Here is a 54656-nt window from a genome sequence, read left to right on the forward strand (position 1 = left end):
GGGCTCGCCCGACCGGCGGCACGCGCGGATCCTGTTCGACCGCGTCGGCGACACGTGGACCCGCAGCGGCGCCGCCGGGGAAGGGGCGACCCCGCCGGCATGACCGGCGAGGCGCCCGCGATCAGACGGCCGCGCCCGTGTCCTTCGAGGCGTGGTCGCGCGATTCCTCGACCTGCGCGAACGCCGGGTCGTCGTCGTACGACTTCATCTTCGCGACCTGGAAGATGATGAGCGCGTAGACGGCCTTCGCGACGATGTCGGCGACGGAGTAGCCGACCTGCTTGGCGACCCAGGCGTCCGGGCCGGAGATGTTCAGCAGCGGCAGGAGATACGCGATGGGATACACGCCCCAGCTGAGCAGCAGGAGGTAGCGCAGGTTGCCGAGGGTCTTCCGGACCTTCGGCGGCTGGTTCTTCAGCGACTTGCTGAGCTGCACGAACAGCACGAACAGGATGTACGCGAACGGGATCGTGGAGAGCAGCCCGAAGATCCCGCGCACGCCGTTGTCGCCGCTGATCTCGCCGGGGTAGCCGAGCGCGATCATGAGCGCCGCCGCGGGCACGAGCTGCAGGAGCAGGCGCGACTGCACCTTGCGCGCCAGGGCCAGCACGGCGATCAGCTCGACGAGCAGCAACGGCACCGTCAGCAGCCAGTCGACGTAGCGGTATCCCTCGTTGAAGCCCTCGCCCGCGGCCTGCGAGTAGGTGCCGGTTCCGCCGATGGACTCGGTGACGAAGGCGCCCTTGAACGAGTCGAAGATGCGGAAGTAGTGGTACGCGGCGATGCCGCACACGACGATGGCGACGGTGATCGCCTGTCGATACCGGGGCAGGATCCGCGGCAGCGAGACGAGCAGGAACACCGCCGTGAAGAGCTGCGAGGCGATGACGAGCGAGAGGAAGTTGTAGACGGTGTCGAATTGGCCTTGCGATAGCGAGTCAGGAATCACGATGTCCTCCATGGACGGCCAGTCGACACGGGATGCGCCGACTCGGGTCGCTGTGCCGCCGACGCTATTCCTCCGCAAAGCGCGAGGTTGTGAACGCTCGCTGTGCGCGGGGGCGTGCGCGTTGGACGGGAGGACGAGGCGTCGGCGTGAGCGGGCCCGGTCGCGGGCGCGGATCCGGATCCGGATGCGGCAGGGCTACGCCAGCGACGCCACCCCGAACACCGCCGACGCGATCGCGAACCCCATCACGCCGATCGCGGTCTCCATCACCGTCCACGTCTTGAGGGTCGTCTTCACGTCCATCTCGAAGAAGCGGCCGACGAGCCAGAAGCCGGAGTCGTTCACGTGGCTCGCGACCACGGATCCGCCGGCCACCGCCACGACGAGCGCCGCCACCTGGAACGCGTTGAAGTCGCCCGCGAGGATCGCCGGGGAGATGAGGCCGGCTGCCGTGGTGAGCGCGACGGTCGCCGACCCCTGCGCGATGCGGAGGATCGCCGCGATGAGGAAGCCCGCCAGGATGATCGGGATGCCGAGGTCGCCGAGCACGTCGGCGAGGGCGTCGCCGATGCCGCTGGTGCGCAGCACCCCGCCGAACATGCCGCCGGCGCCGGTGATGAGGATCACGGAGCAGACCGGTCCGAGCGCCGACTCGAGCGTCTTCTCGAGGGCGGACGTGGAGATCCCGCGGCGCCGGCCGAGCAGGAACGCCGCGAACAGCAGCGAGATGAGGAGCGCGACGGGCGTCTCGCCGATGGTGCGGAGCACCTGGTACCAGCCCTGGTCGCTCGTGTCCTCGGGGAGGATCCCGCCGGTGGAGGCCGCGTTGAGCCCGGTGTTCAGGAAGATCAGGAGGAGCGGGAGAAGCAGCACGGCGAGGACGGTGCCGAACCTCGGCGGGTTCGACTCGGCGTTCGCGTCGGCCTGGCCGAGCAGCGACGGGATCGGCAGCACGAACTTCTTGCCCACCCACAGGCCGAAGAGGTACGCGGTGACGTACCAGGTGGGGATCGCGGCGAGGAGGCCGACGATGATCACGATGCCGACGTTCGCGCCGAAGAACTCGCTGGCCGCGACGGGGCCCGGGTGCGGCGGCACGAAGATGTGCATGACCGAGAAGGCGCCGGCCGCGGGGAGGCCGTAGCGGAGCACGCCGCCGCCAAGGCGACGCGCCACCGAGAACACGATGGGCAGCATCACGACGAGCCCGGCGTCGAAGAAGATCGGGAAGCCGAAGATCAGCGACGCGACCCCGAGCGCGAACGGCGCGCGCTTCTCCCCGAAGATGCGGATGAGGGTGTCGGCCAGCGTCTTCGCGCCGCCGCTGGTCTCGACCAGGCGGCCGAGCATCGCGCCGAGGCCCACGAGCAGCGCGACCGTGCCGAGCGTGGAGCCGAAGCTGCCGACGAGCACCGTGACGATCTGCGAGGTCGGGATCCCGGTGGCGAACGCCGTGAGGAGGCTCACGAGGATCAGCGCGACGAACGCGTGGACCCGCAGCGTGATGATCATGAACAGCAGGACGGCGATGGCGCCCGCGGCGATCAGGAGGAGCGGCCCCGCGGTGAGGGTCTGCGTCCAGTTGTCGATGGTCATGGGTCTCCGTTCGGCTGGGCGGATCCGTGAACTCGCCCGGTGTGCGCGGCGCCCGGCCGTGGAGGTGGCCACCGTCGCCTGCGGGGGGCGGGCGGCGGTGGGGCCGCTCGCGGTGCTTCTACACAACACCCGGGGTGGGAATTGTGGCGGGGCCGGTCTTCCTGCGCGTCCTAGAGGCGATGGCGCTGCTCGTGCCGAAGCGCCGCGTCGGTCTCGTGGTGCAGGGCCCTGACCGCTGGAACGTCTTTGACCCGCGCATCATCCGCTGGCGCCTCACCGGCCCCGGCCGCTCGCACCAGTTCCGCTCACTCACCCAGCTGCGCCGCGCGGTCGAGCCGGTCGCGGCGTAACTCGCCGCACGCAATGCCACTGCCGCCCACCGCACCCGCATCGCCGAGCTCGCGGTGGATCTCCGTCGCCTCGGCGAGGCCGGCGCCCTCGTCGACTTCCTCGCTGGAGACATCCAGTTCCACCACCTGATCCTCGAGGCCAGCGGCAGCGACATGTTCTGCGCCTGCCGCGAGGTGATCATGGAGGTCCTCAGCGGCCGCACGCACCAGGGCCTGATGCCGCGGACGCCGCGGCCGCGTCCGCTGGACACGCACGAGCAGGTGGCGCATGCGATACGGGATGGCGATGCGGCGACGGCGGAGGCGGGGATGGCGTCGTTGCTGGCGGAGGTCAGCAGCGCGATCCGTTGACAAGTGGGTTAGCTTCTATTAGGTCGGGATCGCGTTCCGCGCCTGAATTGAATTTACTGGGGCCACTGGTGCTACTCACGCGCTGGTACGGACGCACGTTCTCCTTGTAGGTCCGCCCTTGCGCCCCGGCCCAGCAAAAACATTGACAACGCTGTGTTGTTTTCGTCGGTAGAGCCTAAGGTGTCATTTATGCCTCGAATCGCCTCTAGTGCCGACTCCCCCTTCGGCGTCTCATTGACGTCGCTCGCTCCTCGGTACGTACGACAGAACCACGAGCTGCCCGCCCAGCTCCTGATTGCCGCGACAGATATGGCAAAGGAACGCGATGAGAGGCCAAGGAACATAGCGCTGTCGGGCCCATACGGAAGCGGCAAGAGCAGCGTTCTCGCATTAGCAGGCGAATCGTGGGATCAGCGCTATATTAACATATCACTCTCCGCGCTTTCCAATGTGGTGGCGCACTCTACCGATGTGGACAAGAACTCGGCTCCCGACACCACGCGTTTCTTACAAAAAGAAATTGTAAAACAGCTCTTATATAGGGAGGCCCCTAGGGCGGTCCCTGACTCTCGTTTCAAACGTATTGAACCGACCAGCGTCGGAAAAACCATGTTCGTCGGAGCTTTGGTTACATTCCTTGCCTTTGCAGTGTCTGTGCTCTTTGATCTCGCCACAACTTTCGCTAATCGGCTATTCGACGGTAATGTCTCATCAGGAGCTTGTTTCCTCTTCATGGTGCTACTCGGTACTGGCGTCGCGGGCGGCTCTATATACACCGCCATCACCCGACGATTCGATATCAAGAGCCTGTCGGCAGCTGGCGCCGGAATAACACTCGGGGATCGGAGCGCGTCTTACTTCGATAAGTACCTGGATGAAATCATGTACTTTTTCGAGAAGACACGAGTCAACATTGTTGTACTCGAAGATCTGGATCGCTTCAACGACATACACATCTTCGAGTCACTTCGAGCCTTAAATGGACTGCTTAATAACTCCCGCCAATTGAAGGAACCTGTACAGTTTATTTACGCCATACGCGACGGAATCTTCGCAAAGGCTCGTGATGCTAGTGGGGCAGACGTATATAGCGACGCCCTCGGTGCGCGGACAAAGTTCTTTGACCTTATTGTTCCTCTTGTGCCATTCATTACGACAGATACCAGCGCAGATTTGCTTAAGGAAGTTCTGAGGGGCGTCACGCACCCTCCTAGCTCACGCCTACTACAAATAGTAGGGCCTTATGTTCCAGACATGCGCCTTGTGCACAATATTCGAAACGAGTACGAGGTCTTTGCTGCAGAGCTTCTTGATGCCGCACCAGATCTTGGTGGCCTGCAAGCAGACACCCTGTTTGCGATGGTTGCCTATAAAAACCTAGCACCCCAGCAATTTGAGCAGATTAGGCGGCATAACAGCGAGCTCAATTTCTTCTTCGACTCAATTTCTGATGGCATAAAGCATGAAACCCGCTTAATCAGGGCGCAAATTCGCGACCTGCAATCGGCAATAGCGTCAAATGAATTTACCGATCAGGAGGCAGATAGTCTCGGGGTGCGCCTCGAGCAAGTTCTTCCAGTGCTCCACAAGGTGCAGTATCACATGAGTGCAGAACTACAGTTTGTAACGCTCATGCCTTCGGGGGCGGTAAGGGAGGCTGGTAGCCTTCACGACCCGGCTACATGGACGAGCATAACGACGGCGGAGTCAATGCATGTGCAGTACGCCAACTCAAGATCTACGACGATCAGCATAGGAGACTTGGAAGAGCTTTTAGGTGGGGAAAAGTCATTCACTTCGATCGGTGCCAGGTCATCTAGAACGATGAAATCTGAGATCGAGGCCCTTGAAACGCGTCTAGAAATTCTGAATAAAAATAGATTGCCGATGATGATGCGTGACTCAAATTTCAAGCTTCCATACAAATCCGACCGTTTGGCGATCGCCGACATTCTTACGGATACTGTAGTAGCTCAGACCGGGCTGGTTGCAGATCTGCTTGCAGATGGAGTACTTGATGCAAACTTTGCACTCTATAGTGCAAAATATTACGGAGTTACACTCGCCGCAAATGCCATGACCTTTGTCATCAATAATCTGCAACCTCGCGTTCCTGACCCTTCGTACAAGTTTACTACCGATGATGAAGTCGACGCACTAATTCTTGAATACGGCGAATCGCTTTTTACGACCACTGTCGGGCTCAACTATGATTTGGTATCCCGGTTATGCTCCACGGGTAGTAAGCATCTCGGTAGCGTCGTTGAGTTTCTAGCACATAGTGCGTCAGATTCAGAACGGGCGTTCATTCGCGAGTTTGTGGAATTGTCGGAGCAGCGATACGTATTTTACCAGCGACTTGCTGGTACTTGGATTGGTGCATTGGAGTACTTACTGTCTATAAAGGGTCTGGACAGCGCATTTCATCTAAGTTTGATGGATGCGACCCTTCGTGCCCTACCGGAAGCGCAAGATATTCAAGTTGACGGCTCAGAAGTTCTTGAGACATTCCTAGATGAGTTTGTTAATTTGCCGCTGTACAAACTAGATTTAGGTGCTGAGCAGACGGTCGTCGTGGCAAAGCAAGTTGCAATACTTGGAGCGCTCCATCCTCGTATTGGGCTGCTTGTGCCGCGAATGAAAGCAGCCAACGTTGACTTAGGGAGCTGGGTTATAAATGTCGACAACTTGAAGAGTCTGGGTAGTTCTCCAGCCTTTGCGACGCTTCCGTGGTTGCATTCTCAAATTGGTGGTGTGTTCGCATACGTGCTCGAGAATTTGCACTCGTACCTAGAGGCGAGTGTCGCTGAGGATGCGTATGTCGTCGTCCAGGGTGAGGATCTGGCCCCGGTTATAAATGTAGTCACGGCGAATAAGCCGGACTTCCTTAACGCTGTAATAGATCGGATTAGTCCAGATACTATGTATGGCCAGCTGGAGCCTATTGTCAAGCTAGCCTGGCCCCGACTGATGGCAAAGGCTGTTATTGAACCTTCGAGCTCAAACCTTCTGGCCTATATGAATGACTATGGCTTTGTAATCGATGATTCGCTGGCGATGTCGTTATCCGTCTCTGATATCGTAAGTGTCAATGAGCTCGATATTCGAGTGGTAATTGCTGTCATCAACTCCTCTCTCCTTACGGATATAAGGAAGGTTGAGCTTCTTGAACCGGCTGTTCTCGCGGACATAGAAATCAAAGACGTTGAGCCCAACGGCAAAGCATTAATAGCGGCTCATCTTGGTCAGTGGTTTAACGATGATGCGACTACTCTCATGCATGCGTTCAGTTTGGACCGTGCTATAGGTGTTAAAGTCGCGGCTGCATCAGAGCGCTTCAAATCGTACGTTGCTGACGTTGCGTTAACCGATTCGCATGTTGCTGCGATCCTCGCAACCAAAGACGTATCAACTGCTAAGGGATCAGCGCTCATAGCGGTACTCATGCGGGCTAAGGCAACACATGTCACGGCGGCTGCAGCAGTTGGATGGTATGACCGGTTTGGGCGAACACCCAGTATCGCGGCTTTGAAGTGGCTTTCTCCGGTGAAAAAGGTGCGTCCAAGTCTCGTTCGCATGTTGGTCGTAGGTTTGACACATTACGGCGAAGAAGAGGTACTGGAGGTGCTGGGGATGCTTGGCGACGTGTACGCCGAATTACTCTCGAAAGGGCCGGCTGTCCATGTGCCAAAGGACGATATTCACCGACGCCTTATTAGCTACTTGGAGTCCATTAACGGGCCTGTTTCCAACACTAGGGACGCGAAAAAATGGATCACAGTGTGGAGGGCGGGTAAGGTGCGGTGACTCATTGGGCTAGTGGCCTTGACTATATTGCAGGTGACCTATCACCCGGAATTCCCGGGTGGGATAATGGCCGAAGTGGTCACACTGATCAGGAGCGAGTGACGGGAATCGAACCCGCGCTATCAGCTTGGGAAGCTGAAGTTCTACCATTGAACTACACTCGCGCGACCGGCCAGGAGCCGGGTCGAGACCACAGCCTAGCAAGAGTCCGGCCGGGCGCCACCCCGCGCCGGTAGGCTCCTGCCGTGCTCCTCTCCGACCGTGACATCACCGCCGAGCTCGACGCCGGACGAGTGGCCCTCGATCCGTACGACCCCGGGATGCTGCAGCCCGCGAGCATCGACGTGCGCATCGATCGCTTCTTCCGGCTGTTCGACAACCACAAGTACCCCTACATCGACCCCGCGGAAGACCAGCCCGAGCTGACGCGCCTCATCGAGTCGAAGCCGGGGGAGCCGTTCATCCTGCACCCGGGCGAGTTCGTCCTCGGATCCACGTTCGAGCTCGTCACGCTGCCCGACGACGTCGCCGCGCGCCTCGAGGGCAAGAGCTCGCTCGGCCGCCTCGGCCTCCTCACGCACTCCACCGCCGGGTTCATCGACCCCGGGTTCTCCGGCCACGTCACGCTCGAGCTGTCGAACGTCGCGACGCTGCCCATCAAGCTCTGGCCCGGGATGAAGATCGGCCAGCTCTGCTTCTTCCGACTGTCGTCGCCCGCCGAGAAGCCCTACGGATCCGGCGAGTACGCCTCCCGCTACCAGGGCCAGCGCGGCCCGACGGCCTCCCGCTCGTACCTCAACTTCGTGCACTCCGACGTGACTGTCACGGACGCAGGGCAGCCGGGGGAGTAGCGCGCCCGGCCGCCGCGCGGCATGCCGACGCCGGTCAGAGCCGCGCGCGGAAGAACGCGACGAGGTGCGCCACCGCCTCGTCGACGTAGCGCGGCTCGTCGTACATCTCGTAGTGCCCGGCACCTTCTATGACCACCAGGTCCTCCGCGGCGGGCGCGCGACGCTGCAGCTCGATGCCCGCCTCCAGCTGTCCGGTGCTGCCGGGGCGGCCGGCGACGATCACGAGCAGCGGCTGGGCCAGCAGCTCCTCCACCAGGTGGAAGGCCTCGTAGCCGATGAGCAGGCTGTCGCTGCGGCGCAGCCGTCGGTTGGTCGAGCGGGGGTGGCCGCCGCGGGGCGTGCGGTAGAACCGCACCGCCTGGAGCGTGTCGAGGTCGGTTATCCCGGCGGCCTCCGCGGCCTCGACCGTATCGGGGATCCAGGCCACGCGCTCCGAGGTCCCTGCCGCGATCTCCGCGGTGCGCTCGGCCGCGAGGGCGTCGAGCGCCGCCGCCGGTCCGTCGGGCGCGAAGGCCGCGCTCCGCCAGGCGGCGCCGATGTCGCTCGCGACGACGGTGCCGAGGGCGCGGATCCGGTGATCCGTCCGCGCCGTGTGCACCGCGTACCCGCCGCCCGCGCAGATGCCGAGCGCGCCGATCCGCTCGGGGTCGACGCCCGGCATGGCTTGGAGGGCGTCGATGGCGGAGGAGATGTCCTCGCCGCGGCGGTACGGATCCTCGAGGTCGCGCGGCTCCCCGCCGCTCGCGCCCTGGTGGCCGGGATCGAAGGCGAGCGCCACAAAGCCGGCGGCGGCCAAGCGCGAGGCGTACTCGGCGCCGATCTGCTCCTTGACGCTGCTGCCGGGCGTGCTGAGCACGACGGCGGGATGCGCGACGGACGGGTCGAAGCCGTCGGGCAGGTGCAGCGCCCCGGCCAGGTCGATGGGGCCGCGGGCGAGGGTGACGGGCTGGGGCATGGTGCCTTCCGGATACGATCGGATGATGTCGAACGGGTTGTTCGACTCGTGTAGTTCCATATGGAACTAGTACAAGACCGTACCACTTGCCCGAGGAGGGTCATGCCGTCGACCGAGAGCGCGGAGCTGTGGAAGCTCAACCAGCGGCTGCTCACGCGGATCCTCAACGCCGCGGCGCCCCAGCTGGAGGAGCTCGGGCTCGAGACGAAGGAGTTCTTCGTGCTCGACGAGGTCGACGCCTGCCGCTACCCGGCGGAGCTCGCGCAGAAGCTGATGCTCCCGAAGGCGAGCGTCACCATCTACCTCCGCAACCTGGTGGCCGCCGGGCTCGTGCGCCGCGAGATCGACGAGACGGACCTCCGCCGGCACCGCCTCGAGACGACGGAGGAGGGGCGCGCCGTCCTCGCGAAGGCTCTCGCCGCGCTCGCCTCCGAGTTCCGCGCGATGATGACCCGCATCGACGCCCGCGACCAGGCCGAGCTGCGCCGGATCCTCCGCCAGCTGCTGGACGACGGGCAGCCGGCGGGCTAGCGCGCACCGATTCGCGCGTCAGGCGCCCGGATCCCCCACCGCCGGCCCCGAGTAGTGGTGGTCGAACACCACGCTCGTGCGGGTCGAGGCGACGGCCGGGTGCGCCGAGAGGTGCTGGAGGACGAAGTCACGGAGGTGGTCGCTGTCGCGGACGGCGATGTGGACGATGAAGTCCTCGGATCCGCCGAGGAAGAAGAGCTGCACCACGTCGGCCAGCTCGCGCATCTCGGACGCGAACGCGGCCATCTCGTGGCGGGCGCCCGCGCGGATCGCGATGCTGATGAGCGCCTGCAGTCCCACGCCCACCGCATCCGCGTCGATGGTGGCGGTGAAGCCGGTGATCACGCCGCGATCCACGAGGCCGCGCACCCGGGTCACGCACGTCGACGGCGCGATGCCCGCCTGCTCGGCGAGGCGGCTGTTCGGGGTGCGTGCGTCGGCCCGCAGCAGGGCGACGAGCTTGCGGTCGACCGCGTCGAGGGGCTCGGGTGTCCGCAGTTCCTTCGTCGGCATCGGGTGCTCCTCGGCTCGCGGGCGCACGATCGAGCAGATCGAGCGCATGTCGCCGACGATCCTACGGAGTTCACGCGCTCGAAACGCACGATGGCCACCATGAGTCTCGCCCTCCCGCATCGCTGCCGCCGGCCGCACCTCGCGGGGAGACGAGACGGAGCACGCGCATGAAGGTCGGGATCCCCACCGAGATCAAGAACAACGAGAACCGGGTCGCCGCCACGCCCGCGGGCGTGCACGAGCTCGTGCGGCGCGGCCACGAGGTGCTCGTGCAGGAGGGCGCGGGGCTCGGATCCAGCATCACCGACGCCGACTACGTCGAGGCGGGAGCGACCATCGTCGCCACGGCCGACGAGGTGTGGGGTGCCGCGGATCTGCTGCTCAAGGTCAAGGAGCCGATCCTCGAGGAGCACCCGCGCATGCGCGCCGGCCAGACCCTCTTCACGTACCTGCACCTGGCGGCGTCCCGGCCCTGCACGGACGCGCTCGTCGCCTCCGGCACCACGGCCATCGCCTACGAGACGGTGCAGCTCCCCAACCGCCAGCTCCCGCTCCTCCAGCCGATGAGCGAGGTCGCCGGCCGGCTCTCCACCCAGGTCGGCGCGTACCACCTGATGCGCGCGGCGGGCGGGCGCGGGATCCTCCTCGGCGGCGTCCCCGGCACCCCGAAGGCGCGCGTCGTCGTGATCGGCGGCGGCGTCGCGGGCGAGCACGCGGCGGCGAACGCGCTCGGCATGGGCGCCGACGTCACGATCATCGACCTCTCCATCCCGCGCCTCCGCGAGCTCGAGATCCGCTTCGGCGGGCAGGTGCAGACGCGCGTCTCCTCCGCGTACGAGATCGCGGCGCAGCTGAAGGACGCGGACCTCGTGATCGGCTCGGTCCTCATCCCCGGCGCGCAGGCCCCGAAGCTCGTGACCGACCAGATGGTCGCGACGATGAAGAAGGGATCCGTGCTCGTCGACATCGCCATCGACCAGGGCGGCTGCTTCGAGGGATCCCACCCGACCACGCACGACGACCCCACCTTCGACGTGCACGACAGCGTCTACTACTGCGTCGCCAACATGCCGGGCGCGGTGCCGGAGACCTCCACGCGCGCGCTCACGAACGCGACGCTGCCGTACGTGATCGCGCTCGCCGAGAAGGGGTGGAAGCGGGCCCTCGCGGAGGATCCGGCGCTCGCCCTCGGCCTCAACGTGCACGACGGGCACGTCACGAACTCGCACGTCGCGGCGGCGCTGGATCTGCCGCTGACGCCGGTCGCGGACGTGCTCGCTCGGTAAGCGAGTTCCCGCGTGCTGTGACCTGAACGGGAGGCGGCAGCGCCCCGAACTGGTGCCACGATCTGGTCGTCGAGCTGTGCATCGGCTGGCAACCTCGGACCATGACCCAGTACGCCCCACCTCCTGCATCCGCACCCGAAGCGCCTCGCAAGAACGGCAACGGCCTCGGCCTCGCCGCGCTCATCATCGGCATCGTCGCCCTCGTCGGTTCCGTCATCCCGATCGTCAACTACGTCTCCGGCTTCATCGCCTTCGTCGGGCTGGTACTCGGAGCGATCGGCCTCTTCCTCAAGAACCGGCCGAAGGGCATGGCCATCGCCGGGACGATCATCAGCATCGTCGCGCTGATCCTGTCCGTCGTCCTTGCCATCACCTACACCGCAGGCTTCGCATCCGGTGTCTCCGACGCCATCGAGACCTCGCAAGCGGAGGCGTCGGCTGCCGCGGAGCGGGAAGTCACCGTGACCTACGAGCTCACGGGCTCGGCGACCTCCGTCACGGCCACCTACTCCACCTACACGGATGGCAACTCGGGATCCGAGCAGGCGACCGAGCAGGCGCTGCCCTTCTCGAAGGACATCGTCGCCAAGGTCGGCGGGACGTTCGACTTCTCGAGCTTCACCCTGAGCGGCACGTCCGGGACCGAGGGCGGGGACGTGACGTGCCGCATCCTCGTCGACGGCGCGCCCGTGGCAGAGCAGACCGCGACCGGCGCCTACGCGTCCGCCTTCTGCACCGCCAGCTCGGAGGACCTCCGCGGCGAGTGAAGCGCCCGTCGTCGAAGAGGCCCTGCCGCAGTGCGGCAGGGCCTCTTCCGCGTCCATGCACGTCGCCTCGTCCGCCCGGCCCAGGCGTCGCGGGATCGTGATCCCCCGGCCGCCGGATCCGTCGCCGACACTGGCAGGGTCGATGCATGACCTTCCGCTACGCCCCCGAGCCCGAGCCGCCCGCGCCCCGTGAGCGGAGGACGTCGAACGGGGTCGGGGTCGCCGCGCTGATCGTGGGCGTGGTGTCGCTCGTCGGCGCCGTCATCCCGCTCCTCAACTACGTGTCGGGGTTCCTCGCCTTCGTCGGCATCGTGCTCGGGATCATCGGCCTGGTGCTCCGCGACCGCCCCAAGGGCAGCGCGCTCGCCGGCCTCATCGTGAGCGTCGTGGCGCTGATCCTCTCGATCGTGCTCGCGATCGCCTACACGGTGGGCATCGCGTCGGTCATCGGCGACGCCCTCGAGGAGTCGCGCTCGTCGGCGAGCCCGGTGCCGCTGCCCGAGCCGCAGGGCACCGGATCGCCGGACGGCGAGTCCGCCGGCGACGACGTGACCGTCTCCTTCGAGCTCACCGGCACGGTCCCGACCGTGAGCGCCGCGTGGACCAGCCCGGTCGGCGAGGTGTTCAGCGCCGACCAGGCCGAGGCGCAGCCTCTGCCGTTCACGCGCGAGGTCGTGCTCCCGGCTGGCAGTGCGTTCGACGACGAGCGGCTGCTCGTCGTCGGCACGGGCGGCCCCGAGGCGGGCGACGTGACCTGCCGGATCCTCGTGGGCGGCACCGTGCTCACCGAGCAGACGTCCTCAGGATCGGCGGCGCGGGCCGCCTGCGTCGTCACGGCCGCCGAGGTCCGCACGGCCGCCGGGGACTAGCGGCGTGGCGGGGGAGGGGGAGCCGGGCGGGATCCCGGGCGGCGACGAGGCGCCCGCGACGGACGACGCGCCTCGGCCGTCGCCGTACGGGCCCGCGACCGGCTCGCCGTACGGGCCGGCGACGGGCACGCCGTACGGGCCGGCGACCGGCACGCCGCCCGCGCCGACGCCGGCCCCCGCTCCGGCCACCGCGGCCGCGGCCGCGGCCGCGGCTGAGGCCCCAGCCCCGGCCCCGCATGCGGAACCGGCCCCGGACGAGGCCGGCCGGGTCGCGGTCGTCGCCGGGGCCGTCGTCGCGGTCGCGTCCCTCCTCCCGGTCCTGAACTGGGTCGCCTGGATCGCGGTGCCGGTGCCCCTGGTGCTCGGGATCGTCGGGCTCCGGCGTCGACCCCGGCGTCGCTCGGCCGTGGGGATCGGCCTTTCCCTCCTCGCGGCGCTCCTCACCGCCGTGCTCGCGCCCTTCTACGCGGGGCAGACGCTCGTCGGGTCGTGGTCCGGTGCCGCCGGCAGCGGCGCCGATCCGACGCCCACCTACGTCGACGAGGAGGCGGCCCGCGTCACGCCCTTCACGCTCACCTACGAGGTGACGGGGACGGCGGCCGGCGTGCAGATCATCTCGTCCGACGGCGTGCAGCTGCACTCCGGGATCGAGGTCCTCGAGGAGCAGCCGCTTCCGTGGACGCGCGACATCGACGTGCGCGTCACCCGCGACGCGAGGGCGGTGCCGGTCAGCCTGCTCCTCAGCGCCCTGGTACCGGAGGAGGGCGGCGACGTCGCGTGCCGGATCCTCGTGGGCGACGAGGTCATCTCCACCGGCTCGGCGTCGGGCCCGGGCGAGTACGCCGAGTGCGCGACGGACGCGTACGCCCTGCGGGGCTTCGTGCCCTGATCCACGGCGACGGATGGCCGCGCGCCGCTCCGGCTCGTCCGGTTGGATCCGGGTGGCGGATCTCGCGCGCCTTCGAGCATCGCGCGTGGGGGCGAGGTCCCCGAACCCTCCCTCGTCGTCCGACCGGCACGTGGTGGTGCGCTGTACCCGTGCACCGTTCCCGGTGCGAGGTGCGGGGCTGACGTGTGCTCGGCTCTCGCCGGGTGCGCTGCCCTCCGCGCCACAGGGGATCAGGTTGCCCGCTGATCCGCCGGGGTGTGCCCGCTCCGGACGACTACCGACTCGCCCCTACGCCTCTGTCGTGCCCACCTCGTCGACCAGCTCCACCTCCCAGTTGGCGCGCTGGATCCGGGCGTCGAGCTCCCGCAGCTCCCTCGCCGTGTCGTCAGCCCGGTCGCGCACCTCGCGGATGGGCAGCGCCGCGATCTGCCGCAGCTCGCTCCGCATCTGCCGCGGCGCGTAGCCGGCGCTGCTCCCGCCTGCCCGTCCGGAGGCGGCGTCGGCCGCGGCCGTGAGGATCCCGTGCTGCGTCCGGAGCGCGTCCCGCCGGGCGAGCGCGGCCGTGAGGGGCGTGCCGTCGTCGAGGCGGGCGGCCGTGTTGGTGAGGTTGATCCGCGTCACGAGCGCCGCGAGCCGGTCCACCGTCTCGCCCGCCTCGGCGAGCAGCGCGGCGGCATCCTCCGCGGGATCCTCGCCCTCCTGGTACCGGGCGCTCGCCTGGATCCGGCTCCGCAACGATTCGATGCGCCGCTGCAGGTCGGACCGTTCCATCAGCGCCTCGGCGAGTCTCATGCGTCCACCGTCTCACGGCTCCGGGCCCATCCGCGAGGGGGATGCGATCAGCAGACTCGCGCCCGCCTGTACGCGACGGTCCCGTGCGAGGACAGCCCGGCGAGGCGAGTCGCGATGGTCGCATATAAGAAATGGCGCCCTGAGTGCATAAACTGATACCGGAGGCGGGCATGGATGTGAGCACGGCGTTGGGCGAGCTGGAAGCAGCGGGGCTGTCCCTCATGCCCGAGAGCGCGATCGCATTCCGCTCGGCAGACGGGCGTCGAGTCCTCCGGGGGACGACTCGACGCGTCCCGACCCCGTCCGACATTCGCGACGACCTCGAGCAGCTGCATCCAGACGAGCGCGTCCTGTACGTCGTCGACCGCCTCACGCCGTCGCTCCGGGCGGCCGCGATGCGGGATCCGCGACTCATCTTCGTGGACCTCTCGACCGGCGATGCCTGGATGGACGCGCGCGCGCCGCACATGGATCGACCCGAGCGGAGTCCGGTGCCGAAGCGCGGACGCCGCCCGTTCGGGCAGCTCGCCGTGACCCGCGCGCTCCTCCTCGGGGGCCGTTTCCGACGTCAGCAGGACCTGGCGGAGCTGCTCGGTCTGACGCAGTCCGCCGTGTCCCAGGCGCTCGTGCGCCTGGGGGACGGCGTCGTCCGGACGGCGGGGGGCTTCGAGGCGGCGGACCGAGCGCTGCTCCTCCGAATCGCTGACGAGGAGTACCCGGGAGCGGGTGGCATCACGACCCACTGGTGGCACGACGGCGATCTCGAGACCCAGGCGCGGATGGTGGGGGCGCAGGACGGCGTCGTGCTGTCCGGTGATCTCGCCGCGCGGCGCATCAGCGCCTGGAGGAAGCCCGAGCGGGTCACGACGTACGCCCCGACCGGCCTCGACGCGGCGACACTCGGCTTCGCGCGCGCGGACGCCGCTGACCACACGCTCTCCATCACCGTCCCTGCGGACAGGACGCTCTTCACGACCGCGCGCGCCTTCGGCATCGAGCCGGGGCTCGCCGATCCCCTCATCGCCGCGCACGACGTGGAGCGGACGGGCAGCACCGGCGACCAGCAGGAGGCGGCGGAGCGGATCCGCGCCCTGATCATGCGAGGGTCGTGGCATCCCCATGGCGCCGGCCGCGACGGGGGCGCATGACCGTGCCGACCGCCCACCTCGTCGCCAGCGGCCCGGAGGACGACGCGGCCTTCGTCGCGCTCCGCGACCTCTCGCGGGTGCTGGACGTGCATCCCGACGCGCGCGTGATCGGCGGCCACATGGTGGGACTCATCACCGCCGCCTTTCCGAGCCCCGGCTTCGTCGAGCGGCGGACAGGGGATGCGGACGCCGGCATCCCCGTCGAGCTCGCGGATGACGGCTCCGTGCACGCGGCCCTCGTCGCCGCGGGCTACAGGGACGTCTCCGGGAACAGGTACGTCCGTGGGGAGAAGGAGCCCAGGCCGACCATCGATCTCCTCGTCCCCGCCCTGACCGGCCGGTTCTCCGACGCGCTCCATGGCGGACGTCGGCTCGATGCCATGCCCGGCCTCCATCTCGCCATGGCGTCGCCGCTGCGTCTCGACGCATCGCTCCTGCTCCAGGACCGGACGGAGCTGTCGGCATCGGTGGTCGTCCCCGGACTGGAGGCTGCAGTGGTGCTCAAGGCGTACGCGTGGCGTGGCCGTGGCGGGCAGACGGTGAAGGACGTCATCGACCTGTCGAACCTCCTCCACGTCCGCGACCGGCATGGTGACGCCGCCGGTCCGTGGTCCCTCGAGCAGTCCGGCCTCATGGGCGCCCGAGGAGATGCGGCGCAGCACCTGCACGCACTCGCGGGTCGTCTCGCCAGCCGATCGGCTCGCCAGCTCCCGGTCGATCCCCGTGAACTGGCCGTCCTCATTCGACGGCACGTCGCCCGTCCGTGAGGATCTCCGGAGCCCGCGTCCAGCCGCCGTCCGCCTCGCGGTCACCGCGCTCATGGATGATGGTCGAGGATCCGCACGGGGCGGGCCGGGAGAGGAGCAGCCGTGAGCGCAGCGCAGGGATCGGACGAGCAGGGCACGACGCGGGGACTGGTGCTCGGCGGCGGCGGCGTCGCCGGGATCGCCTGGGAGACGGGGCTCCTGTCGGGCCTCATCGCGGCGGGCGTGGACGTCGGCGCGGCCGACACGGTCGTCGGCACCTCGGCCGGATCCGTCGTCGCGATCAACCTCCGCGCGGGCGCCATCCAGGCCGCCTACGACGAGCACTTCGTCGACGTCGCGGGCATGGCGGAGCCGATGGGCAGCCGCGACCTGGCGCGCACGATCGAGGTCATCGGCGAGGGCGTCGCGAGCACCGAGGGCGAGATCCCCACGCGCCAGCGGATCGGCGAGTTCGCGCTCGAGGAGTACGACCCCGAGGTGGACGACGCCGCGAGCGTCGAGCGCATCGGCCAGCTGCTGCCGATCCGCGACTGGCCCGAGCAGGATCTCCGCATCACCGCGGTCGACGCCGGCACCGGCCGCTTCACCGTCTTCGACAAGGCCTCCGGCGCCGACCTCGTGCGGGCGTCCGCCGCGAGCTGCGCCGTCCCCGGCGTCTTCCCGCCCGTCACCATCGACGGCCGCCCCTACATGGACGGCGGCATGCGCTCCGGCACGAACGCCGACGTCGTCGCCGACCACGAGCGGATCCTCGTCATCGCGTGCGGCCCCGAGGCCCCGCAGAGCGGCATGGGCCCGACGCTCTCCACCGTCGTGCAGCAGCTCCGCGGACGGGCCGACGTGCTCGTGATCCAGGCCGACGCCGAGAGCACCGCCGCGTTCGGCGAGAACTCGCTCCTGCTCTCGACCCGGAAGGCCTCCGCCGAGGCGGGCCGCCGCCAGGCCGAGCGCCTCGCCGACGAGATCCGCGCCTTCTGGGGCTGATCCCACCGCGCCCGTCGACGGGCGCACGACGAGGGGCCCGGCCGCGCATCGCGACCGGGCCCCTTTCCGTCCCGAGGTCCCTACCCGCCTCGCGCCAGGTAGTGCATCGACAGCGCGAGTCGCGGAGGGTTGAGAGGAGGCTCCCGACGAGGCAGAAAGCCCCATCGAATCAAGGAGAAGGACATGAAGACGAACTCTGCGCGCGGACGCATGCTCCGTCGCGCAACGGCAGCGACTGCGATCGTTCTCAGCCTGGTGATGGTGATCAGCGCTGATCCGGCGTCGGCATCCCAACAGAATGCAGCGCCGGTTCCCGATGACGTGACCAGTCTGCCCTCGAGCGTCAGCCGGCTGAGCTACGACCCGAATATCGCGGCGGTGCAGGAAGACATAGCCGAGCAGGGTGGAGGAGCGGTACTGGGCTCCACGACGGTGCCCTACTCAGCAGAGGTCGGGACGCCTGGACCGAGTGCTGACGCGACGGGTTCGGGGGCGCCGTCTGGATGCAGCTTGACGGTCACGGTCTGCATCACCTATCGCACGAGATCCCGAAGCAGTGTGTACAACGCGTCGACGAAATACTGTCCAGGGGCGAAGACCTACATGGAGCTGACCATAGTGAAGGAGGACACCATCTTCGGCACGACGAGGACCGTCGCGGACAAGTCCTTCCTGGGAGGCGGCGATTTCAGCGCGGAGGTTCCGTACTTCTGTCCCACAGGCAACATCAGCGGATTTCAGGGTCGCACTTACTCGGAAATCACAATAGGTGGCCAGGAGTACAAGGCGAGTGCATACGACGGCACCGAGGGCGGCGGCTTCTACCGGTACAACTGCGGATAGCTGTTCTTCTTCAGGCGGGGGCGGGCGAGCACCGCAGCGGGTTCACGCTCCGCCACCGCCTCTCTTCGCGATCTCCAGGACGCCGTCGAGAAGGCGTGATGGAGCTCCCTCCTCTCGCCAGTGGCAGAACTTGATGACGTCCCATCGATCACCATTTGGTATGTCCAGCGTGGGATATCCGTTGCCGTCAAGCAGCCAGCTGCATTGCGGTGCTCGCGATATGACTGTCTCGCCCAGGTAGACAGCTATGTCCTTGAGCAGTTCGCGCGCGCGGGCCGGCGGCAGCGAGGCGAGTCGCACGTCGAGGGACTCGACGCTCTCATCGCCCATGTCCAGATCAATGCTCTCTTCTCGCGCGAAGGCATCCAACGCGGACCACTCGTTCAGGTGGCCGACTCGACGATCGGGGACGGGGGCTGCTGCGGAGTACGAGGAGACGCGGAAGGGGAGCAGCTACGGGTTGATGAACATCTCTGTCATACGCGCAACCTAGTCATCGTTGTCCGCTCGCTTCACCGGGATGCACAGCATGCAGCAGACTTCAGGCGGCGGGCAGCGCGTCGGCGTCCGCCTTCGCCAGCCCCGCGTGCGCCGCGTGCTCCGGGTACAGCAGCGGCAGCTGCAGCGTGAGCCACGGGCTGAAGGCCCACGGCGTGTGGGCGACCGCGGGGATGAGCTCCTCGGGATCCACCCACTGGAACTCGCCGACCTCCTCGGGCCGCGGATCCACCGGTGTGGCCGCGATCGCCCGGAACACGGGGCAGATCTCGTTCTCGACGACGCCCGCGGCATCGGTGGCCCGGTAGCGGAAGTCGGGCAGCACGAGCTCGACGGACGCGAGCGTGAGGCCCAGCTCCTGCTCGGCGCGGCGGTGCACGGCCTCGAGCATGTCCTCGTCAGGCGCGGGGTGGCCGCAGAACGAGTTGGTCCAGACGCCCGGCCAGGTGAGCTTGCCGATCGCGCGGCGCGTGACGAGGATCCGCCCCTCCGCGTCGAACACGTGGCACGAGAACGCGAGGTGCAGCGCGGTGTCGCGGGTGTGGACCGTCGCCTTGGGCGCCGTCCCGATGGTCTCGCCGTCGTCGTCCAGGAGGACGACGAGCTCGGTGTGCTGTGACATGCGCTCCCTGCTTTCCGTTACCCCCTCGATGTTAGGTTTCATCCGTGGACGCCACCAACCTCGCTGCCGTCTCCACCACGAGGCAGGCCCATGTGAACGGCGTGCTGGATGCGTTCTTCGCCCGCTCGCTCGTCCGGGCCGAGGTCATGGGCCCCGAGTACGTGAAGCTGTGGCGCACGCTCGAGTCGAACACGGCGGGCGGCAAGCGGTTCCGGCCCCGCATGGTGATGGCCGCGTACGACGGCCTCGGCGGCCAGGACGTGCAGGCCGCGGCCCACGTCGGCGCCGCGTTCGAGATGCTGCACACCGCGCTCATCGTCCACGACGACGTCATCGACCGCGACTTCACGAGGCGCGGCGGCCCCAACGTCTCCGGCGCCTACCGCGACATCGCCACCACGCAGGGCCTGCCCCAGCCGCTCGCCGAGCACCGCGGCATGTCGGCCGCCGTCATCGCTGGGGATCTGGCGCTCGTCAACGCCTACCGCCTGATCGACGCGAGCGGCGTGCGCGACCTGACGCGGGCGCACCTCCTGGAGATCCTCGACGACGCCGTGTTCGCATCGGCCGCGGGCGAGCTCATCGACGTCGAGTTCTCGCTCACCGCGGACGTGCCGAGCGTCGACGAGATCCTCCGCATGGAGCGGCTCAAGACCGCCGTGTACTCGTTCGAGGCGCCGCTGCAGGCGGGCGCCGTGCTCGCCGGCGCGAGCCCCGCGATCGTCTCGGCGCTCGGCGACTTCGGCCGCGACATCGGCATCGCCTACCAGGTGGTCGACGACGTGCTCGGCGTCTTCGGCGACGAGCAGGAGACGGGCAAGACGAACCTCGGCGACCTCCGCGAGGGCAAGCGCACCGTGCTCATCGCGCACGCCGTGCGCTCGTCGGAGTGGGGCGAGATCAGCGCGCTCGTCGGCAAGGACGACCTCTCCCGCGGCGAGGCGGCGCTCGTCCGCTCGGTGCTGGAGAGCTCGGGCGCCCGGGCCTTCGCCGAGGGCGTCGCGCGGGACCTCGCGGTCGCCGCCGTCGCGCGCCTCGACGATCCCGTCGTGCCGGAGGCGCTCCGCCGGGAGCTCGCGCCCGTCGCGGAGTCCGTGCTCGGGCGCATCCGATGACGCGTCGCCTCCCCGGCCGCCGGCCCGCCGCCCCCGAGGAGCCCACGGGCCTCGAGAAGTACGACCGCGTGGCGCAGGAGACGGCCTCCGTCGTGATCCGCCGCTACTCCACCTCCTTCGGCCTGGCGTCCCGGCTGCTCGGCGCCGACGTCCGCCAGCACATCGAGAACGTGTACGCGCTCGTGCGCGTGGCCGACGAGATCGTCGACGGCGCCGCGGCCGGTGCCGGCGTGGATCCCGCGCACGTCGAGGAGCTGCTCGACGCGCTGGAGCAGGAGACCGAGGACGCCATGCTCCGCGGCTACAGCACCAACCTCGTCGTGCACGCGTTCGCGATCACGGCCCGCCGCGCGGGCTTCGGCGCCGAGCTCACCGCGCCGTTCTTCGCCTCCATGCGCATGGACCTGCGCCGGATGGAGCACACGCCCGCGTCCTTCACGGAGTACGTGTACGGATCCGCCGAGGTCGTCGGACTCATGTGCCTGCGCGCGTTCCTGGTCGGCCACGCGACGACGCGGCCGGAGCGGATCCGCTTCGAGGAGGGCGCCAAGCGCCTGGGCGCCGCGTTCCAGAAGGTCAACTTCCTGCGCGACCTCGCCGCCGACCACGGCGCGCTCGGCCGCAGCTACTTCCCCGGCGTCGACGTCGCGAGCTTCTCCGAGGCCGACAAGGAGCGCATCCTCGACGACATCGACCACGACCTCCGCATGTCCGGCGCCGTGATCCCCGACCTCCCCGCCTCCAGCCGCCGCGCCGTCGCGCTCGCCCAGGGCCTGTTCGCCGAGCTCGCCGTCCGCCTGCGCGACACCCCCGCGTCCGAGCTCGTGCGCACGCGCGTTCGGGTGCCGGATCCGGTCAAGGCCCGCATCGCGCTCGCCGCCGCCGCGGGCGCCGAGCCGTCCGGGGTCGACGGCCGCCTCGTCCGCCGGTCGCGCGGACCCCGCGCGCACTCCGCCCGCCCGACCCCCGCGTTCCGTGATCTCGCCGTCCGCCCCGCCCCGACCGAGCCCGCCCCGACCGAGCCCGCCCCGTCCGACCCCGAGCAGCAGGAGAGCGCCATGACCGCACCCACCGCCATCGTGATCGGCGGCGGGATCGCCGGCCTCGCCTCCGCGGCGCTCCTCGCCCGCGACGGCTACCGCGTCACCCTCGTCGAGGGCCGCGACGAGGTCGGCGGCCGCGCGGGCTCCTGGGAGAGGGACGGCTTCCGCTTCGACCTCGGCCCCAGCTGGTACCTGATGCCCGAGGTGTTCGACCACTTCTTCCATCTGTTGGGCACGAGCGCGGCCGAGCAGCTCGACCTCGTGCGCCTCCCGGGCTACCGCGTGCTCTTCGAGGGCGACCCCGACCCCATCGACATCCGCGACTCCCGCGAGGCGAACCTCGACCTGTTCGAGAGCGTCGAGCCCGGATCCCGCCCCGCCATGGCCCGCTACCTCGACTCCGCGAAGGACGTCTACGAGGTCGCGAAGAAGCGCTTCCTCTACACGACCTTCTCCGACTACCGGCCGCTGCTGAAGCGCGACGTCGTCACCCGCACGGGCACGCTCGCGAAGCTGCTGCTCACGCCGCTCGAGACGCACGTCGCGCGGTACGTGAAGGACCGGCGCCTGCGCCAGATCCTCGGCTACCCGGCCGTCTTCCTCGGCTCGTCGCCGAAGCTCGCCCCGAGCATGTACCACCTGATGAGCCACCTCGACCTCGAGGACGGCGTGCTCTACCCGCAGGGCGGCCTCATCACCGTGATCGACGCGATCGAGCGGGTCGCGCGGGCCGAGGGCGTCGAGATCCGCACGGGCGTGCCCGTCTCGCGCATCCTCACCGAGCCGACGACGGCCGGGAAGGCGCGGGCGCGCGGCGTGCAGATCACGACCGACGCCGGCACCGAGACGCTCGACGCCGACGTGGTCGTCTCCACCGCCGACCTGCACCACACCGAGACCGAGCTCGTCCCCGAGGCGTTCCGCACCTACCCGCAGTCCTACTGGGACAAGGCCACCGCCGGCCCCGGCGCGGTGCTCGTCTACCTCGGCGTCCGCGGCGAGCTGCCCGAGCTGCACCACCACACGCTGCTGTTCACGGAGGACTGGGACGAGAACTTCTCCCGCATCTTCCCGCCGAAGGGCGGCACGACCTCGGTGCCGGATCCCGCGAGCATCTACGTCTGCAAGCCCAGCGCCACCGACCCGTCGGTCGCGCCCGACGGCCACGAGAACGTCTTCATCCTCGTGCCCATCCCGGCCGACCCGACCATCGGCCGCGGCGGCATCGACGGCGCGGGCGACGCCCGTGTGGAGGAGATCGCCGACCGGGCCATCCAGCAGATCAGCGACTGGGCCGGCATCCCCGACCTCGCCGAGCGCATCGTCCTCCGCCGCACCTCGGGCCCCGGCGACTTCGCGGGCGACCTGCACTCGTGGAAGGGCACCATCCTCGGGCCCGCCCACACGCTCACGCAGTCGGCCATGTTCCGCGCCGGCAACACGAGCAAGAAGGTCGACGGGCTGCACTACGCCGGCGGATCCACCATCCCCGGCATCGGCCTGCCCATGTGCCTCATCAGCGCGGAGGTCCTCGTGAAGCGCCTCCGCGACGACACGTCGACCGGCCCGGGCGCCGTGCCGCTCGTGCGCACGGTCGGCCGCCCGGTGGTCTGATGGGCCTCGTCTACCTGGTGCTGCTGCTCGGCGCGCTCGGCTGCATGATGCTCATCGACCGGCGGTGGCGCCTGTTCTTCTGGCGCGACCGCACGGCGGCGATCCTCACGACCCTCATCGGCGTCGCCTTCTTCCTCGCGTGGGACATCGCGGGCATCTCGCAGGGCATCTTCTTCCGCGGGGAGACGTCGTTCATGACGGGCATCCTCGTGGGGCCCGAGCTGCCGCTCGAGGAGGTCTTCTTCCTCACGCTGCTCTGCTACCTCACGATGAACCTCGTCAACGGGTTCAGCCGCCTCGCCGACCACCACGTCGCCCGGGCCAGGGAGCGCGCGAACCGATGAGCTACCTCGCGCTCGACGTGCTGTTCCTGATCCCCGTCGCGGTCGTCGGGTTCCTGTTCCGCCGCCTCCTGCTGCGCGAGGCGAACGCGGTGCCCTACGGATCCAGCCGCTTCGACTACCCCGAGTACTACTGGTACCGGCGGATGCCCGTCGTGATCCTGCTCGTGATGACGCTGATCTTCGACAACATCATGATCAAGGTCGGCCTCGTCGGCTACGACGACGACAAGCTGGTGGGCCTCATCCTCGGCTACGCGCCCATCGAGGACTTCGCCTACGCGATCGCCGCGCTCGTGCTGCTGCCCGCGGTCTGGTACCTGCTGCGCCGCCGCCGCAGCGTCTCCGGGATCGAAGCGCATGAGTGACGTGCGCGCGCGGCCCGGCGCCGCGGAGATGCTGCGCACCATCGCGCTCTCGTCGCGCCCGCTCTCCTGGGTGAACACGGCGTTCCCGTTCGCGGCCGCGTACCTCACGGTGACGCGCGAGATCGACCTCACGGCGATCCTCGGCACCCTCTACTTCCTCATCCCGTACAACCTGGCGATGTACGGCATCAACGACGTCTTCGACTACGAGTCCGACATGCGGAACCCGCGGAAGGGCGGCGTGGAGGGCGCCGTGCTCGCGCGCGCCATGCACCGGCCGGTGCTGGTCGCGGTGCTCGTCACGAACGTGCCGTTCCTCGCGTACCTCGTGGCCGTGGGATCCGCGGCGAGCCTCGCGGTGCTCGCCGTGAGCGTCTTCGCCGTGATCGCGTACTCGCTCAAGGGCCTCCGCTTCAAGGAGCGGCCGGTGCTCGACTCCCTCACCTCGAGCACGCACTTCACGTCCCCCGCGGTCTACGGCATCGTGCTCGCGGGCGGCGCGTTCACGCCCGCGCTGTGGGCGATCCTCGCGGCGTTCTTCCTGTGGGGGGTCGCCTCGCACGCGTTCGGCGCGGTGCAGGACATCGTGGCCGATCGCGAGGGCGGCATCTCCTCCATCGCGACCGTGCTCGGCGGCGCCGCGACCGTGCGCATCGCGGTGCTCGCCTACGCCGCGGCCGGGGTCGCGATGCTGTTCACCGGGCTGCCGGGGATCATCGCCAGCGTGCTCGTGATCCCGTACATCCTCAGCACCGCGCCGTTCTGGTCGATCCGCGACGAGGACGCGGGAGCCGCGAACCGCGGCTGGCGCCGCTTCCTCGGCCTGAACTTCCTGTCCGGCTTCGTGGTGACGATGCTCCTCATCGCGTACTGGCTCACGAACGCCTGACGCATCCGGGGCCAGCGATCTCGGACGGTCGTCCGGGGACGCGCGGGCCCTCCCAAACTAAGTCGTCTGCTCTCGGTATGGTGTCCGCATGAGTTGGGCTCCGAGGCTGAAGATGGCGACCCTTCCGCAGGCGGCCTCAGAGTTCGAGCAGGCGCTCGCATCGATGCGGCCGTGGTGGGCCGCTCGTGTCGAGAAGGCTGGACTTCCCGCGGCGTGGGCCGACCTCGACCATGCACTCGACGCCCGCCCGCCCGCGCCCATTCCGGCGACGACATCGCTCGAGATCGCATTAGACAGCTGGGCCCTTGGCACGCAGTACGTCGGCACCCTCGATTCTCACGTGCGCTCGGAGCATGGTCGTCATTACACCCCGCGCGATCTCGCCGAGCGCCTTTGGGCGATGCTGCGTGACGCCCTCAAATTTGGTGCCGACCCTCACGCTATGCCGGGACTCATTCGCGACCCAGCCGTCGGCGCGGGTGCGCTTCTTATCCCTGTTCTTCGGGAGCACCTAAAAGCCAGCGAATCCGTCGACCCAGTGCTCGTCCTCCGCTCGCTGCCGAACTTCATCGAGGGTCTCGATAACGATCCTTGGGCTGTTTATCTGGCGAATGTCACGCTCGCCGCCGAAATGCTGCCGACTCTCGCGCGAGTATCCGAAAACTTGCGGCGTCCGCTTCCCTCGCTCGCTCGAATCGGTGACGGACTTGCGGCCGACCTTCCTCCCGCACACTCGTGGATAATGAATCCGCCGTACGGCCGTCAGCGTCTCACGACGGAACGTCGCGAGCAATTCATCGACACCCTCTACGGGCACGCGAATCTTTACGGCATGTTCATGGCCTCGGCCCTCGACAAGACTCACGCCGACGGCGCGATTGCCGCACTAGTCCCGACGAGCTTTGCATCCGGGCTTTACTTCCATCGCCTCCGACGGCAGTTGAGCGAGCGCACACCCCTTCGATCTCTCGCATTCGTTCACCAGCGGAACGGTGTCTTCGGGGGAGTGCTACAGGAGACGTGTCTCGCTGTCTTCACCGCCCGACGCGGACGGCGAGTCGAGATCACCCGCGTGAATGGCTCCGTGGCCCGGGTTGCGTCTGTCCCGACTCCTCGCACTAGTGAACCTTGGCTTCTACCCCGTGAGTCGTCTGATGCCGCATTAGCCGCCGTCGCAGCTTCACTTCCCAACACATTAAGTTCCGCTGGTTGGCATGCTTCGACAGGGCCGCTCGTATGGAATCGCCGTCGCGAGGACCTGTACCGGCGTTCCGCTATCGATCGCAGTCACATCGTGTGGGCGGCCGACATCGACGACGGGAAAGTCGGCCGGAACGCAAAGCGCAACACGATGCGTTACCTGAAGCTCCATGGCCTCGCTGATCAGAAGACAATGTCCCTCTCTGCTCCTGCCATTCTCGTTCAGCGGACGACCGCCCCCGAGCAGACGCGCAGACTAGTAGTAGCGGAGCTGACTCAGGTGGAACTGGATCGGTTGGGCGGAAGCGTGGTCATCGAGAATCACCTCAACGTCCTGAAGCCGACCCACGTTGCTCCGCTCGTGTCGCGCGCCACTCTCGCCGCTGTCTTGGCGTCGCGGGTCTTCGATCGACTCATGCGCTGTATCTCCGGCTCCGTCGCGGTGAGTTCGTATGAACTTGCGGCGCTGCCGCTGCCCGACGCAGAGACGCTCAACTCGTGGGAAGGGCTCACAGGCGAAGAACTTGAAAGAGCCATTGAGCAAGCGTATTCCGTGAGGCCGAGGCCATGAACGTGTTCCTACCCACCGTCTCCGTTGACGTCGCTGCCCAGCGACTCGGTCTCATTTTCCCAATCCTTAGCTTTGATACGACTCTCAGTAACGCGCTTGCGGCGCATGCGCTGCGCGCCTTGATCTATGTGGGAGCCGTTCACGACAGTGACGGCGACGCCGAGCAGGCATTCATGCGGCCCTCAATGGCACTGTGGCTGAGTGACGACGCTGCTTCTCACGTCACTGAGGAGGAGCGTCGCTCCTGGCACGCGGCAGCGTCCCGCTCCGCCGTAGCAGTCGCGCGACTGGAGGCAGAATGGGGGATTACGTTCCGGCCCGGGTACGCGGAGAACACGCGCGAATCACTGCGCGAGACTCTTGACGGTTGGCTAGAGTACGGCGCGCTCCTTCAGCGAAGCGGCATCGCGAATAACTATCCGGGTCCACGGTGGCAGCTGACTCGCGAGTTCGCCGCACTTTTCGATCCCTCCTTGAGCGGCAACAACCTCGCTGCCGCAATCGGATCTTGGGTACTGGATCATATGAGCGCACTCGGCCGCTACCGTTCGCAGGCCGTGCGTCAACTGGCTCAGGAGGCTCACGCAGTCGATGTGGTGCTCCCCGGCGGGCGACATCGTCAGTTGACGCCTGGCGACGCGTCGCGCATTTTGAAGGGAGTCGTTGAGGACTGGGCGCCGCGGAAACTACACACGCCGCGCGTGCTCACAATTTCGGAGCCTGGTGATCAAATTTTCGTCGCCGATGCGAAGACTCTCAGCCAGATCGGTATGGAGATCGACCAATCGTCGCTTCTCCCTGATTGCTTGATCGTCGATATTGGAGCTTCACCCGTCGAGCTTTGGCTAATAGAGGCCGTTGCGACGGATGGCGTAATCACTGAGCGGCGTAAGTCTGAATTCATATCATGGGCCGCATCGCAGGGCATCCCATCAGCATCGTGCCGCTTCATGACCGCATTCGTTTCCCGGAACTCCCCGATAGCCAAGCGTCGTCTGAAAGACCTCGCATCCGAGACCACTGCTTGGTTCTTGAATGAGCCCGAGCATGAACTAAAATGGTCCATTATCGATAGGACCGGATACGTTCCCGTGCTCGCGGTCGTAACGCCGATCGACGGCTAGATAAATTCTTCCGGGTACTGCGACGTAAGCTAGCGCCGCGCGCCGTCGCGGCGGCGGCCGGCCGCGGCACCACGCTCCGCTCAGTAGTGCGTCGGCAGCATGCCGGTGGCGAGCTCGCGGCGGCGGCGGGCGTGCTCGCCCGCGAAGGAGAGCAGCTCCATGTCGTGCTCGCGCATCCACGCGACCGCGGCCTCCAGCGTGACGGCCGTCGACACCCACACCCGTCGGCCGGAGTCGTCGACCGCGTCGGCGTACACCTCGAACACGGGATCCGCGCCGGCCGCGCGCACGGTGGGCACCACGTAGCCGAGGACGGGCTGCGACGCGACCTGCACGCGCCAGGCGCCCTGATGGAAGCGGGCGTGCGGGTGGGGGACGAGGGGCTCGGGCTCGCGGATCATCTGGCTCCAGGTGTCAGGACGGGGGCGCGAGCACCCGGCCGTGCTCGTGGACGACGATAGGCTGTGCGTCCGACACGGGGGTGGTCGGAGCACGGTCAGCGCATGATCGACGGACGCCCCTCGACACCCAGGAGCCCATGTCACCGCCGATCCGCCTCCTCCACCAGACCGTCCGTCCCTTCGTGGCGGCGGGCCTGCGGGGCGGCATCCCGACCCCGCTGACCGCGACGGTGCCCACGGACGCGCCCGTCGGCGTGGTGCCGGGGCCGGATCCCGACCGCGTGCTCGCGCTCGGCGGCATCGGCGGCTCCGGCGTGGGCCTGCGCACCCACGCGGAGGGCGTGGCCGCGCGGTCGGCGCAGGCGCTCGCCGCGATCACCGGCCGCGGCGTCGAGTGGCGCACCGTCCCGCTCGCCGACCAGCACATCACCGCGACGCAGGAGGCCGTGCGGCAGATCACCGAGCTGCACCGCTACGACGTCGTGCTCGTGATGCCCGGGGTCGCCGACGCGCTCGAGCTCGCGCGCCTCACCCCGTGGGTCCACCGCCTCGAGGACCTGCTCGACCACCTCGTGGAGCAGACCGCCGACAACTCGATCGTGCTCGTCTCGGACGTGCCGCAGGTGTCGCAGTACGTGGAGGCCGGCACGTTCGTGCGGGGCCTCTTCCGGGATCACGCGATGTACCTCTCGCAGCGCAAGGCCGAGGTGTGCGCGCGCTTCCCGCAGGTCACGTCGGTCAAGCTGCCGGACGCGGGTCCCGTCGACTTCGAGGGCGGCGAGTTCCGCTACGCCTCCATGTACCGCCGCTGGGGCGAGCACGTGGGCCGCGTGGTCGCCGACCTCCAGGCGGGGCGCTGACCGGGTCCGGCCGGCCGGGCGGATCCCTCCGCTCGCGCCCCTAGCGCCCGCGTCGCTGGCCGCGCGGCGGGGGAGTGCGCTTGCCGCCGCCCTTCGGGGCCGGCTTCTTCGCGCCCGCGGCGCCCGGCTTGCCCGCGGCCTTGCGCGCGGTCTTCTGCGCGGCGGTCGGCTTCCGGCGGTCGCGCTCGTCGTCATCGCGGGACGAGCGGGAGCTCGCGGCGGTGCGCCCGCGGACGATGCCCACGAGCTCCTCGATGTCGGGGGAGGCGTCGCCCTCGCGCCAGGCCACGGCGATCCGCGTCTCGGGCAGGTCGTGCACCGGCACCGCGACGACGTCCTTGCGCGCGTGCAGCCGGCCGAGCGCGTGCGGCACCACCACGAAGCCGACGCCCGCGGCCACCAGCTCGACGGCCGCGGCGACGTCGTCGGGCATAGGGACGGGATCGGCGCCCGCCGTGCGCCCGGGCCATCCCGGCACCTGGTCGGCGGGCTGCAGCAGCAGGTCGTCCGCCAGCTCGGCGATCCCGACCGCGTCGGCCGTCGCGCGCGGGTGCTCCTTGGGCAGGATCGCGACCTGCACCTCGCCGTAGATCGGCACGATCGTGAGGCCGCGGCCGTCGACGGGGAGGCGGAGGAACGCGACGTCCGCGGATCCGTCGACGAGGGCCGGAGCCGCGTCGGGCTCGGCGAGCGGCACGACCCGCAGCGGCACGTCGGCCACGCGCTCGTCCCAGGCGCGGGTCCACTTGGCGACGGTGACGCCCGGGACGATGGCGACGACGAGCCCCCGCGGCGGCGCGGCGGCCTCCTCGGCCCGGCGGGCATCCTCCGCGGCGATGGCGGCGCGGGCCTGCGGCAGCCGCTCCTCGCCTGCGGGGCTGAGGCGCGTGGGGCCGTCGTCGCGCACGAACAGCTCGACGCCCCACAGCGCCTCGAGGTCGAGGATCGAGCGGCTCACGGCGATGCGCGAGACGTTGAGGGCCTTCGCGGCGCGGGCGAAGTGCAGCTCGTCGGCGACGGCGGCGAAGTGCCGGAGGGCGGTCGGATCGGCGTCCACGGGGGTCCCCTCGATGGCCCGCTCGATGGTGGCGCGCGGAGCGGCGGCGGGTCCGATCCAGGCTAGTGCAGGGCAGCCGGGGCCCCGACGGTACCCTGGGCTCATGACGAGCCCCGGATCCAGCCAGACGATGAAGGCCGCGACCGCGGCGAAGAAGCTGGGCGTGCACCTGCCGGCGACCCCCGTGGAGTTCCAGGAGTCGACCCCGTCCCGGGCCGAGCTCGCCGAGATGCACGAGAACCCGCCCGAGTGGCTGGCCACCCTGCTGCGCGACGGACCCCACCCGCGCCAGGTCATCGCCGGCAAGCTCGGCATCTCCATCGCCGGCCTCGCCCGCGGCGGCGTCGACGAGGCGCTCACCACCGCCCAGATCAAGGAGCTGCTGCAGGCCCCGCCGCAGTGGCTCGTGCAGGAGCGCGCGACGCAGGCCGAGGTGCGCGAGGAGCAGATCCGCGTGAAGAACCGCGACGCCGGGCGCGCCGCGATGGCCGCCGAGCGCGAGCGCCAGGAGGGCACGGGCGGCGCGCGCCGCTGAGCCCCGACCCTCCCCGCCGCAGCGACCGGGCCGGCACCGACCGGCCCTGAGCGGATGATCCCGGGGATCGCGCCCCCTCGCACCAGGCCCCGCATGAGACCCTGAAGCCGTGACCCGCACGAACGACACGGCCCGCCGCCACGCCGCCGACGACGACGGCTCCGTCGAGCCGGATCCCACGTCCGCCCTCCGCGCGCCCCTCAGCGGATCCCGCGTCCCCGGCACGGTCGGCGTCATCGTCGTCGCCGCGCTCGTCACGGCCGTCTACGTGCTCTACTCGGCGCTCGAGTGGCGCCGCTTCACCGTGAAGTCGTGGGACCTCGGCATCTTCACGCAGCTCGCGCAGGACTACGCGCACCTCCGGGCGCCGCTCGTCTCCATCAAGGGCGACGGCTTCAACCTCATGGGCGACCACTTCCACCCGATCCTCGTGCTGCTCGGCCCGGTCTACGCCGTCTGGCCGCACGCGTTCGCGCTGCTCGTGGTGCAGGCCGTCCTCATCGGGATCTCGGTGGTCGGGATCGGCCGCCTGGCCGGCCGGGTCGCGGGCCGGTGGGGCGCGATCGTCGTCGCGGCGGCGTACGGGCTGAGCTGGGGGATCCAGGGCGCGGTCGCGTTCCAGTTCCACGAGATCGCGTTCGCCCTGCCGCTGCTCGCCTTCGCGCTCGACGCCGTGATCGCGCGGCGCGCGCTCGCCGCCGCCGCGTGGGCCGTGCCGCTCGTGTTCGTGAAGGAGGACCTCGGCCTCACGGTCGCGGTGCTCGGCGTGATCATCGCGCTCGCGATGGACCGCCGCATCGGGGTGGCGCTCGCCGGCTGGGGCGTCGCCTGGTTCGTGCTCGCGACCACCGTGATCCTGCCGGCCTTCAACCGCGAGGCCCGCTGGGACTACGCGTCCAAGCTCGACGCCGGCGGCGCGCTCGCGGATCCCTTCGGCACCATCGCGGGCCTCTTCGTCGCGCCGAAGCTGGAGACGGTCGCCTTCCTCGTCCTCGCGGGCGCGTTCATCGCGCTCCGCTCGCCGCTGATCCTCCTCGTGGTGCCGACGCTCGCGTGGCGCTTCCTCTCGCCGACCGAGGCGTACTGGGGGCCCGGCTACCACTACGACGCCGTGCTCATGCCCATCGTGTTCGCCGCCGCGATCGACGGCATCGTGCGCGCACGGGCGGGTCGGCAGCACTGGATCGCCGTGGCGTCCCGCGCGACCGTGCCCGTGCTCGCGATCGTCGCCGTCGCCCTGTTCTTCCGCTCGCCCATGGCCGAGCTCACGAAGCCGGCCATCTGGCAGGCGGCGCCCCGGGCCGCGCAGGCGCAGGCCGCGCTCGACCAGGTGCCGGCGGGCGCGAGCGTCCTCAGCGACATCGGCCTCATGTCGTACCTCGCCGACGACCACGAGGTCTACTGGCTCGGCAACCCGGGCAACCCCGCGCCGCAGTACGTCGTCATCGACACCCTCGGCGGCGGCCTCGGCCAGGGTGCCCTCAACGCCGACCAGTACGGCGAGGCGACGCAGGCGGGCACGGTCTACGAGATCGTCTACGCCGACGCCGGGTACCAGGTGGCGCGCCGGGTCTCGTAGCCGGCCCGCTCGCACGACGGCCCGCCGGATCCCGCGCCCGCCCGCACGCGCGGAGGCCGGGCGCTCCCCCGAGCCGCCCGGCCTCCGCGTGCGCGCGCTCCCGCGGAGCGCTCCCGGTCAGATCGGGATCACCGACGTGAGCACGCCCACGGCGAGCATCGTGAGCGACACGAGCACCGCGCGCCACAGCACCTTGCGGTGGTGGTCGCCGAGGTTCACGTCCGTGAGCGACACGAGCAGCAGGATCGCCGGCACGAGCGGGCTCTGCAGGTGCACGGGCTGTCCCGTGATGGACGCGCGCGCCATCTCGACGGGGTCGATGCCGTAGTTCGCGGCGCTCTCCGCGAGCACCGGGAGCATGCCGTAGTAGAAGGCGTCGTTGCTCATGAAGAAGGTCATCGGGATGCTGAGCACGCCGGTGATGACCGCGAGGCCCGGGCCGAGGGCGTCCGGGATGATCGTGACGAGCCACGCCGACATCGCCGAGACCATGCCCGTGCCGTTGAGCACGCCGATGAGGACGCCTGCCGCGAGCACCATCGAGACCACGCCGACCACGCTGGGCGCGTGCGCCGCGATGCGCTCGCCCTGGTGCTTGAGGTCGCGGAAGTTGGCGATCAGCGCGATGGCCGCGCCCACCATGAAGACGTAGGCGAGGGGCAGCTGGTCCATGATCAGCAGCGCGAGCACCACGATCGTGAGGCCCAGGTTGAACCAGATCATGCGCGGGCGCAGGGTCTCGCGGTCGGGGTCGAGCATGGTCGTGCCGAGCGTGGAGACGGCGGCCGTCTCGGCGCGGACGAGGGCCGGGGCCATGGTGATGAGGCCGCCGCGCGGGGTCGCGGGGGCGCCGCGACCGGCGCGCCACCAGCCCGAGCCGCCCGTGGATCCGCCGGAGCCGGAGCCGGAGCCGGAGCCGCTGCCGCCGGCGGCGTCGAGGCCGCCCTCGGCGCGCGCCTCGCCGAGCGCGGCCAGGCGGCTGCGCTCGCGGAGGCCCATGGTCCAGGCGAAGATCATGACGAGCGCGATGCCCACGAGGAGCGACGGGATCATCGGCACGAAGATGTCGGTCGGCGAGACCTTGAGGGCCGCCGCCGCGCGGACGGTCGGGCCGCCCCACGGGACGATGTTGAGCGTGCCGTTCGCGAGCCCGGCGGTGCAGGTGAGCACCACCGGGCTCATCCCGAGCTTGCGGTAGATGGGCAGCATGGCCGCCGTCGTGACGATGAAGGTCGTGGATCCGTCGCCGTCGAGGGAGACCGCGGCCGCGAGGATCGCCGTACCCAGCACGATCTTGGCCGGGTCGCCGCCCGCGAGGCGGAGGATGAGGCGCACGAGCGGGTCGAACAGGCCCACGTCGATCATGATGCCGAAGTAGATGATGGCGAACATCAGCAGCGCGGCCGTGGGGGCCAGGTCGCCGAGCGCCTCGATGACCATGTCGCCGATGCCGAGGCCGGCGCCCGCGAAGAGCCCGAAGATCGTGGGCACGAGGATGAGGGCGACCATGGGCGTCAGCCGCTTGGTCATGATGAGGGCCATGAAGGTGAGGACCATGGCGAAGCCCAGGAATACCAGCACGCGTGACTCCTTCGTCGGTGGGCGGGACGCCCGGCTGAACACCACACGCTAGGTCGGCGTCCGCATTCCGTCGCGCTTGTGCCGCTTGATCGCGATAGTGCACGTATACGAGGTTCTGCGCATTATGCTCACGATGGTGGATCGGGCGACGGGGCGACGACGGGCGGGGCTCGACTTCGCGCGCCGCACCCTCGTCCTCCAGCTGCTCGTCGTGCTCGTCGTGGTGGGCATCGCGACCGTCGCGTACGGCCTGCTCAGCTCCTCCGAGAACCGCGAGGAGGCGCAGGCGACGGCGCTCGCGATCGCCCGGACGGCCGCCGAGGATCCGGCGCTCCGGGCCGCCGTGACGGCCGAGACCGCGGATCCCACGGCGGCGGAGGCGGCCGACCTCGCCGACGGCCCCGTGCAGCGCACGGCCGAGTCCGTGCGGGAGCGCACCGGCGCGCTCTTCGTCGTGGTCACCGACGACCGCGGGCTGCGGCTCGCCCACCCGGATGCCTCGGAGCTCGGGCAGCGCGTGAGCACGGATCCGACGGTCGCGCTCGCGGGGCGCGAGGAGGTGACGTGGGCCACCGGCACGCTCGGGGAGTCGGCGCGGGCGAAGGTGCCGGTGCGGGCGCTGGACGCGGCGGTGTCGGAGGGCGGGTCCGCCGACGCTGACGCCCGCGTCGTCGGCGAGGTCAGCGTCGGCTTCGCCGCGGCGACCGTGCGCGACTCCATCGGCGTCGACATCGCGGCCATCGCGGTCGTGGCCCTGCTCGCGCTCGGCGTGGGGGCGGTGGCCAGCGGGATCCTCTCCCGGCGGCTCGCGCGCCTCACCCTCGGCCTCCAGCCGTCCGAGCTCGCCGGCCTCGTGCAGGACCAGGCGGCCGTGCTCTCCGGCGTCGGCGAGGGCGTGCTCGGCCTCGGCCCCGACGGGCGGGTGACCGTCTGCAATCCGCGCGCCGCCGCGCTCCTCGGCCTCGTGGATCCGGTCGGCCGCACGCTCGCGGACCTCTGCGTCGCGCCGGTGCTGCGCGACGCGGTCGTCGCGGCGCGGGCCGGCGCGGGATCCGCGTCCGGGCCCGTCGGCGCTCCCGCCGCCGGATCCGCGTCGCTGCGCGCGGTGGTCGACGACCGGCTCCTCTTCGTCGACGTCGCCCGCGTCGACCGCGACGGGCGCGACCTCGGCACCGTGATGGTCCTCCGCGACGAGACGGACGTCGAGGCGATGAGCCGCCGCCTCACCGCCGTCACCGCGATGTCGACGGCGCTCCGGGTGCAGCGGCACGAGTTCGCGAACCGCCTCCACGTCGTGCGCGGCCTCGTCGCCACCGGCCGGGTGGAGGAGGCCGACGACTACCTCGCCGGAGTGCTCGAGCAGGGTCCCGTCGCGTTCCCGACGGTGGACGCGGGGCTCGTCGACGAGCCCTACCTGCAGGCGTTCCTCGGCGCGAAGGCGATGGAGGCGGTGGAGCGGGGCGTGACCCTGCGGGTCGGGCCCGGCACGCTCGTGCGCGGGATCCTCGTGCGGCCCGAGGAGGTCACGACCGTCCTCGGCAACCTCGTCGACAACGCGCTGCACGCGGCCGTGCGCGGATCCCGCACCGACAGGTGGGTGGAGGTGGAGGCGCTCGACGACGGCGTCGACCTGCACCTCGCGGTCGCGGACTCGGGCGACGGGCTCGGCTCGGCGGACGCCGCGGGGATCTTCCGGCGCCGGCCCGACGACGTGGGCGGGGCCGCGGAGGCGCTCGCGGCGGCCGGGGGAGCGGATCCCGCGCACGGGCTCGGCTTCGGGCTGCCGCTCGTGCGCGACATCGCCCGGCGCGACGGCGGGGACGTGTGGGTCGCGGATCCCGGCGGCCCGCCGCCCCACGCGGAGTCCGGCGCGGTGTTCTGCGCGCGGCTCGCGGGCGTGGTCGAACCGCCCGACGCGGATCCGGCAGAGGACGACTCGCCCGCCTCCGACGAGGAACCCCACGATCCCGCCACCCCCGACCCCGACGGAGCGCCCGCATGACCGACGACCTCACCGTCCTGATCGTCGACGACGACTTCCGCATCGCCCGCCTGCACGAGGGCATCGTGGAGCAGGCGCCGGGCTTCCGGGCCGTCGGCACCGCGGGCAGCGTGCGGGCGGCGCTCGCCGTGCTCGACACCTCGCGCCCCGACCTCGTGCTGCTGGACGCGTACCTGCCCGACGGCAGCGGGATCGACCTGGTGCGGCGCATCGAGCCCGACGTGATCCTCGTCACGGCCGCGGACGACCCCGCGACCGTCCGCCGGGCGCTGCGCGGCGGCGCCGTCTCCTACCTCGTGAAGCCGTTCGCGCCCGAGCTGCTCACCGCGCGCCTCGCGGCCTACGCGGCCTTCCGCGCCGGGCTCGCGAGCGACCGCCCGCTCGACCAGGCCGGCATCGACCGCGCGATCCACGCCCTGCGGCCCGGCAGGGTCTCGGCGCGCGAGCGACCCGCGACGGAGCAGGCCGTGCTCGACGCCCTGTCCGCGTCCGACCAGGAGCTGAGCGCCCCGGAGATCGCCGAGCGGGTGGGCGTCTCCCGCGCCACCGCGCAGCGCTACCTCGGCGCGCTCGCCCGCGATCGCGTGGTCGACGTGCAGCTCAACTACGGATCCACGGGCCGCCCGGAGCACCGCTACCGGATCCTGCGGCCGCGGTAGCCGGCCCGCTCGCGGCGCCCGGCCTCGTCGCCGCCCGTAGGCTCGATGGATGTCTGCTGCCGATGCCCAGGTGATCCGCTTCCACCGGAAGCACCACGACGCGATCGTCAGCGGCGAGAAGGTCACCACCGTGCGCTTCGAGGAGGACCTGCGGGTCGGTCCGGCCACGTTCGTCTTCGACGAGCACCCCACCGCCGTCCCGCTCGCCGGTCGCGTCACCTCCGTGCGGCAGCACCTCCTGGCCGATCTCACGCCGGAGGACGCGCATCAGCCGCCGGACACGGACATGGCCCTCTTCGCCGAGCAGCTCCGCGAGAACTACTACCCGACCATGCCGGCATCGGCGGCCGTAGTGGTCGCGGAGATCGAGGTCGAGGGCGTCGCGCCCGTCGGCTGACTCGAGTGCGGCCCGCGTCGATGCGCGACTGCGCTCGGGCCGCCCGAGACGCCGGCGCGGATCCTGCGGCCCAGCTGACCGAGAGCGACCGCCTCAGGAGTCCCTCTCCCAATCGCGATCGCTCGAGTGGATACGGAGCACGACGACGTGGGAGGGAGAGATGTCGTAGGCGACGATGATCCCGGGCTTGGCCGCGAGCGTCCGTAGCCCAGGGCGCAGGTCGGACCGATCACGCCCGATTGCGGGGAATCCGACCAGCGCTTCGCATCGGGCGATGATGCCGGAGATGAAGGCCTCTGCTCGCTCAGGCGAGTCGCGCTCCGCGATGTAGGTCTGCATCGCCGCGAGGTCGTCGAGCGCCCGCGGTGAGAACAGCAGATCCATGCTCAGCGGGGCGGAAGGCGACGGGCCAGCTCCGATCGGATCTCTGCCGCCGTGAGGCCGCTCTCCGGGTCGCGCCGCATCTCGTCGTAGGTCGTGACGACCTCGTCACGCAGCCACTCCTCGACGGCGCGATCGCGTGCCAGCAGCGCACGGAGTCCTTCGCGGACGACCTCGCTCTCGCTGGCGAAGTCCCCTGACTCCACCCGGCTCCGGACAGCGTCGGCCATGGCCGTCGGCAACGTGATGCTCATCTGGCGTGTGGTCCTCATGCGGCCTCCTCGATCAGTAGGACTGGATCCTACTCGCCGAGGTGCCGACGCGCCGGTCGACTCCGCGCTGCAGAGGCCTCACCAACGGAGTCGTCTGCCAGCGATCATCGGAGACTTCGGCCGACACCCCGCGGAGGTGGCGGCCCGGGTCCGCGTCAGTCGCGGGCGGATCAGCTCCCGACGACCACCGGCAGCGGCACCTCGTCGGCCGCGAGCTCCTCGCTCGTGGATCCGAGGACCTCGGCGACGGACGCGCGGATGATCGCGAGCCCCTCCTCGACCTGCTCGTCGGTGATGGTGAGCGCGGGCAGCACCTTCATGACCGTGCCGCCGGCGCCGCTCGTCTCCATGAGCATCCCGCGCTCGAACGCCGCCCGGCAGACCGCGCCCGCGAGCTCGCCCGAGGGGAACTCGATGCCGCGCGCGAGGCCGCGGCCGCGCACCTTCAGCGTCATCTCGGGTGCCACGGAGGCGGCGATCTCGGTGAACACCTCGTGGATCCGCTCGCCCTTGCGCAGCGTGGACGCCTCGAGCTCGCCGTCGGCCCAGTAGAGGCGGATGGCCTCGGCGCCCGTGAGGAACGCGGGCGCGATGCCGCGGAAGGTGCCGTTGTGCTCGCCCGGCTTCCACTGGTCGAGCTCGGGCTTGAGGAGCGTGAGCGCCATGGGCAGGCCGTAGCCGCCGATGGACTTGGAGAGCGTGACGATGTCGGGGACGATGCCCGACTCCTCGAAGCTGAAGAACCCGCCCGTGCGGCCGCAGCCCATCTGCACGTCGTCGACGATGAGCACTATGCCGTGGCGCGTGGTCAGGTCGCGCAGCTTCCGCAGCCACTCGGGCGTAGCGACGTTGATGCCGCCCTCGCCCTGCACGGTCTCGACGATGACGCCGGCGGGCGTGTCGACGCCCGAACCGGAGTCGTCGAGCAGCTTCTCGAAGTACGCGAGGGTGTCGGTCCCGCCGCCGAGGTAGCCGTCGAACGGCACCGCGACCGCGTGGTGCAGCGGGTGGCCCGCGCCGCCGCGCTTGAGCGCGTTGCCCGTGACCGAGAGCGCGCCCTCGGTCATGCCGTGGAACGAGTTGGTGAAGTGGACGATCGTGGTGCGGCCGGTGACCTTGCGCGCGAGCTTCATCGCGGCCTCCACCGCGTTCGCGCCGCCCGGGCCGGGGAACATGATGCGGTAGTCGAGCCCGCGCGGCTGGAGGATCACGTCCTGGAAGGTCTGCAGGAAGTCGCGGCGGGCCTCCGTGAACATGTCGAGGGAGTGCGTGACGCCGTCGCGGAGGATGTAGTCGACCAGCTTCTGCTTGAGCGCGGGGTTGTTGTGCCCGTAGTTGAGCGCACCGGCGCCCGCGAAGAAGTCGAGGTAGCGGTCGCCGTCGGCCGTGAACATCTCGCTGCCCACCGCGCGGTCGAACACGACCGGCCAGCCGCGGCTGTAGCTCCGGACCTCGGACTCCATCTGCTCGAAGATCGTCATGCCGTGTCGCTCCTTGATGCTCATCGGCGACCTGGGTCGATCGCCGCACGTCGGGCGGGCTCGTGGCTCCGGGCGACGGGGAAGGGCGCTGCGATGCGCAGCCCCTCCATCGTCGCACCTCCTCCCGACATCGCTGAATCCCTCGCGCGGGGGATCTCGGTAGGGTCGCGGCATGGCCGCATCCGGGGACGTCGATCCGCTCCGGGCGCCGGGGACCGCCATGATCCGCATCGACGGGCGCGACATGCGGCACCGCGTGACCGGCTCCGGGGATCCGCTCCTCCTCCTGCACGGCATCGGCCGCAGCCTCGAGGACTGGGACGAGCAGCACGCGCGCCTCTCCGGGGGCCACGAGCTGCACAGCGTCGACCTGCCCGGCTTCGGCTGGTCGGATCCCGTCGCCGGGACCACGACGCTCGATTCGCTCGCCGACGCGCTGCCCGGCTACCTCGACGCGGCGGGCGTGGCCGGTCCCGTGACGGTGGTGGGCAACTCGCTCGGCGGGGCGGTCGCGATGACCCTCGCGACCCGGCACCCGGATCGCGTGCGCGCGCTCGTGCTCGCCGACAGCGCGGGCTTCGGCCGGCAGGTCACCGTGGGCCTCCGCATGCTCGCCTTCGACCCGCTCGCGACGCTCCTGATGCGGCCGACGCCCGGCAACTCCCGACGCTCGACCCGCACGATCTTCCACGACCCGGCGCTCACGACCGACGCGCGCGTGCGGCACGCGCAGGAGCTCTCGGCGCGGCCCGCCCACGCGGCCACGATGCTCGACATCGCGCGGGACCTCGGCACGGTCCGCGGCGTCAGCTCGCGCTGGCGCCGGCCGCTCGTGGAGGGCGTGCGCCTGTCGGGCCTGCCGGTGCTCGCCGTGTGGGGCGACCGCGACCGGATCCTCCCGCCCGCGCACCTCGCGGCCGTCGCGCGCGAGCTGCCCGACGCGCGCACCCGCCTCATCCCCGACTGCGGGCACATGCCGCAGATCGAGCGGCCGGACCTCTTCGCGGCGCTGGTCGAGGACTTCCTCGCGGGCACCTGACGCCGGCGGGCCGCGCTGGGGAGCGTCCGCGCGCGCCACCGCGGGCCGCCCTACCGTGGCCCCATCGCGCGGGACCGCCTCGCCCCGATCGTCCGGAGGGCGTCCCATGGGCCTCGCCCCGCACCGCATCCGCGCCCTGCTGGTCGACGGCCTGCTCCTCGTGGCGGTCCTCGCCTCGGTCGTCACCCTCGCCGCGGCGCCGCCGGGCGCCGCGTCCGTCTCGGCGTCGGGCGCCGCGGCATCCGCCGTGCACGGCGACCGTCGCGCCGTCGCGGAGCCGGTCGCGCCGGCGACCACGTGCGCCACCGTCCCGGCGCTCACCGCGATGGCCGAGCGGCAGGCGTCGGCGGCGGACGAGGCGCACGCCCCGGACACCGCCCGCATCCAGGCCGCGCTCGACGGGTGCGCGGGATCCGGCGGGGCCGTCGTCCTCGCCGCGTCGAGCACCACGGCCGCGTTCCTCAGCGCGCCGATCACCGTGCGCACCGGCGAGGTGCTCGTCTTCGATCCCGCGGTCGTGCTGCACGCCTCCCGGGCGGCCGCCGACTACCAGGTGGCGGGACGCGCCACGTGCGGCACCGTCGGCGGCGCGGGCGACGGCTGCCGGCCCTTCCTCACCCTGTCCTCGCACTCCGGGCTCGCGTCGAGCGCGGCGACCGGCCTCGACCAGGGCCGGGTCGACGGCCGGGGCGACCTCCCCATCCTCGGCGGGACCGCGAGCTGGTGGCAGGTCGCCGGGGGCGCCAAGCAGGGCGGCCACCAGAACGTGCCCCGGCTCGTCGCGGCGACGCGGGCGGACGACGTGACGCTGCACGACGTGGACCTCGTCGACTCGCCCGGCACGCACGTGTCCTTCGACCACGGCGACGGCCTGACCGTCTGGGGCGTGCGGATCCGGACGCCGGCCGGCGCCCGCAACACGGACGGCATCGACCCGGCCGGCGCCACCGACGTGACGATCGCCCGGTCGTGGATCAGCGCCGGCGACGACGGCATCGCCGTCAAGGCGGGCACCGCGGCGTCGGCGCACATCAGCGTGCTCGACGACCACCTGTTCGGCACGCACGGCATCGCGATCGGCAGCGAGACGCAGTCCGGGGTGAGCGACGTGCTCGTCGCCGGCGTGACCGTCAGCGGACGGGACGCCTTCGGGACGCTGAGCGTCGCGGCCGGGGGCATCCGCATCAAGGGATCCTCGGCGACCGGCGGCCCCGTGCACGACGTCGAGTACCGCGACGTGTGCGTCGACGAGGTGAAGGACCCCCTGGCGTTCGATCCGCGCTACTCGACGGCGGCCGGCAGCGCGATCCCGACGATGACGGGGATCGTGGTCGACGGCTTCCGGGCGACCCGGTCGCTGCACCTCGCGTCGTCCCAGCTCGACGGGTACGACGCCGCGCATCCGCTCGGCCTCGCGCTCCGCCGCACGGTGGTCGACGCGGGCAGCGTCGACATGGCGGCGGCGGACATCACGACGGCGGGCGCGACCTTCGGGGGCGCGCCGCTCGCGTCCACGGCGCCGGACGTGCGGGTGACCGCGGGACCGGATGCCGGTGATCCGCCGACCTGCGCGTTCCCGGCGTTCCCCGACCTCTGAGGGCGCGGGCGGGGGATCCGCTCCGCGTCAGTCCTCGCGGTCCTCGTCGTCGTCGTCGCCGTCCGCGTCCGCGACCGGAGCGCTCGCCTCCGCCGCGGCGGCCGCGTGCCGGCCGGCGGGCGAGAGCACCTGCTCGTGGCGGGCGGCGAGGGCCTCGAGGCCGTCGTGCGCGGCGACGCGGACGGAGGTGTCGGGGTCGGTCAGCGCGCGGCGGATGACCTCCTCGTCGGCCGGGCCGCCGACGGCGCCGAGCGCGCGGAGGGCCGCGCCGCGGACGCGGGCGTTCTCGTCGGTGACGAGCACCGTGAGCGCGCGCACGAGCGGCAGCTGCCGGGTCGCGACGACCTTCGCGCACGCCTCGCGCACGCGCCAGGCGCGGTTGGTGAGGTTCTTCTCGACGACCTTCGCGGCCTCGGGCGTCCAGGCGTAGAGGAGCGCGCGGGCGCCCCAGGCCTCGGGCCAGTACAGGGGAGGGGCGCCGTTGAGGATCCCGCGGGCGTGGCGTCCGCCGACCAGCAGCAGGAAGTCGTCGCCCTCGTACAGCCCGTCCAGCAGGCCCATCGCCCGCAGGGCGACCTCCCGCTCGCTCGTGCGCGACACCGCGTCGCTCATGCGCGTCGCGAGGGAGTCCTCGCGACGGCGGGGGTCATCTCCGTCAGCCATGCGGACAACCGTATCGGCTGCGGCGGGCCCGTCCCGCCGCCCGCGGGAGGTGGGACGGGCGCCGGGAGCGCGGGATCAGCCCGCCTGCGTGTTGAAGAGCAGCCCCAGCAGGTAGGTGGCCCCGGCGGCGCCGAAGCCGATGAGCAGCTGGCGTCCCGCGCGGCGCAGCGGCGGGCCGCCCGACAGGAGGCCCGTGACCGCGCCCGTGATCGACAGCGCGATGGCCACGAGCACGCACGCGATGGCGAGGGCCGCGAGGCCCTGGAGGCCGAAGAGGTACGGGAGCACGGGGATCACGGCGCCCGACGCGAAGAAGCAGAAGCTCGAGATCGCCGCGCCCCACGCGGTGCCGACGCTCTCGTGGTCGTCCTCCGGCGCGGCGACGCCCGCGATGCTGACGGGGATCGGCCGGGTCTCGGCCGCGAGGTCGCGCAGCACCTCGTCGGCGTGCGCGAGCGCCTCCTCCTCGGTCATGCCGCGGGCGCGGTAGACGAGGGCGAGCTCGTTGGCGTCGACGTCGAGGTGGGGGAGCGCGTCGCGCGTGCCCGGATCCGGGGCCGAGGCCTCGAGCAGCTCGCGCTGCGAGCGCACGGACACGAACTCGCCCGCGCCCATCGAGAGCGCGCCGGCGAGGAGTCCCGCGAGGCCCGTGGCGAGGATCACGGCGTTGGGCACGCCCGTCGCCGTGATGCCGAGGACGAGCGCGAGGTTGCTCACGAGGCCGTCGTTCGCGCCGAAGACGGCCGCGCGGAAGGTCCCGGAGAGGCGCATGCGGCCGCGGGTGGCGAGGCCGCGCACGACCTCCTCGTGCACGCGCTCGTCGGCGGCCATCGCGTCGGTGGCGTCGGCGTCGTCCGCGTAGGGCGAGCGGCTCTCGGCGCGCTGGGCGAGGGCGAGCACGAAGACGGATCCGAAGCGGCGGGCGAGCAGGCCGAGGATGCGGGTGCGGATGTCGCCGCGCACGGGCTTGCCGACGCGGTCGCCGAGCAGGTCGATCCAGTGGTCGGCGTGGCGGCCCTCGGCCTCGGCGAGGGCGAGCAGGATCTCGCGCTCCTCGCCCGTGCGGCGGCCGGCGAGGTCGCGGTAGACGGCGGCCTCCGCGCGCTCGTCGGCGAGGTGCTGCCGCCAGCGGCGCACCTGGGCGGGCGTCGGATCGGGCGTTGGGGCAGGGGGCATGGATGTCATGGGTCCTCCGGTCGGGCGACGACCGGGGACGTGGGGGTCTCCGGCCGACGCGACGGCGCGTGGTGCGCCTGTCGTTCGTCTGGCCGAAGGTCTCGTCCGCCCGCCTCGCTCGTGCTCCGTGGCGGGTGATGCACCGGGCCCGGGGGCCAGCATGTCGACGCATCGCCGTCCGGCTCGAGGGCCGGGGGGACTACTCCCCTTCTGCGAGAGACCCTACCGCACGGGTCCGGGCGGGCTCCGGCCGGCAGCCGATCAGGCCGGCAGCGGATCAGGCCGGCGGCGGCAGCAGCACGATGACGAGCGGCAGCACGGGGAGCGCGCACGCGACCGCGCACAGCAGCCGCAGGGCGACGCGGTGCCCGCCGCGCGGGTGGCGCATGCGGTCGGCGCGGAGGGCGGAGAGGCCGCCGTCGGGATCCAGCTTGCGGAGCGCCGCGGCGACCGTCCCCGGCCCGGTGGCGCGGGCCGCGTGGTCGTCGGCGATGAACTCGATGGCGATGGTGGATGAGAGCGCGAGGCGCTGGCTCGCGGGCAGGGCCGGGAGGATCGCGCGGGAGACCTGGGCGATGCGCACCGCGAGCGCGTGCCGCTGCTCGAGGTGCGCGGTCTCGTGCTCCAGGACGGCCGTGAGCTCGTCGTCGTCGAGGCGGGCGCGCGCCTCCGTGGTGAGGAGGATCACGCCGGTGGCGGGGGAGAGCGCGGCGAGCGGCACGTCGGACTCCACGATGCGCGCGTCGCGCCCGGCCACCCGGTACGGCCGCGACGCCAGCAGCAGGGTGGCGACCTCGCCCGCCCGCTGCCGGGCCTCGCGCACCACCCGTCCGCCCTCCTCCACGATGCGGAAGAGCAGCACGCCGAGCACGCCGGCGGCCACGTAGGCGAGCGGGATCGCGGCGAGCGGGGCGGTGCCGGCGTCCTGCGCGGGGCCCGCGCCCGCCTGCATCGCCATGCCCTGGTGGATGAGGAGGCCGAGCCCGGATCCGAGGCTCAGCACCGCGGTGACGAGGAACCCGTGCCAGGCCGCGAGCATCGCGACGGGCCGCTGCGCGACGAGCGGCAGGCGGCCGAGGAGGAGCGGCGCCAGGAGAGTGACGGTGACGTAGCACTCGAGCAGGAGCACCGCGCGGACCGTGTCGCTCACTGGTCGCGCTCCGATCGGGTGGTGCGGTGGTGCGGTGGTGCCGGTGGCGCGGGGACGGCCGGTCAGATGGTCTCGGGGAGGGCCTTCGCGTTGTCGATGACCTGGCTCAGCACGGTCTTGAGGCCCTCGAGCTGCTCCTCCGTCATGGAGAGGCGGTCGCGGATCTGCTGCGGGATGGCGACGGCCTTCTCGCGCAGCTCCCGGCCCTGGTCGGTGAGCCCGATCTCCAGCACGCGCTCGTCGGTGGCCCGGCGCACGCGCCAGACGTGGCCCATGGCCTCCAGTCGCTTGAGGAGCGGGGAGAGGGTGGCGCTGTCGAGCTGGAGCTCGTGGCTGAGGTCCTTGACCGAGCGTGGCCCCCGCGCCCAGAGCGCGAGGAGCACGAGGTACTGGGGGTGGGTGAGCCCCAGCGGATCGAGGATGGGTCGATAGAGGGCGGTCACGCTGCGGGCGGCCACGACGAGCGAGTAGCTGACCTGCCTGTCGAGCGCGAGCGGGTCCTGCAGGTCCTGCGGTGTTGACATGGTTCCTCCGCGGGTCATTCTGTCACTCCGTGTTGCTAACCCCGGGGCGATCGGGCGCCGGCAGCTGGATCTGTGGAAAGGCTCTTGCGTGTGAGGGATTCGGAGCGGCCGTCTCAGGCGGCGGGTCGAGCCGCCATCGGGAGCAGGCGGGCCTCGAGCTCGGCGGCCGTCTCGACCACCGCGATGGTGCCCGCGGCCTCCGCCGGGCTGCCGTAGCCCCAGCCGACCATCACCGTCGGGATCCCGTGGGCCGCCGCGCCCTGCACGTCGTGCTCGCGGTCGCCCACCATCACCGCGTTGCCGAGGTCGACCCCGGCCTCGCGCAGCCGGCGCAGGGCCTCCTCGATGACGTCGGCCTTCGCGGATCGCACCTCGTCCTCGCTCGCGCCGCAGATCTCGGTGAAGAAGGGGGTGAGGCCGTAGTGGTCGAGCACGCGGCGGGCCTGCGACTCGGGCTTGCTCGTGGCGAGGGAGAGCGGGACGCCGGCCGCGTGGATCGCGCGCAGCACCTCCGGGACGCCCGCGTACACCGAGCTGTCGAAGACGCCGCCGCCCGCGTAGCCCGCGCGGTAGTGGGCGAGCGCGCGCTGCTGGGCGTCGTCGTCCATGCCGGCGAGGTCGCGGAACGAGTCGAGGATGGGCGGGCCCACGTACTCGAGGAGCTGGGCCGGGCCGGGCACGGGCAGGCCCATGAAGACCAGGGTCTTCGCGAGCTGCGCGGTGATCCCGGGGGCCGAGTCGGTGATGGTGCCGTCGAGGTCGAAGAGGATGCAGCTCCAGGGCGCTGGGCCCGCGACGGGGGACGGCGTGGACGTGTCGGGTGCGGTCACATCCCCACCCTACGAGGGTCGATCGGATGGCCGCCGGGAACCCCCACCGTCATTGCTGCGTGAGACCGTGCTCGGTCTTCTCCCAGTAGTGCGGGCGGGTGAGCAGCTGCCAGAGGCCCTTGTACGCGGCGATGGAGTGCAGGATCCAGTACACGGGGTTGAGCAGCGACCACAGGATCAGGTGGAACGTGCCGCGCTTGAACGGCCCCATCATCGAGACGTAGACCATGACCCCGTTGCCGATGAGGAAGTTGAACAGGCTCGTCCAGAGCGCCCACGCCGGGAAGACGGAGGTGAGGAGCGTGCTCGGGATCGCCAGCGACGCGATCGTCACGAGGTAGAACGGGATCACCCCGAGGAACGTGGCCGGCGTCCCGCCGATGAGGAGCGCGAACGACGCGAAGCGCACGATCCCGACCTCGCGGATGAGGGCCAGGGGGCGGCGGGCGTGCACGAGCGTCGTCTGCATGTAGCCCTTGATCCACCGGGAGCGCTGGCGGATGAAGTTGGGGATGGAGGTGTTGGCCTCCTCCATGGTGGTGGAGTTGATGACGCCCACGCGGTAGCCGACGGCCGAGGCGCGGATGCCGAGGTCGGCGTCCTCCGTCACGTTGTAGGGATCCCAGCCGCCGAGCTCGACGAGCGCGTCGGTGCGGAAGTGGTTCGAGGTGCCGCCGAGGGGGATCGGCAGCTCCGAGTGGTCGAGGCCCGCGAGCATGTAGTCGAACCAGTACGAGTACTCGAGCGTGAACATGCGCGTGAGCGCGTTCTCGGTGGCGTTGAAGTAGTTGAGGGCGGCCTGCACGCACACCATCTCGGGGCCGCCGCGCTCGAAGGCGATGAGGGCCTTCTTGAGCTGGTCGGGATCCGGCGTGTCCTCGGCGTCGTAGATGACGAGGAACTCGCCCGACGCGAGGGTGAGGCCCACGTTGCAGGCGCGCGGCTTCGTCTGCGGCTGGCCCGCGGGCACGGTGACGATGTGGAAGTGGGCGGGCGGATCCGCGTGGACGATCGCCTCGCGCGTCTCGGAGTCCTCCTCCTCGATGAGGATGAGCACCTCGAGCTTGTGCGCCGGGTAGTCGAGGCCGCCGAGGTTCTCGATGAGCTGGGCGACGATGTTGGCCTCCCGGAACACCGGCACGAGGACCGTGTAGACCGGCAGGTCGGCGTCGTCGAGCCGCGCGACCTCCGTGTCGGTGACGCGGTCCACCACGTCGAAGCGCGCGCCCTGCAGCGCCACCAGGAACTTGAACGTCGTCGCCGCGAGGAACGCGAGGCTCACCACGGAGAGCGCGCCGACGGCGGTCTGCCGCGGCCACACCACGGCCAGCGCGACGACGAGGATCGCGGCCACCAGGGCGCCCGCCTTCTGGCCGCGGGAGAAGACGAAGCGGCCGGACAGCTCCGGGTTCCGGCGGAAGAGCTGGTTGGCGGCGTCGTCGGCGACGGCCTCGCCGAACAGGCGGAGGACGGCGTCCTTGAGCTCCCACGGGTCGACGGGCACGAGGACGACGGGCCCGCCCAGCTCCTCGGCCAGGGCCGCCGCGAACGCGGGATCCCGGTGCCGCTCCTCCGCCGCGACGAGCTGCCTGCCGTCGTCGAGCCGGCGGACCGGGAGCCAGCCCTCGGCGAGGTAGCGCGCGCGGTCGTCCGGGCGCGCGAGGCGCGGATCGATCGCGTCGGTCCAGGCCGGGCGCGCGGGCGCATCGGGCGCGTCGGGCGCGTCAGGCGTCGGATCGAGGGCGTCGACGCCGTGCGTCCCCGGGACGGTCGTCATGTCAGGCCCACCCGAGGACGCGGGCGATGGATCCCATCCAGTCGAGGACCACGGGCCGGTTGTACGCGGCCGCCCACGCGATCGCGATCTGGACGCCGGCGACGATCGTGATCAGCACGTCGGCCCGTCGGGTCGTGGCGGCCGGGAGGATCGCCATGCCCATCATCGTCATGATGAAGAAGGTGTTGCCGGCGGAGTTGGCGGGGATCAGGCCGAGGATGTAGCCGACCAGCAGCCCGAGGAACAGGAGCGTCGAGATGAGGATCGCGCCCGGCCGGCGGACCAGGAGCGCGAGGATCCAGCCGGAGATCATCGGCGCGAGCAGCAGGAACCCGTTGAGGGTGGTGACCAGCTGCGGCACCGTGTCCCAGAGCGCCGGGTCGTACCGGAACTGCGCCGTGAGGAACGCGAACGGCCGGTGGAGGAACACGAGCTGCAGGAACGACACCGTGAGGAACGCCGAGAGGGTCGGGAACAGGAGCACGAGGATGTTCGACGCCCGCGCCCCGCGCTCGCCGTGTCGGGCGAGCGTGACCAGCGGCGCGGCCAGCCCGATGACGACGATGTAGACGATGCCGCTCGCGCTGGACAGGGCCGCGAGCGAGAACAGCAACCCCGCGCGGAAGCCGGCCTGCGTGTTCCGGTAGGCGACGAACCGGACCATGCTGGTCGCTCCCACGCCGAACGCCGCGACGCCGAGGAACGCCTCGAGGTTGGTGGTGACCATGTGGGCGAACAGCGGGTTGGCGCCGAGGGCGGCCATGAACATGGCCGACTCGACGGGCGGGAAGCGCCGCTGCTGCATCGCCTGGAGCATCTGCTGGAGGAACGGGCCCGCGATGAGGGCGCCGACGATCCCGAGGCCCAGCGTGCCGCCCGGGGTGAGGGCGGCGACGACCGTCGCCACGGGCGGGTAGAGGTCGCCCACCCAGGCGGCGTCGGCGCGGGTCCAGTCGATCCGGGCGACCCGCGCGAGGAGGTCGGCGTTCACCGTGCTCATCGCCGGGGGCGTCTGCGCGGCCGCCCGCTCGCCGAGGATCGCGACCACGACGTACGGGAGGGAGAAGAGCAGGCGCAGCAGCCAGCGGTTCCGGAGACGGAGCGGGTACGGGTCGATGCGGACGCGCGCGGCGGACGGCCCCGAGCCGGCGCCCGCGGCCTTCGCGGCGGCGCGGGACGTGGTCGCGTCGACGACGGTCATCGCCGTCATGGGCGCATGGCCGGGGATGCGGATGCGTTCGCCCGGGCACGGCGGAGCGCGCGGCGGCGGGACGCACCGGACACCATCAGATCCACCCCCGAGGACACGGCGGCGAGGCGCCGCTCCTCGTCAGTATGGGCGGGTCCCCGGCGGCCGGACGGGGCCCGACGGTGAGCGGATAGGCGGGCAGGAGCGCGCGGGACGGCGGACCGCGTCCACCCGTCCACGGCCCCGTTGGGGCGATCCCGGCGGGCGGATCAGAACAGGCGCGCGTGCCCGTCGTCCATGCCGCGCATGGCGTCGTAGTCGAGGAGGAGGCAGCGGATCCCGCGGTCCTCGGCGAGCGTGCGGGCCTGCGGCTTGATCTCCTGCGCGGCGTAGACGCCCGCGACCGGCGCGAGGTGCGGATCCCGGTTCATCAGCTCGAGGTAGCGCGTGAGCTGCTCGACGCCGTCGATGTCGCCGCGGCGCTTGAGCTCCACCGCGACCGACCGGCCCGAGGCGTCGCGCGCGAGGATGTCCACCGGCCCGATCGCGGTCATGTACTCGCGGCGCACCAGCTCGTGGCCGTCGCCCAGCAGGTGGATCTGCTCGGCCAGCAGCTTCTGCAGGTGCGCCTCCACGCCGTCCTTGACGAGGCCCGGGTCGACGCCGAGGTCGTGCGCGGAGTCGTGCAGCACCTCGTGGATCGAGACGACGAGCATGTCGGCCGTCTTCGGCTGCACGACGCGCCAGATCTCGCGGACGCCCGCGAGCGCCTGGTCGTCGTCGGGCTCGACCTCGACGATCGTGCAGGGCGGGCTCATCCAGTTCAGCGGCTTGTAGGAGCCGCCGTCCGAGTGGACGAGGAGGCTCCCGTCGGCCTTGACCATGAGGAGGCGGGTGGCGAGGGGGAGATGCGCGCTGAGACGGCCGGCGTAGTCGACGGAGCAGCGGGCGATGACGAGACGCACCCGGCGAGCCTATCCGGGCGTCGGAGGGGTGCGCGTCGCGGCCGGTGCGGCGGGTGCGGGGGCTGAGGTCACGGATCCGCGCACGGCGCGGCGGCGGCCCTGCGAGAGGAGCACGCCGAGGAGCACGAGGACGGCACCCGCGGGCTCGTTCCAGTGCAGGGTCTCGCCGAGCACGAGGATCCCGAGCGCGACGCCCACGACGGGCGTGATGTACGTGACGGTCGAGGTGGCCGTGGGGCCCCAGGCGAGGAGCACGTTCATGTTCCACAGGTACGCGAGCCCCGTGCCGACCACGCCGAGCGCCACGAGGCTGAGCACGACGGGCAGGTCGAGCGACACCGGGCCGGTGGCGAGGAACGGGGTGGCGAGGATCATCGCGGCGGCGCCCATGCCGATCTGCATGAACGCGGTGACGACGCCGGGGATGCCGCGGTGCGTGAGGAACCGGCGGAGGTAGCCGAAGGTGATCCCGTAGCAGAGGGCCGCGCCGAGGCACGCGAGCTGGCCGGCGAGCTCGAGGAGGGGCTCGCCGGACGCGGCCGCCTCCGCGCTCGGGGCCAGGCGCCAGGGGCCGATGATCACGACGACGCCGACGATGCCCAGCGCGATCCCCGCGAGCTGCCGACGCCCCAGCTTCTCGACGCGGAACGCGAGGGTCGCGAGGAGCGCGGTCATGATCGGCGTGGTGGCGTTGTAGATGCTCGCGACGCCCGAGGTCACGTGCTGCTCGGCCCAGGCGAACAGCGAGTACGGGATGGCGGATCCGACGACGCCCACCACCGCGAAGTGCAGCCACACGACGCGCTCCCTCGGGAGCGGCAGGCGACGCGCGGCGACGATGAGGCCGAGCGCGACGGCGCCGAGCACCAGCCGCGTCCACGAGACCTGGCCGAACGAGACGCCCTCGAGCGCGACCTTCATGAAGAGGAAGCTCGCTCCCCACACCGTGCCCATCGCGGCGAACTGGACGGCGATGCGGCGGCCGCCGGGGAGCGCGAGCGGCGAGGCGGAGGAGGCGGGCGCGGAGGGTGCAGGTGCGCCGGGGGGTGTCACGTCGTCAGCGTATCGGCGGGGTGCGACGGCGACGGCGGCTGGTCGTGCTCCGGGCCCGGTGGGCGCGTCTCGTGCCGGCGTGCCGTCTCGTCGAAGGGCAGGTCGAAGGCGTGGAAGCGGGCGTCGTCGGCGTCGTCCGCGATGCGCTGGAGGGCGTCCGCGTAGTGCGAGGCGCGCATGATGCCCTCGACGATGACGTGATGACCGGCCGCGAGGGCGTGCCGCGCGGCGACCTCGAGCAGGTCGACGTGCGCGGTGCCCTCCGGGACGCCGCCCGGCTCCTCGCTCTCGCGGTACACGACCCGGCGGAGGTGGTCCTGCCCGAGGACGGCGGTCGGCCAGCCGAGCTCGCGCTGGAGCGCAGCGGCGAGCGTGGACTTCCCGGATCCGGAGCTGCCGCGGATCACGATGAGCATGAGGGGGATCCTAGGCAGCCGGCCGGATCGCCGCGCGGATCAGCGGCGGGCGTCGCGGGGCCGGCCGAGCCGCTCGGCCGGGATGGCCACGAGGAGGACGAGCAGCGCCGACGTCCCGACGCCGGGGATCGCGGCGGCGAGGACGAGGGCGAGGAGCATGAGGCCCGCGGGGATCCATCGCCGCCGGCGGAGCGAGCGGGTCGCGGCCTCCGCGGCGTCGTCCTCGACTCCCGCGCGGTGGGCGAGCTCGGCGACGATCGCCAGGCAGGCGGTCGCGACGAACATGGTGCCGATGTAGATCACGACGCCGAGCCGGTCCTCGCGGGTCGTCCCGACGATGAGCACGGTGGGCAGCGGCAGGAAGACGATCGCCGCGAGCCAGGCGAAGTTCATCCGCATCATGCCGCGCGTCGCCGTCGTGAAGCGGCCCCACACGGAGTGGTGCGCCTGCCACAGGCTCGCGATCACCACGAAGCTCAGCGCCGCCGCGCCGAGCGGGGCCGCGTTCTCCCCGAGGAAGTCGACGACGCTGTCGCTCGCGCCGTCGCGCGCCGTGTCGACGAGCGGGAGCACGATCAGCGTGATGGCGATGGCGACGACCGCGTCGCTGAAGGCGACGAGGCGGTCGAGTCCGCGTTCCGAGGGCATGGGGCCATCAGATCACACGCGGCGGCCTGCCCGACACGTGCGAGCATCGGGCGATGACGACGACGCCGGCCCCCGTGCTCGTCACGGCGCGGTTCGCGCTCGAGCCGCTGGTGGTCGCGCACGCGCGGGAGATGGTCGGGGTGCTCGCGGATCCGGCCCTGTACCGCTTCACCGGAGGAGAGCCGCCGTCGCCCGCCGCGCTCGAGGTCCGCTTCGCGCGACAGGCGGCGGGGCGCTCGCCGGACGGGTCCGCGCGATGGCTCGTGTGGATCCTCCGTGAGCGCGCGTCGGGGCGCGCGGCCGGGTTCGTGCAGGCGACCGTGACCGGCGTCGACGGCGGCGCGCGGGTCGCGGAGGTCGCGTGGCTCGTGGGCACCGCGTCGCAGGGATCCGGCGCGGCGGCCGAGTGCGCGGCGGCGATGGTCGCGTGGCTGCGGGAGGACGGCGTGGGCGTCGTGCGGGCGCACATCCACCCGGATCACGCGGCGTCCGCGGCCGTGGCCCGGCGGCTCGGGCTCGCGGCGACCGACGAGCGCGTCGACGGCGAGGTGCGCTGGGAGTCGCGGGCGGACTAGGCGTCGACGGCGGTCGTGATCCGGAGGTCGCACGTCATCCACACGGTGTCGCCGTCCTCGGGATCCGGCGTCACGCGCCCGCTGTCCGTGAAGCCCGCCTTCTCCAGCACGCGCAGGGACGCGGAGTTCCACCGACGCACGGTCGACCACAGCCGTCCGCGACCGGACGCGCGGGCGGCGTCGACCACGGCGCGCGCCGCCTCCGTCGCGAGCCCCGCGCCGTGGACGTCGCGCAGCAGCTCGAAGGCCATCTCGGGCTCCTCGACGGAGGCGCTCCCGACGACGACGCCGCAGTACCCGACGACGCCCGGCTCGTCCCGCCGTTCGATCGCGAGCAGCCCGATCCCCGTCCGGAGCGACTCCTCCGCCTGCACCGCCAGGCGGTCGCGCACCTCGTCGCGCGACGGGCGCCCCTCCTCGTCGACGCGGCGGTGCGCGGGATGGCGCGGGTCGCGCTCGGCCCAGAGGCGGTGGACGACGTCGACGTCCGACGGGCCCAGCGGCCGCATCCGGAGGCGGGCGGTCTCGAGGAGCGCGGGCAGCGGGGACGCGGTCATGCCCTCACGCTACGTCGGCGGGGTCCGGGCGTCCCGATCGCGGCGCCGAGCGGATCAGTGGACGGCGAGCTCCACCGCGAGCACCGCGGCACCCAGCACCGCCACGCCCGCGAGCACCAGGAGCTTCACGCCGATGCGCACGCGGAGGCGGCGGACGGCGACGAGCGTCACGATCACGAGCGTCGCCACGAGCACGACCGAGATGATCCGCAGGGCGGCCTGGAGCTCGAGCGCACCGAGCGCGGAGACGCCGAGGATCACGAGCGGTGCTGGCAGCACCCCGAGCGAGCTGAGGGCCACGTAGAGGATGTGCCCCACGTCGCGCCGGTCCGGCACCTCGCCGTCGCGCACCATCTGCGCGATGTACTCGGCGACCGACACCGCGAGCAGCGTGCCGACCACCGTGAGCACGAGCGTGAGCGCGGCCCCGCCGACGGTCACGTGCTCGGCCTCGCGCTCGGTCGCGATGGTGACCGCGAGCGCGGTGAAGGTGACGTAGATCCGCTCCTTGAGGGCCTCGGAGCGCTGCGCGGCGTCGGGGACGCGGCGACCGCGGGCGGGCTGCTTTTCCGGTTCCGTCACGGGATCAGCGTAGGCGGCCGCCCGATACCGTCGTGCGGCGCGCGCCGGCGGCATAGCCCGTCCGGCGGTCTCGCGCCCCGTGGGAGCATCGGATCCATGAGCGATGCGACCGCGCCCGTCTCCCCGCCCGACCTCGCCGCGGCCGTCGAGATGTGGGATGCGTACGCCGCCGCGCACCCGCAGGCCGTCGCGGCGGGTCCCGAGCACACGGTCGAGCACTTCGGGGATCACGCCCGGCTCGCCGACGAGCTGCTCGGCATCGTGCTGTCCGGCCGGAAGCGCGCCACCGCCGAGCTCGTCGCAGACTTCCTCGCGCGGGGCGACGAGGTGCCGCGCATCGGATCCCACTGGATCGCCTGCGACAGCACCGGGGCGCCGCGCATCGTGATCCGCAGCACCGAGCTCCGCGTCGGCCCGTTCACCAGCGCCGACGCCGCCTTCGCGCGCGACGAGGGCGAGGACGACCTCTCGCTCGCGAGCTGGCGCACGCAGCACCGCATCTACTGGGAGCGCGTCAGCGCGGCCCGCGGCGCCGCGTGGTCCGAGGACGACGAGATCGTCTTCGAGCGCTTCGCCGTGGTGTGGCCGCCGGAGCACGCGGACGCGCGGTGATGCGCGGCCGCGGTGACGCGGGCAGCCGGCGCCGCGATGCCTTGGCCAGGCTCGCCCGACCGGCGCAGGATGGAGGAGATGGCTGACACCGACACCCCCATGACCACCTTCCCCGACGGCCGCACCGCCGTCGCCCTCGCGCAGGGCACCTGGAACATGGGCGACGACCGCGCTGCCCGCGCGACCGAGCTCGACGCCCTGCGCGCCGGGATCGACGCGGGCCTCACCGCGATCGACACCGCCGAGATGTACGGCAGCGGGCGATCCGAGGAGCTCGTCGGCGAGGCGATCGCCGGCCGCCGCGACGAGGTGTTCCTGATCAGCAAGGTGCTCCCGTCGAACGCGTCCCGCCGCGGCACGGGCGAGGCCGCCCGCCGCAGCCTCTCGCGCCTCGGCACCGACCGGCTCGACCTCTACCTGCTGCACTGGCGCGGATCCCACCCGCTCGCCGACACCGTCGCCGCG

General features: G+C 70.9%; 57 protein-coding genes, 1 tRNA gene and 1 pseudogene (2 of these 59 running past the window's edge). 32 read left to right on the forward strand and 27 right to left on the reverse strand.

Features of this window, described 5'->3' with window-relative positions; genetic code table 11:
- A protein-coding gene (locus ITJ44_RS07970) for a pyridoxamine 5'-phosphate oxidase family protein (protein ID WP_194634391.1) crosses the window boundary here: on the forward strand, nt 1–103 show its final stretch. Its footprint begins 482 nt before the window's first position; only the last 103 of its 585 coding nucleotides appear in the window; its start codon lies off the left edge, out of view; its stop codon occupies nt 101–103.
- A gap of 18 nt (nt 104–121) precedes the next feature.
- Here ITJ44_RS07970 and ITJ44_RS07975 read toward each other — a convergent pair whose 3' ends face one another.
- Both ITJ44_RS07975 and ITJ44_RS07980 read right to left on the reverse strand, forming a co-directional pair.
- Entirely contained in the window at nt 122–961 is an 840-nt protein-coding gene (locus ITJ44_RS07975) for a bacteriorhodopsin-like (RefSeq protein WP_194634393.1), read from the reverse strand.
- A gap of 183 nt (nt 962–1144) precedes the next feature.
- Nucleotides 1145–2545, reverse strand: a complete 1401-nt coding sequence (locus tag ITJ44_RS07980) for a GntP family permease (protein ID WP_194634395.1) — start codon at nt 2543–2545, stop codon at nt 1145–1147.
- Between the two features lie 134 nt (nt 2546–2679).
- On the opposite strand from ITJ44_RS07980, the gene ITJ44_RS15870 reads away from it, so the two are divergent.
- From ITJ44_RS15870 to ITJ44_RS07990, 3 genes and pseudogenes are all read left to right on the forward strand, one after another.
- A complete protein-coding gene (locus ITJ44_RS15870) occupies nt 2680–2895 on the forward strand; it encodes a hypothetical protein (protein WP_228494844.1) in 216 nt (71 codons plus the stop codon).
- Nucleotides 2896–2907: 12 nt separating this feature from the next.
- Nucleotides 2908–3246 (forward strand): annotated as a pseudogene (locus tag ITJ44_RS15875) (FadR/GntR family transcriptional regulator); the annotation flags it as partial.
- 309 nt (nt 3247–3555) lie between these two features.
- Complete coding sequence (locus tag ITJ44_RS07990) at nt 3556–7053, forward strand: hypothetical protein (protein WP_194634397.1); 3498 nt, start codon at nt 3556–3558, stop codon at nt 7051–7053.
- Nucleotides 7054–7146: 93 nt separating this feature from the next.
- On the opposite strand, the gene ITJ44_RS07995 is transcribed toward ITJ44_RS07990, so the two are convergent.
- Nucleotides 7147–7217: transfer RNA gene (locus ITJ44_RS07995), tRNA-Gly, on the reverse strand.
- 81 nt (nt 7218–7298) lie between these two features.
- Here ITJ44_RS07995 and dcd point away from each other — a divergent pair.
- The gene (dcd, locus tag ITJ44_RS08000; protein ID WP_094116787.1) at nt 7299–7904 is read left to right on the forward strand and encodes a dCTP deaminase; all 606 of its coding nucleotides are present in this window, start codon (nt 7299–7301) and stop codon (nt 7902–7904) included.
- Between the two features lie 34 nt (nt 7905–7938).
- On the opposite strand, the gene ITJ44_RS08005 is transcribed toward dcd, so the two are convergent.
- Nucleotides 7939–8859 (reverse strand): alpha/beta hydrolase, encoded by a 921-nt coding sequence (locus tag ITJ44_RS08005; protein WP_194634399.1) that lies wholly within the window; start codon nt 8857–8859, stop codon nt 7939–7941.
- A gap of 102 nt (nt 8860–8961) precedes the next feature.
- On the opposite strand from ITJ44_RS08005, the gene ITJ44_RS08010 reads away from it, so the two are divergent.
- Nucleotides 8962–9390, forward strand: coding sequence for a MarR family winged helix-turn-helix transcriptional regulator (locus ITJ44_RS08010; protein WP_194634401.1), 429 nt, complete (start codon nt 8962–8964; stop codon nt 9388–9390).
- Nucleotides 9391–9408: 18 nt separating this feature from the next.
- Here ITJ44_RS08010 and ITJ44_RS08015 read toward each other — a convergent pair whose 3' ends face one another.
- Nucleotides 9409–9903, reverse strand: a complete 495-nt coding sequence (locus tag ITJ44_RS08015; RefSeq protein ID WP_194634403.1) for an Lrp/AsnC family transcriptional regulator — start codon at nt 9901–9903, stop codon at nt 9409–9411.
- Between the two features lie 167 nt (nt 9904–10070).
- Between ITJ44_RS08015 and ald the strand changes: the two genes are divergently transcribed.
- From ald to ITJ44_RS08035, 4 genes are all read left to right on the forward strand, one after another.
- Entirely contained in the window at nt 10071–11189 is a 1119-nt protein-coding gene (gene ald / locus ITJ44_RS08020; protein WP_194634405.1) for an alanine dehydrogenase, read from the forward strand.
- 101 nt (nt 11190–11290) lie between these two features.
- Nucleotides 11291–11956, forward strand: coding sequence for an MmpS family transport accessory protein (locus ITJ44_RS08025; protein WP_194634407.1), 666 nt, complete (start codon nt 11291–11293; stop codon nt 11954–11956).
- 146 nt (nt 11957–12102) lie between these two features.
- Entirely contained in the window at nt 12103–12825 is a 723-nt protein-coding gene (locus tag ITJ44_RS08030) for a hypothetical protein (protein WP_194634409.1), read from the forward strand.
- A 4-nt stretch (nt 12826–12829) separates the two neighbouring features.
- Nucleotides 12830–13714, forward strand: a complete 885-nt coding sequence (locus ITJ44_RS08035) for a hypothetical protein (protein WP_194634411.1) — start codon at nt 12830–12832, stop codon at nt 13712–13714.
- Between the two features lie 288 nt (nt 13715–14002).
- Here ITJ44_RS08035 and ITJ44_RS08040 read toward each other — a convergent pair whose 3' ends face one another.
- Nucleotides 14003–14506 carry a DIP1984 family protein gene (locus ITJ44_RS08040; protein WP_194634413.1) on the reverse strand — a complete coding sequence of 168 codons (504 nt, stop codon included), beginning with the start codon at nt 14504–14506 and terminating at the stop codon, nt 14003–14005.
- Between the two features lie 170 nt (nt 14507–14676).
- On the opposite strand from ITJ44_RS08040, the gene ITJ44_RS08045 reads away from it, so the two are divergent.
- The 4 genes from ITJ44_RS08045 to ITJ44_RS08060 all read left to right on the forward strand — a co-directional run bounded on the left by ITJ44_RS08045 (nt 14677) and on the right by ITJ44_RS08060 (nt 18248).
- Entirely contained in the window at nt 14677–15654 is a 978-nt protein-coding gene (locus ITJ44_RS08045; RefSeq protein WP_194634415.1) for a hypothetical protein, read from the forward strand.
- Nucleotides 15651–16421 carry a hypothetical protein gene (locus ITJ44_RS08050; protein ID WP_194634417.1) on the forward strand — a complete coding sequence of 257 codons (771 nt, stop codon included), beginning with the start codon at nt 15651–15653 and terminating at the stop codon, nt 16419–16421. Before ITJ44_RS08045 ends, ITJ44_RS08050 begins: the two co-directional genes overlap by 4 nt.
- 102 nt (nt 16422–16523) lie before the next feature.
- Nucleotides 16524–17405, forward strand: a complete 882-nt coding sequence (locus tag ITJ44_RS08055; RefSeq protein ID WP_194634419.1) for a patatin-like phospholipase family protein — start codon at nt 16524–16526, stop codon at nt 17403–17405.
- Between the two features lie 183 nt (nt 17406–17588).
- The gene (locus ITJ44_RS08060) at nt 17589–18248 is read left to right on the forward strand and encodes a hypothetical protein (protein WP_194634420.1); all 660 of its coding nucleotides are present in this window, start codon (nt 17589–17591) and stop codon (nt 18246–18248) included.
- Nucleotides 18249–18290: 42 nt separating this feature from the next.
- On the opposite strand, the gene ITJ44_RS08065 is transcribed toward ITJ44_RS08060, so the two are convergent.
- Both ITJ44_RS08065 and idi read right to left on the reverse strand, forming a co-directional pair.
- Nucleotides 18291–18701, reverse strand: a complete 411-nt coding sequence (locus ITJ44_RS08065) for a DUF6278 family protein (protein WP_370551664.1) — start codon at nt 18699–18701, stop codon at nt 18291–18293.
- Between the two features lie 88 nt (nt 18702–18789).
- Nucleotides 18790–19368, reverse strand: coding sequence for an isopentenyl-diphosphate Delta-isomerase (idi, locus tag ITJ44_RS08070; RefSeq protein ID WP_194634424.1), 579 nt, complete (start codon nt 19366–19368; stop codon nt 18790–18792).
- A gap of 44 nt (nt 19369–19412) precedes the next feature.
- Between idi and ITJ44_RS08075 the strand changes: the two genes are divergently transcribed.
- The 7 genes from ITJ44_RS08075 to ITJ44_RS08105 all read left to right on the forward strand — a co-directional run bounded on the left by ITJ44_RS08075 (nt 19413) and on the right by ITJ44_RS08105 (nt 27633).
- A complete protein-coding gene (locus ITJ44_RS08075) occupies nt 19413–20483 on the forward strand; it encodes a polyprenyl synthetase family protein (protein WP_370551651.1) in 1071 nt (356 codons plus the stop codon).
- Nucleotides 20480–23140: a phytoene desaturase family protein gene (gene crtI, locus ITJ44_RS08080; protein ID WP_194634426.1), complete on the forward strand. Its 2661-nt coding sequence runs from the start codon at nt 20480–20482 to the stop codon at nt 23138–23140. The genes ITJ44_RS08075 and crtI overlap by 4 nt, the downstream gene beginning before the upstream one ends.
- Nucleotides 23140–23484: a lycopene cyclase domain-containing protein gene (locus ITJ44_RS08085; RefSeq protein ID WP_194634428.1), complete on the forward strand. Its 345-nt coding sequence runs from the start codon at nt 23140–23142 to the stop codon at nt 23482–23484. Before crtI ends, ITJ44_RS08085 begins: the two co-directional genes overlap by 1 nt.
- Nucleotides 23481–23849, forward strand: a complete 369-nt coding sequence (locus tag ITJ44_RS08090; protein ID WP_194634430.1) for a lycopene cyclase domain-containing protein — start codon at nt 23481–23483, stop codon at nt 23847–23849. The genes ITJ44_RS08085 and ITJ44_RS08090 overlap by 4 nt, the downstream gene beginning before the upstream one ends.
- The gene (locus ITJ44_RS08095; RefSeq protein WP_194634432.1) at nt 23842–24738 is read left to right on the forward strand and encodes a prenyltransferase; all 897 of its coding nucleotides are present in this window, start codon (nt 23842–23844) and stop codon (nt 24736–24738) included. The genes ITJ44_RS08090 and ITJ44_RS08095 overlap by 8 nt, the downstream gene beginning before the upstream one ends.
- Nucleotides 24739–24826: 88 nt before the next feature.
- Nucleotides 24827–26509, forward strand: coding sequence for an N-6 DNA methylase (locus tag ITJ44_RS08100; RefSeq protein ID WP_194634435.1), 1683 nt, complete (start codon nt 24827–24829; stop codon nt 26507–26509).
- The gene (locus ITJ44_RS08105) at nt 26506–27633 is read left to right on the forward strand and encodes a BsuBI/PstI family type II restriction endonuclease (RefSeq protein WP_194634437.1); all 1128 of its coding nucleotides are present in this window, start codon (nt 26506–26508) and stop codon (nt 27631–27633) included. Before ITJ44_RS08100 ends, ITJ44_RS08105 begins: the two co-directional genes overlap by 4 nt.
- A gap of 80 nt (nt 27634–27713) precedes the next feature.
- Here ITJ44_RS08105 and ITJ44_RS08110 read toward each other — a convergent pair whose 3' ends face one another.
- Entirely contained in the window at nt 27714–28034 is a 321-nt protein-coding gene (locus ITJ44_RS08110; protein WP_194634439.1) for a hypothetical protein, read from the reverse strand.
- A gap of 137 nt (nt 28035–28171) precedes the next feature.
- Between ITJ44_RS08110 and ITJ44_RS08115 the strand changes: the two genes are divergently transcribed.
- Nucleotides 28172–28894 carry a hypothetical protein gene (locus tag ITJ44_RS08115; protein ID WP_194634440.1) on the forward strand — a complete coding sequence of 241 codons (723 nt, stop codon included), beginning with the start codon at nt 28172–28174 and terminating at the stop codon, nt 28892–28894.
- Between the two features lie 40 nt (nt 28895–28934).
- Here ITJ44_RS08115 and ITJ44_RS08120 read toward each other — a convergent pair whose 3' ends face one another.
- A complete protein-coding gene (locus ITJ44_RS08120) occupies nt 28935–29951 on the reverse strand; it encodes a LysR substrate-binding domain-containing protein (RefSeq protein ID WP_194634442.1) in 1017 nt (338 codons plus the stop codon).
- A gap of 103 nt (nt 29952–30054) precedes the next feature.
- Between ITJ44_RS08120 and ITJ44_RS08125 the strand changes: the two genes are divergently transcribed.
- Nucleotides 30055–30486, forward strand: a complete 432-nt coding sequence (locus ITJ44_RS08125) for a DUF5997 family protein (protein ID WP_194634444.1) — start codon at nt 30055–30057, stop codon at nt 30484–30486.
- 109 nt (nt 30487–30595) lie between these two features.
- Complete coding sequence (locus tag ITJ44_RS08130) at nt 30596–32065, forward strand: DUF2079 domain-containing protein (protein WP_194634446.1); 1470 nt, start codon at nt 30596–30598, stop codon at nt 32063–32065.
- A 117-nt stretch (nt 32066–32182) separates the two neighbouring features.
- Here ITJ44_RS08130 and ITJ44_RS08135 read toward each other — a convergent pair whose 3' ends face one another.
- On the reverse strand, nt 32183–33622 hold the full coding sequence (locus ITJ44_RS08135) for a CitMHS family transporter (protein ID WP_228494901.1): 1440 nt from the start codon (nt 33620–33622) through the stop codon (nt 32183–32185).
- Between the two features lie 160 nt (nt 33623–33782).
- On the opposite strand from ITJ44_RS08135, the gene ITJ44_RS08140 reads away from it, so the two are divergent.
- Genes ITJ44_RS08140 through ITJ44_RS08150 form a run of 3 tightly spaced genes read left to right on the forward strand, consistent with a single transcriptional unit; the run spans nt 33783 to nt 36704 of the window.
- Entirely contained in the window at nt 33783–35648 is a 1866-nt protein-coding gene (locus ITJ44_RS08140; protein ID WP_194634450.1) for a Spo0B domain-containing protein, read from the forward strand.
- Complete coding sequence (locus tag ITJ44_RS08145) at nt 35645–36307, forward strand: response regulator (protein ID WP_194634452.1); 663 nt, start codon at nt 35645–35647, stop codon at nt 36305–36307. Before ITJ44_RS08140 ends, ITJ44_RS08145 begins: the two co-directional genes overlap by 4 nt.
- A gap of 49 nt (nt 36308–36356) precedes the next feature.
- A complete protein-coding gene (locus ITJ44_RS08150) occupies nt 36357–36704 on the forward strand; it encodes an ASCH domain-containing protein (RefSeq protein ID WP_194634454.1) in 348 nt (115 codons plus the stop codon).
- A gap of 93 nt (nt 36705–36797) precedes the next feature.
- Here ITJ44_RS08150 and ITJ44_RS08155 read toward each other — a convergent pair whose 3' ends face one another.
- From ITJ44_RS08155 to ectB, 3 genes are all read right to left on the reverse strand, one after another.
- Nucleotides 36798–37088: a type II toxin-antitoxin system RelE/ParE family toxin gene (locus ITJ44_RS08155; RefSeq protein WP_194634456.1), complete on the reverse strand. Its 291-nt coding sequence runs from the start codon at nt 37086–37088 to the stop codon at nt 36798–36800.
- A 2-nt stretch (nt 37089–37090) separates the two neighbouring features.
- A complete protein-coding gene (locus ITJ44_RS08160) occupies nt 37091–37357 on the reverse strand; it encodes a type II toxin-antitoxin system ParD family antitoxin (protein WP_194634458.1) in 267 nt (88 codons plus the stop codon).
- A gap of 170 nt (nt 37358–37527) precedes the next feature.
- Nucleotides 37528–38838: a diaminobutyrate--2-oxoglutarate transaminase gene (gene ectB, locus ITJ44_RS08165; RefSeq protein ID WP_194634460.1), complete on the reverse strand. Its 1311-nt coding sequence runs from the start codon at nt 38836–38838 to the stop codon at nt 37528–37530.
- 172 nt (nt 38839–39010) lie between these two features.
- On the opposite strand from ectB, the gene ITJ44_RS08170 reads away from it, so the two are divergent.
- Nucleotides 39011–39877: an alpha/beta fold hydrolase gene (locus tag ITJ44_RS08170; protein ID WP_194634461.1), complete on the forward strand. Its 867-nt coding sequence runs from the start codon at nt 39011–39013 to the stop codon at nt 39875–39877.
- Nucleotides 39878–39983: 106 nt separating this feature from the next.
- Entirely contained in the window at nt 39984–41474 is a 1491-nt protein-coding gene (locus ITJ44_RS08175; protein WP_194634463.1) for a glycoside hydrolase family 28 protein, read from the forward strand.
- A 27-nt stretch (nt 41475–41501) separates the two neighbouring features.
- Here ITJ44_RS08175 and ITJ44_RS08180 read toward each other — a convergent pair whose 3' ends face one another.
- The 11 genes from ITJ44_RS08180 to ITJ44_RS08230 form a co-directional block, all read right to left on the reverse strand.
- Nucleotides 41502–42137: a HEAT repeat domain-containing protein gene (locus ITJ44_RS08180; RefSeq protein ID WP_194634465.1), complete on the reverse strand. Its 636-nt coding sequence runs from the start codon at nt 42135–42137 to the stop codon at nt 41502–41504.
- Nucleotides 42138–42212: 75 nt separating this feature from the next.
- Nucleotides 42213–43322, reverse strand: a complete 1110-nt coding sequence (locus tag ITJ44_RS08185; RefSeq protein ID WP_194634467.1) for a VIT1/CCC1 family protein — start codon at nt 43320–43322, stop codon at nt 42213–42215.
- Between the two features lie 268 nt (nt 43323–43590).
- Nucleotides 43591–44463: a M56 family metallopeptidase gene (locus ITJ44_RS08190; RefSeq protein ID WP_194634469.1), complete on the reverse strand. Its 873-nt coding sequence runs from the start codon at nt 44461–44463 to the stop codon at nt 43591–43593.
- 62 nt (nt 44464–44525) lie between these two features.
- Nucleotides 44526–44987 carry a MarR family winged helix-turn-helix transcriptional regulator gene (locus ITJ44_RS08195; RefSeq protein WP_012039555.1) on the reverse strand — a complete coding sequence of 154 codons (462 nt, stop codon included), beginning with the start codon at nt 44985–44987 and terminating at the stop codon, nt 44526–44528.
- 113 nt (nt 44988–45100) lie between these two features.
- Nucleotides 45101–45817, reverse strand: coding sequence for an HAD family hydrolase (locus tag ITJ44_RS08200; protein ID WP_194634471.1), 717 nt, complete (start codon nt 45815–45817; stop codon nt 45101–45103).
- Between the two features lie 49 nt (nt 45818–45866).
- Entirely contained in the window at nt 45867–47594 is a 1728-nt protein-coding gene (locus ITJ44_RS08205; protein WP_228494846.1) for a glycosyltransferase family 2 protein, read from the reverse strand.
- A 1-nt stretch (nt 47595) separates the two neighbouring features.
- On the reverse strand, nt 47596–48804 hold the full coding sequence (locus ITJ44_RS08210) for a hypothetical protein (RefSeq protein WP_228494847.1): 1209 nt from the start codon (nt 48802–48804) through the stop codon (nt 47596–47598).
- Nucleotides 48805–49052: 248 nt separating this feature from the next.
- On the reverse strand, nt 49053–49748 hold the full coding sequence (nucS, locus tag ITJ44_RS08215) for an endonuclease NucS (protein WP_194634473.1): 696 nt from the start codon (nt 49746–49748) through the stop codon (nt 49053–49055).
- A 9-nt stretch (nt 49749–49757) separates the two neighbouring features.
- Nucleotides 49758–50702 (reverse strand): DMT family transporter, encoded by a 945-nt coding sequence (locus tag ITJ44_RS08220; RefSeq protein WP_194635030.1) that lies wholly within the window; start codon nt 50700–50702, stop codon nt 49758–49760.
- A 95-nt stretch (nt 50703–50797) separates the two neighbouring features.
- Nucleotides 50798–51217, reverse strand: coding sequence for an AAA family ATPase (locus tag ITJ44_RS08225; protein ID WP_194634475.1), 420 nt, complete (start codon nt 51215–51217; stop codon nt 50798–50800).
- A 39-nt stretch (nt 51218–51256) separates the two neighbouring features.
- Nucleotides 51257–51865: a TMEM175 family protein gene (locus tag ITJ44_RS08230; protein WP_194634477.1), complete on the reverse strand. Its 609-nt coding sequence runs from the start codon at nt 51863–51865 to the stop codon at nt 51257–51259.
- 53 nt (nt 51866–51918) lie between these two features.
- Here ITJ44_RS08230 and ITJ44_RS08235 point away from each other — a divergent pair, with 53 nt between their 5' ends.
- A complete protein-coding gene (locus ITJ44_RS08235) occupies nt 51919–52440 on the forward strand; it encodes a GNAT family N-acetyltransferase (protein ID WP_194634479.1) in 522 nt (173 codons plus the stop codon).
- Here ITJ44_RS08235 and ITJ44_RS08240 read toward each other — a convergent pair.
- Together ITJ44_RS08240 and ITJ44_RS08245 are read right to left on the reverse strand one after the other, a co-directional pair.
- Nucleotides 52437–52997 carry a GNAT family N-acetyltransferase gene (locus ITJ44_RS08240; RefSeq protein WP_194634481.1) on the reverse strand — a complete coding sequence of 187 codons (561 nt, stop codon included), beginning with the start codon at nt 52995–52997 and terminating at the stop codon, nt 52437–52439. The two genes, ITJ44_RS08235 and ITJ44_RS08240, sit on opposite strands and share 4 nt — an antisense overlap.
- Nucleotides 52998–53051: 54 nt before the next feature.
- A complete protein-coding gene (locus ITJ44_RS08245) occupies nt 53052–53579 on the reverse strand; it encodes a hypothetical protein (RefSeq protein WP_194634482.1) in 528 nt (175 codons plus the stop codon).
- Between the two features lie 96 nt (nt 53580–53675).
- Here ITJ44_RS08245 and ITJ44_RS08250 point away from each other — a divergent pair, with 96 nt between their 5' ends.
- Complete coding sequence (locus ITJ44_RS08250; RefSeq protein WP_194634485.1) at nt 53676–54191, forward strand: ASCH domain-containing protein; 516 nt, start codon at nt 53676–53678, stop codon at nt 54189–54191.
- 69 nt (nt 54192–54260) lie between these two features.
- Nucleotides 54261–54656, forward strand: the 5' end (the start) of a protein-coding gene (locus ITJ44_RS08255) for an aldo/keto reductase (RefSeq protein WP_370551653.1). The gene runs 465 nt beyond the window's last position; the window shows 396 of its 861 coding nt (coding positions 1–396); the start codon lies at nt 54261–54263; its stop codon lies off the right edge, out of view.

This window comes from Clavibacter sp. VKM Ac-2873 (assembly GCF_015351075.1).
Lineage (GTDB): Bacteria > Actinomycetota > Actinomycetes > Actinomycetales > Microbacteriaceae > Clavibacter.

What these genes read in the sequence shown, in the direction of transcription:
- ald (WP_194634405.1), top strand. Translation starts at nt 10,071, where the DNA reads ATGAAGGTCGGGATCCCCACCGAGATCAAGAACAACGAGAACCGGGTC.
- ITJ44_RS08185 (WP_194634467.1), bottom strand. Translation starts at nt 43,322, where the DNA reads ATGACATCCATGCCCCCTGCCCCAACGCCCGATCCGACGCCCGCCCAG.
- ITJ44_RS08125 (WP_194634444.1), top strand. Translation starts at nt 30,055, where the DNA reads ATGACGAGCCCCGGATCCAGCCAGACGATGAAGGCCGCGACCGCGGCG.
- ITJ44_RS08235 (WP_194634479.1), top strand. Translation starts at nt 51,919, where the DNA reads ATGACGACGACGCCGGCCCCCGTGCTCGTCACGGCGCGGTTCGCGCTC.
- ITJ44_RS08210 (WP_228494847.1), bottom strand. Translation starts at nt 48,804, where the DNA reads ATGACGGCGATGACCGTCGTCGACGCGACCACGTCCCGCGCCGCCGCG.
- ITJ44_RS08040 (WP_194634413.1), bottom strand. Translation starts at nt 14,506, where the DNA reads ATGAGACTCGCCGAGGCGCTGATGGAACGGTCCGACCTGCAGCGGCGC.
- ITJ44_RS08110 (WP_194634439.1), bottom strand. Translation starts at nt 28,034, where the DNA reads ATGATCCGCGAGCCCGAGCCCCTCGTCCCCCACCCGCACGCCCGCTTC.
- ITJ44_RS08045 (WP_194634415.1), top strand. Translation starts at nt 14,677, where the DNA reads ATGGATGTGAGCACGGCGTTGGGCGAGCTGGAAGCAGCGGGGCTGTCC.
- ITJ44_RS08060 (WP_194634420.1), top strand. Translation starts at nt 17,589, where the DNA reads ATGAAGACGAACTCTGCGCGCGGACGCATGCTCCGTCGCGCAACGGCA.
- ITJ44_RS07990 (WP_194634397.1), top strand. Translation starts at nt 3,556, where the DNA reads ATGGCAAAGGAACGCGATGAGAGGCCAAGGAACATAGCGCTGTCGGGC.
- ITJ44_RS08250 (WP_194634485.1), top strand. Translation starts at nt 53,676, where the DNA reads ATGAGCGATGCGACCGCGCCCGTCTCCCCGCCCGACCTCGCCGCGGCC.
- ITJ44_RS08240 (WP_194634481.1), bottom strand. Translation starts at nt 52,997, where the DNA reads ATGACCGCGTCCCCGCTGCCCGCGCTCCTCGAGACCGCCCGCCTCCGG.
- ITJ44_RS08030 (WP_194634409.1), top strand. Translation starts at nt 12,103, where the DNA reads ATGACCTTCCGCTACGCCCCCGAGCCCGAGCCGCCCGCGCCCCGTGAG.
- ITJ44_RS08010 (WP_194634401.1), top strand. Translation starts at nt 8,962, where the DNA reads ATGCCGTCGACCGAGAGCGCGGAGCTGTGGAAGCTCAACCAGCGGCTG.
- ITJ44_RS08105 (WP_194634437.1), top strand. Translation starts at nt 26,506, where the DNA reads ATGAACGTGTTCCTACCCACCGTCTCCGTTGACGTCGCTGCCCAGCGA.
- crtI (WP_194634426.1), top strand. Translation starts at nt 20,480, where the DNA reads ATGACGCGTCGCCTCCCCGGCCGCCGGCCCGCCGCCCCCGAGGAGCCC.
- idi (WP_194634424.1), bottom strand. Translation starts at nt 19,368, where the DNA reads ATGTCACAGCACACCGAGCTCGTCGTCCTCCTGGACGACGACGGCGAG.
- ITJ44_RS08175 (WP_194634463.1), top strand. Translation starts at nt 39,984, where the DNA reads ATGGGCCTCGCCCCGCACCGCATCCGCGCCCTGCTGGTCGACGGCCTG.
- ITJ44_RS08205 (WP_228494846.1), bottom strand. Translation starts at nt 47,594, where the DNA reads ATGACGACCGTCCCGGGGACGCACGGCGTCGACGCCCTCGATCCGACG.
- ITJ44_RS08170 (WP_194634461.1), top strand. Translation starts at nt 39,011, where the DNA reads ATGGCCGCATCCGGGGACGTCGATCCGCTCCGGGCGCCGGGGACCGCC.
- ITJ44_RS08050 (WP_194634417.1), top strand. Translation starts at nt 15,651, where the DNA reads ATGACCGTGCCGACCGCCCACCTCGTCGCCAGCGGCCCGGAGGACGAC.
- ITJ44_RS07975 (WP_194634393.1), bottom strand. Translation starts at nt 961, where the DNA reads ATGGAGGACATCGTGATTCCTGACTCGCTATCGCAAGGCCAATTCGAC.
- ITJ44_RS08220 (WP_194635030.1), bottom strand. Translation starts at nt 50,702, where the DNA reads ATGGGCACGGTGTGGGGAGCGAGCTTCCTCTTCATGAAGGTCGCGCTC.
- ITJ44_RS08160 (WP_194634458.1), bottom strand. Translation starts at nt 37,357, where the DNA reads ATGAGGACCACACGCCAGATGAGCATCACGTTGCCGACGGCCATGGCC.
- ITJ44_RS08230 (WP_194634477.1), bottom strand. Translation starts at nt 51,865, where the DNA reads ATGCCCTCGGAACGCGGACTCGACCGCCTCGTCGCCTTCAGCGACGCG.
- ITJ44_RS08025 (WP_194634407.1), top strand. Translation starts at nt 11,291, where the DNA reads ATGACCCAGTACGCCCCACCTCCTGCATCCGCACCCGAAGCGCCTCGC.
- ectB (WP_194634460.1), bottom strand. Translation starts at nt 38,838, where the DNA reads ATGACGATCTTCGAGCAGATGGAGTCCGAGGTCCGGAGCTACAGCCGC.
- ITJ44_RS08090 (WP_194634430.1), top strand. Translation starts at nt 23,481, where the DNA reads ATGAGCTACCTCGCGCTCGACGTGCTGTTCCTGATCCCCGTCGCGGTC.
- ITJ44_RS08135 (WP_228494901.1), bottom strand. Translation starts at nt 33,622, where the DNA reads ATGGTCCTCACCTTCATGGCCCTCATCATGACCAAGCGGCTGACGCCC.
- ITJ44_RS08145 (WP_194634452.1), top strand. Translation starts at nt 35,645, where the DNA reads ATGACCGACGACCTCACCGTCCTGATCGTCGACGACGACTTCCGCATC.
- ITJ44_RS08005 (WP_194634399.1), bottom strand. Translation starts at nt 8,859, where the DNA reads ATGCCCCAGCCCGTCACCCTCGCCCGCGGCCCCATCGACCTGGCCGGG.
- ITJ44_RS08180 (WP_194634465.1), bottom strand. Translation starts at nt 42,137, where the DNA reads ATGGCTGACGGAGATGACCCCCGCCGTCGCGAGGACTCCCTCGCGACG.
- ITJ44_RS08195 (WP_012039555.1), bottom strand. Translation starts at nt 44,987, where the DNA reads ATGTCAACACCGCAGGACCTGCAGGACCCGCTCGCGCTCGACAGGCAG.
- ITJ44_RS08100 (WP_194634435.1), top strand. Translation starts at nt 24,827, where the DNA reads ATGAGTTGGGCTCCGAGGCTGAAGATGGCGACCCTTCCGCAGGCGGCC.
- ITJ44_RS08015 (WP_194634403.1), bottom strand. Translation starts at nt 9,903, where the DNA reads ATGCCGACGAAGGAACTGCGGACACCCGAGCCCCTCGACGCGGTCGAC.
- ITJ44_RS08115 (WP_194634440.1), top strand. Translation starts at nt 28,172, where the DNA reads ATGTCACCGCCGATCCGCCTCCTCCACCAGACCGTCCGTCCCTTCGTG.
- ITJ44_RS08095 (WP_194634432.1), top strand. Translation starts at nt 23,842, where the DNA reads ATGAGTGACGTGCGCGCGCGGCCCGGCGCCGCGGAGATGCTGCGCACC.
- ITJ44_RS08085 (WP_194634428.1), top strand. Translation starts at nt 23,140, where the DNA reads ATGGGCCTCGTCTACCTGGTGCTGCTGCTCGGCGCGCTCGGCTGCATG.
- ITJ44_RS08150 (WP_194634454.1), top strand. Translation starts at nt 36,357, where the DNA reads ATGTCTGCTGCCGATGCCCAGGTGATCCGCTTCCACCGGAAGCACCAC.
- ITJ44_RS08155 (WP_194634456.1), bottom strand. Translation starts at nt 37,088, where the DNA reads ATGGATCTGCTGTTCTCACCGCGGGCGCTCGACGACCTCGCGGCGATG.
- ITJ44_RS08225 (WP_194634475.1), bottom strand. Translation starts at nt 51,217, where the DNA reads ATGCTCATCGTGATCCGCGGCAGCTCCGGATCCGGGAAGTCCACGCTC.
- ITJ44_RS07980 (WP_194634395.1), bottom strand. Translation starts at nt 2,545, where the DNA reads ATGACCATCGACAACTGGACGCAGACCCTCACCGCGGGGCCGCTCCTC.